The organism is Synechocystis sp. FACHB-383 (assembly GCF_014698605.1).
Classification (GTDB): Bacteria; Cyanobacteriota; Cyanobacteriia; order Cyanobacteriales; family Microcystaceae; genus Synechocystis; species Synechocystis salina.
Genome location: NZ_JACJTJ010000066.1, coordinates 1 through 40,376 on the forward strand (window position 1 = coordinate 1; position 40,376 = coordinate 40,376).

Here is a 40,376-nt window from a genome sequence, read left to right on the forward strand (position 1 = left end):
TGTCCCGTTTCTCGTTTCAATTTAAGCAAATCCTGAACGGTCGTTTTGCTTACTTGAAACTGCTCTGCTACTTTTCTAATTGAGGTTCCACCACCTTCATAGGTCTTGACTATCCTTTCTCTTAGATCAACTGATAGAGCTGGCATTTTACTTTTCGATGAACTCCCCTGAATATTTGTCCCTCATTGTACCACCTCGTCATAGAATCCGCCGTAACACTGCGCATTGATCTGGGATTTGATAGAGCTAGGTAGGCAGGTCATCGCGAAGAACTCCTCTGACATGAAAGTCCGATCCTGACTTTGTAGTGATAGCTTGCATAGCATCAGTGTGAACAAAGCCCCGGTCGGGTAGGAAGATCATCTTGACCTCTTGAGGCAATTGGGCAGCGACTTGATAGAGGATTCTGGCGATTTGTCCACTTTTTTCATACAGGGTCAACTGCCTGACAAAGAGTTGTACCGCCCCTGTTAACCACCGCCTTCACCACCAAGATCAGAGGCGATCTCTGAGGCAGCGCAGATTATTCGTTTGTTTCGTCTATTGCGTTTATTGCGTTTGTGGGATTAAAGTGATTCTATTACATGAACTACTCACGATACCGAGATTCCTATGGCAATCTCCAGCCCAAGGCTCCAGCTACCCACGGAGTCTGAAATTGAACTGTCTCAAATAAGCAGCCGCATTCTGTCAGCTCACCTGCGCGGCGCAACCCAGCGTCTCAAGGTCGTTGAAGAGGATGGTAGCGAAGAAACCGTTGAGATTCCTGCCAGTGCCCTCCATCTTCTGGTCGATATCCTGGCTGAGATGGCCCAGGGCAACGCCGTCACCCTCATTCCCATCCATGCCGAACTCACCACCCAAGAATCCGCCGATATCCTCAACGTCTCCCGTCCCTTCCTGATCAAACTCCTAGACTCCGGTGAGATTCCCTGTCGAATGGTCGGCAAACACCGCCGCATCCGTTTCCAAGACCTCATGGACTACAAACAGAAAACAGACGAAGCCAGAACCCAAGCCCTTGATGCTCTGGCCCACCAAGCCCAAGACCTGGGTATGGGTTATTAGCATGCCCTCAAACTACACAGCCCTCTACGATGCCTGTGTGCTTTATCCTGCTCCCCTGCGGGATCTTCTCCTGCAACTAGCCCTGACTGACCTCTTCCGAGCCAAGTGGACAGATGACATTCATCAGGAGTGGCTCCGGAATGTTCTCAACAAGCGGCCTGACCTGACCTTAGAGCAACTCACCCGCACCCGAGACCTCATGAATAGCCATGTGCGGGACTGCCTGATCACAGGCTATGAATCCTTGATTCCTGCTTTACACTTACCAGATCCCGATGATCGCCATGTTCTTGCCGCTGCCATCCAAGGGGGCGTGGATGTGATTGTCACCTTCAACCTCAAAGACTTTCCACCTCGGGCATTAGCTCCCTACGATATTGAGGCGCAGCACCCGGATGAGTTTATTGCCTGCGTCATCGATTTGAAACCGATTACAATTGCTCAGGCGGTAGAGACCGTGAGAAGGCGGCTACGCAGTCCCCCCATGACCAAGGAAGAACACCTAGAAACGCTTTTGTGCCTGGGACTACCGTTAACCATTTCTAGGCTACGTGAGATTTGCTACGAGATCTAGGTACCCCTATTCCTACTGCCGTAGCTCGAACAAATCGTGCAACGCATCGCCAAGCAATTTCAGGGCAAGAGATCGTTAGAGTAGTTACCAAGGAGGGTTCGATCATGCCAACTCTGACCATACAGGAAGCACAAGCCCAGTTGCCCGACCTGATCCATCACCTGAGCCTCGGCGAAGAGGTGGTGATCACTGAGAACGACCAGCCCGTGGCAAAGCTGGTACCGACCACGCCGCCCGCCGAGGCCCGAAGAGTCCCCAAATTCGGCACGTTAAAAGGAACCGTACTTTCGATGGAACACTTCGACGATCTATTGGAGGAGTTCGAGGACTACATATGATGCAACTGCTCCTAGACACGCACACGTTAATCTGGGCGGTCGATGATCCTGTTTAGATACCTCCCGTGGCCATGACCGCAATGGCTGACTCTGCGAACGACCACTATCTGGGAAATGGCCATCAAGTTCAGCAAAGGCAGGCTCCCATTGTCACTGCTCTACCGTCCCTGGATGGACAAGGCGACGCCATTCCTGCCCTCACCGTCACCTACGCCCAAAAGGGGACTTCGATCCACCCCGTTCCTGCATGGGGTATGTATCCCACAGAATTAAGATCAGTACCGAGAACACTAATTGTTCTCTACAAAGTACTCCCACTGGGGTTGTACCAAATTCACCTAGAATTAGGGCATTAGCTAGCAAAAGCGGCAATAGCATAACATTACTGCCATTAAGACCCCTGGCAATGCTCAAGGTATTAAGTAGCTGGAGCCTAACTTTTCTTAATGGAATAGAAAACAGCCAAGACACCGCGAATCTATGAACCCTGTAAGCCACAACAACATCGTTAACTTTATATGGGGTATAGCAGATGATGTTTTACGGGATGTCTACGTGCGGGGCAAGTACCGTGACGTGATTCTACCGATGACGGTCATCCGGCGCCTCGACGCACTTTTAGAGCCTAGCAAGGAAAAAGTCCTCGGTATGAAGAGTCAGTTAGATGCAGCAGGTATTGCTAACCAGCACGCGGCTCTCTGTCAGGCCTCCGGAGAAGCTTTTTACAATACCTCACCTTTTACCCTACGTGACCTGAAGAATCGTGCTAAGCAACAGCAGCTCAAGGCTGATTTCGAGGCTTACCTAGATGGCTTTTCACCTAACGTCCAGGAGATCCTCGACAAATTTAAGTTCCGCAACCAAATTCCTACGCTGATCGAGGCAGATATCCTCGGACACCTGCTAGAGAAGTTCCTCGACTCCCGCGTCAACCTTAGCCCCAAGCCCTTGCAAGATACGGAAGGTAGGGAGCTACTTCCGGCACTCGATAACCATTCTATGGGCACCATCTTCGAGGAACTGATCCGTCGCTTCAACGAGGAGAACAACGAGGAGGCGGGGGAGCACTTTACCCCTCGGGATGTGGTCAAGCTTATGGCTGACCTAATCTTTCTGCCCATTGCCGACTTGATTGAATCTGGTACCTACCTAGTTTATGACGGGGCCTGTGGTACCGGCGGTATGCTGACGGTGGCGGAGGAACGCCTAGCTGAATTGGCTCTGAACCATGGCAAGGAGGTCTCCATCCACCTCTTTGGACAGGAAGTACAGCCTGAGACCTATGCCATCTCCAAAGCCGATTTACTCCTCAAGGGTGAAGGGGCTGAGGCGGAGAATATGAAGTATGCTTCCACCCTCTCCAGCGATGCTTTCCCGTCGCAGGAATTCGATTTCATGCTGTCTAACCCCCCCTATGGCAAGAGCTGGAAGACTGACCTGGAGCGCCTGGGGGGTAAGGGAGACATCAAAGACCCGCGCTTTGTTACCCAGCACGGTGGTGACTCAGAATACAAGATGATTACCCGCTCCTCAGACGGGCAGCTGATGTTCTTGGTCAACAAGATCGCCAAGATGAAACACAGCACCAGCCTAGGTAGCCGTATCGCTGAGGTGCACAATGGGTCATCGCTCTTTACAGGGGATGCGGGCCAGGGCGAAAGTAATATCCGCCGCTGGATCATCGAAAACGACTGGCTGGAGGCCATCATCGCCCTGCCGGAGAACATGTTTTACAACACTGGCATCGCTACCTACATCTGGCTATTGACTAATCGTAAGAGCAAGGAACGCCAGGGTAAGGTTCAGCTTATCGATGCAACAGAATGGTATGTGCCCCTACGACGTAACCTCGGCAAGAAGAACTGCGAGTTCTCCGAGGAACAGATGGGTACCATTGTGGATTTGGTGCTTCATCCAGTGGAGACAGAGAAATCGAAGATCTTCCCCAATGAAGCTTTTGGCTACTGGAAGGTGACCGTAGACCGCCCTTTACGGGTGCAGGGGGCAGATCCCCATCGGGTCTATAAAGCAGCTGAAATTAAGGCCCTCAAGGCTGAAGGCAGGGTTACGGAAGAGGGTGTGCCAATTATTAAGAAGATCCACAAGAAGGGAACCCAGCCTGACCCAATCCATGGTTTGTTTGAGGTAGAGATCGCCGGGAAGTCTTGCACTGTGGAGTATGAACCGGATACAAACTTGCGAGACAGTGAGCAGGTGCCGCTGCTGGAGGAAGGTGGTATCGAGGAGTTCTTCCAGCGTGAGGTGTTGCCCTACACCCCGGATGCCTGGATTGACCCCAACAAGACTCAGATTGGCTACGAGATCTCATTTACAAGGCACTTCTACAAGCCTGCACCGATGCGGACCCTAGACGAGATCAAGACCGATATCTATGCCCTGGAGCAGGAGACGGAAGGGCTGCTAGAACAGATTGTCGGGGAGGTGGAGCTATGAAGGAAATCCGCGGCGACGCTAAGAATATACGAACACTACTTGGTGGTGCTAAGTATGCAATTGACTACTATCAAAGGGAGTACCGCTGGAAGCGTAAGCAGATTACTGAGCTGATCGACGACCTTGCAGAGAAGTTTACAGAGAGCCATGAAGAAGGCAATGAGCGTTCCGCCGTTGAAGGCTACGGGCACTACTTTCTCGGGTCGATTATCGTTAGCGACAAGGAGGGGCGCAAATACATCATTGACGGGCAACAGCGCCTCACATCATTGACTTTGCTACTCATTTTCATTCATCGACAGCTTGCCGACGAGGAGCATAAGGGGCAACTTACCGACCTCATCTTTTCCCAGAAGTTTGGCAAGCGCTCTTTTAACTTGGACGTGCCTGAGCGCAACGCTTGTATGGAGGCATTGTTTACCGGAAAGCTCTTCGATGACAGTGACCAGCCTGAGTCTGTCGTTAATATCGTTCATCGATTTCAAGACATTGAAGAGCATTTTCCAGAGGAACTTTCGGATGCAAGCCTCCCTTACTTCGCTGACTGGTTGATTGAGAATGTTCACCTGGTCGAGATTACTGCCTATTCTGATGCTGATGCCTACACCATCTTCGAGACGATGAACGACCGTGGGCTCTCGCTCACACCCACCGATATGCTCAAGGGGTATCTATTAGCCAATATTACAGATCCCGATATCCGGGTTCGTGTAAGCAAGGTCTGGCGGGACCAGATTGCTAGGTTACAGAGTTTAGGTAAGGAAGAAGATGCCGATGCTATTAAGGCCTGGCTCCGTAGTCAGTATGCTCAAACCACGCGGGAGCGGAAACGAGGGGCACAGCCCCGGGACTTCGACTTAATTGGCACTGAGTTTCACCGCTGGGTCAGAGACAATGAGAATGCGTTGGGACTTGATGCCTCGTCAGAGTTTGCCCGCTTTATTGAGGAGGACTTTGCTTTCTATGCCCGCTGGTATGAAAGAATTTACCATGCCACTGAGACCCTAACACCGGGGATGGAAGCAGTCTTCTACAATGCTCAGCACAACTTCACATTGCAGTACCCCGTGCTCCTTGCCGCTCTCCGAAGAAGCGACTCTGAAGCAGAGATATTACGCAAAATACGCATTGCGGCTGGCTACATCGACATTATTCTTGCTCGACGTGTATGGAACTGGAAAGCAATTTCCTACTCGAACATGCAGTACAACATGTTTTCGATTATTAAGGAGATACGAGGAAAATCACCGGTGGAGCTTGCAGAAATACTGACAGCCCGCCTGACTGAAGATGAAAATAGCTTTGAGGGCAACGACCGCTTCTCCCTACACCGTATGAATGGTAAGCAGATACAGCTTCTACTAGCTCGCATGACTAACTTCGTTGAAGTACAGTCTGGTCGGTCATCCCGCTATGTAGAGTACACCACCGGTCAAGGTAAGAAGCGCTACGAGGTCGAACATATCTGGGCTAACCACCACGAGCGGCATAAGGATGAATTTAGTCACCCGTCAGAGTTTGACGAGTACCGCAACCGCATCGGTGGGCTGTTGTTGTTACCGAAGAGCTTTAATGCAAGCTATGGCGACTTACCATACATCCAAAAGCGCAAACACTATACCAAACAAAACTTACTGGCCCTGAGCCTCCATGGACTAGCTTACAAAAACGACCCAGGGTTTAAACAATTTATAAGCAAGTCAAGTTTACCTTTCAAGCCTCATAGGAAGTTCAAAAAAGCTGACCTCGACGCACGGCAGGATCTATATAACCAGATTGCCGAGCAGGTATGGAGTCCCAATAATCTGCTGCGGGAGGTGGAGCCATGAAACTGAAACCCTATCCCGAATACAAGGATTCCGGTGTGCCGTGGTTAGGTAAAATACCAGCGCACTGGCCTGAGAAACGAGCAAAGTATTACTTTAAGGAAGTTGATGAACGTTCAGAAACAGGGGACGAGGAAATGCTTTCGGTGTCGCACATTACGGGGGTGACGCCTCGTAGCCAGAAGAATGTGACCATGTTCAAAGCCGAGTCGAATACCGGAGATAAGTGTTGCCAACCCGGTGATCTAGTTATCAATACGATGTGGGCCTGGATGTCTGCATTAGGTGTCTCAAACCATGCTGGAATTGTTAGTCCTGCTTATGGTGTTTATCGACCGATAAACAGCCAGGATTACGAAAACTATTATCTGGATCACCTGTTGCGAATTGGAGCTTATAGGTCGGAATATATCTGCCGCTCAACAGGCATCCGCTCGTCCCGACTTAGGCTCTATCCAGATAAGTTTCTCAGTATGCCTGTGGTTTGCCCTCCGCAGTCAGAGCAGCAGTTGATTGCACAATTCCTGAAGGCCCAAGACTATTTGTTTCGCAAATTCATCCGCAACAAGCGGCGGCTAATCGAACTGCTAAAGGAGCAGAAGGAGAACATCATTAACCAGGCTGTTACCCGTGGGCTAGACCCTAACGTTAAGCTCAAACCCAGTGGTGTGGATTGGATTGGGGATATACCAGATCATTGGGAGGTTAGACGAGTAGGAAACTTCGCAAGGGTAGGCAACGGCTCAACACCATCAAGGAGCATGCCCGGATACTGGTTGAACGGACATTTCCCCTGGCTTAACAGTTCGCAAGTAAACCGTGGCTTTATTGATAGTGCCGATCAATTTGTTAGTAGCCTCGCTTTACGGGAATGTCACCTACCCCTTTTGAATAAGGGTACACTCCTTGATATTGAAGCAACCATCAATCAACATTTAGCATTCATTGACATTAGAAACCCTATTGTTTCTGTCGAGTATTTGCAAAAAATATTTAGTGCATCTTATAACGTATTGCGCTCAATAAGTGATGCTTCTGGCAGCACTAAAGGCGCACTGACATGCGATGACATCAAGAAATTCAAGGTTCCTTTACCACCAATTAATGAACAGGATCAAATTCTTCTTCACACTAGAATAACTACGAATGCCATCGATCAGACCATCACCCGTGCCGAGCGTGAGATCGAACTGATGCGAGAATACCGTACTCGCCTAATCTCCGATGTCGTTACCGGGCAAGTAGACGTGCGGGACATCGAAGTGCCGGAGGTGGTGAAGGAAGACTTGTTAGACCTAGAGGAAGACTCCTCGGAGGCTATGGACGATGAGCTAGAAGCCGGGGAGGAAGAATGAACCGCCAGTCTGCACCGGAGCCAAAAGTTATCATCATTGCTGGTCCCAACGGAGCAGGAAAAACTACCTTTGCTGAAGAATTCTTACCCCAGGAAGCCCAGTGTTTAACCTTTATCAATGCTGATCTCATCGCTGCCGGAATAGCCCCCTTTGAACCAGAACAGGCTGCATTTCGAGCAGGGAGACTGATGCTAGAGGAGATCCAGAACCATGCTCGGCGGGGGCAGAACTTCGCCTTTGAAACAACCCTGAGTGGTCGCAGTTACGCTCGCCTCATTCCCATCTGGCAATTGCAGGGCTACATCGTGAAACTATTCTTTCTGCAACTGGCATCCCCCGAACTAGCCATTGCCCGGGTAGCGCAACGTGTTCGAGCTGGAGGGCATCACGTCCCCGAAGCAGTTATTCGCCGGCGCTTTGCGGCTGGGTTACACAACCTGGAGACCCTCTACAAACCAGTAGTTGACGAATGGATCTGCTATGACAACTCAGGCAGTGAACCTGTGCTTATTAAGAAAGGAGGTAAGTTATGACCAATCAACAAGGTAATGTTAATGCCCGCAACAGAGAAGAAGATCCAGACATCCTGGGGGCAGAGAATGCTTTGAGGCGGGCCGGTCAGAGGGCACGGGAACGGGCTAAACAAGCCGGAATCGGTGTCATTATCTTTAAAGATGGCCAGATTGTCGAAGAAATGCCCGAGTGATCAACCTCCTTAACCCCAGTCGTGACCATTCCCGCTTGTCCCAAGATTTACCACATTGTCCATGTGGATCGGTTGCCCTCAATTATTGCTGATGGGTGTCTGTGGTGCGATGCGGCGATCGCCCAGCGGAATACTGGGGGAACAACCATCGGGATGAACAAAATCAAGCAACGGCGGTTGAATGAATTGACCTTGTCTAGCCATCCGGGTTTGTACGTGGGGCAATGCGTGCCCTTCTATTTTTGTCCTCGTTCCATCATGTTGTTTCTCATCCACAAGAAGAATGCCGAGTTGAGCTATAAGGGAGGACAGGAACCGATCATTCACCTAGAGGGAGATTTACTCAAAGCTGTGAACTGGGCTAATCAGCATAACCTCCGCTGGTCTTTTACCCTCTCCAATGCTGGCTCATATTACTTTGAAGATTGTAATGACTTAGCGCGGTTACCCGAAATTGATTGGTTAGCGGTGCAAGCTACTAATTGGCGGGGTCAGAAACAAGAAGGTAAGCAGGCAGAGTTCCTGGTAGAAAACACCGTTCCATGGCATCTTGTCGAACGTATCGGGGTAAAATCACGAATAATTTATGATCAAGTGAGTAAGGCTTTGCCCAAAGGGGGACATCATCCACGAGTAGAGATCAAACCAGAATGGTATTACTAATCTGGAGGAGGCGCTAATGTTTGAATGTAAAAGTGGCAACATCTTAGCAGAGGATACCGAAGCCCTGGTCAACACCGTCAACTGTGTGGGCGTGATGGGCCGCGGCATTGCCTTACAGTTCAAAAAAGCCTTCCCAGATAACTTCAAAGCCTATGCCAAAGCCTGTAAAGAAGAAAAGGTTAAACCCGGCGAAATGTTCGTCTTTGAAACTAGACAACTGGTAAACCCTCGTTTAATTATCAACTTTCCAACCAAACGACACTGGCGTGCCCATAGCCGTATAGAAGACATTGAAATTGGGTTGACAGCCCTTAAAAGTACTATACAAGAATACAAGATTCATTCCATCGCCATTCCCCCTTTAGGCTGTGGGTTGGGCGGACTTAATTGGGGTGAAGTCAAAACCCGTATTGAGGCAGCCCTCAAGCCTCTTGATAATGTAAGGATTGTCCTCTATGAACCCCATGGCGAACTAGCTCAAGCAAAAACCCTACAGGGTCTTCATCCACCAAATATGACCCCTGGCAGGGCTGTGTTGGTTGAATTGATCAACCGTTATCTACAAGGATTGCTAGATCCCTTTATTACTCTGCTAGAAATACATAAGCTAATGTACTTTATGCAAGAGGCAGGGGAATCCCTAAAACTGAGATACACAAAAGCGCCCTACGGCCCCTACGCCGAAAACCTACGCCATGTCTTGAATGTGATTGAAGGACACCTAATTACCGGATACGCAGACGGAGGTGATCAACCAGATAAACCCATTGCCCTACTGCCCAATGCAATTGAAAATGCGACAGTATTTTTACAGGATTATCCAGAGACTCACGCAAGATTTGAACGAGTAACCAAGTTAGTAGAGGGATTTGAATCTCCCTTTGGCTTAGAACTTCTGTCCACTGTGCATTGGATAGTTAAGAACGAGTCTGTCAATTCACCATCTGATGTCATTGATCGTACCTATGCGTGGAATCAGCGTAAACAACAATTTACGCAGAGACAAATTGGGCTAGCGATCAATGTTCTTAACAAACAAGGATGGCTTAAGCTATCCCAAGTTGAATCCTAATGAAAACCACTGACACCAGCGAGAAAGGCCTAGAGAGCATAATTGTAAGCTCCCTGGTGGATGAGGCAGGCTACATATTGGGTGACCCCAAGGACTACGACCGGGAGCATGCCATCGACCTGGCTAAGCTGTTACAGTTCCTTGCCACTACCCAACCCGACACCTATGAAGCTTTAAGCATCAAGGAGGAAAGTCCTCGGCGCACCCAGTTTTTGCACCGGCTACAGGGTGAGATCGCCAAGCGGGGTGTAGTGGATGTGTTACGTACCGGTATCAACCATGGTCCAGCCCATGTGGATCTTTTTTACGGTACACCTACCCCAGGCAACCTAAAGGCAGCAGAACGGTTTGCGGCTAACATCTTCAGCGTCACCCGCCAGCTCCGCTACAGTCGTGGGGAAACCGCCCTTTCCCTCGATATGGCTATCTTCATCAATGGGCTCCCCATTGCCACCTTTGAGCTTAAGAATCGGCTCACCAAGCAAACTGTCTTAGATGCAGTGGAGCAGTATCAACGGGATCGAGACCCCAAGGAATTACTGTTCCAGTTCGGTCGCTGCGCTATCCACTTTGCTGTAGATGACCAAGAAGTACGCTTTTGTACCCACCTCAAGGGCAAGGGGTCTTGGTTTCTACCTTTTAACAAAGGTTACAACGACGGCGCAGGTAATCCCCCTAATCCAGCAGGACTAGCCACCGACTACCTTTGGAAAGAAATTCTCTCTAAAGATGGGTTGACCGACATCTTGGAGAACTATGCCCAGATAGTCGAGGAAAAGGAAGAAAAGACCGGCAGAAAGACAATTAAACAGGTCTTTCCTCGGTATCACCAGTTAACCGTGGTGCGGCGGCTTCTAGCTAGTGCTAGGGAAACCGGGGTGGGAAAACGTTACCTGATTGAGCACTCAGCAGGCAGTGGGAAAAGTAACTCCATTGCCTGGTTAGCCCATCAACTGGTAGGGCTGGAGCACAACAGCAAAGCGTTGTTCGATTCGGTCATTGTGGTTACCGACCGGCGGGTACTAGACAAGCAAATCAAAGACACTATCAAGCAATTTGCTCAAGTCTCCGCTACTGTTGGCCATGCCGAGCGTTCAGGGGACTTGCGCCAGTTCATCAAGGCCGGGAAGAAAGTTATCATCACCACGGTGCAAAAGTTTCCCTTCATTCTTAACGAGATTGGGGACGAACACCGCCAGAGCAAATTTGCCATCATCATCGACGAAGCCCACTCTAGCCAGGGCGGCAAGACCACCGCAGCGATGAACCGCGTATTAGAAGCTTCAGTCCCCTACAGCGGCTCCGATGAGGAGGGGGAAGAGACTGTCGAGGACAAAATCAACAAAATCATGGAAGGGCGGAAGATGGTAGGTAACGCTAGTTACTTTGCCTTCACTGCGACTCCGAAGAATAAGACCCTGGAGATATTCGGCGAGCCTGACCCACAGCCTGACGGCACAGTGAAGCATTACCCTTTCCATAGCTACACCATGAAGCAAGCTATTCAGGAAGGCTTTATTCTCGATGTGTTGAAAAACTACACGCCGGTGGATAGCTATTACCGCTTAGCCAAGGTAGTGGAGGATGACCCCGTCTTTGATGCTAAGAAAGCCCAGAAGAAACTGCGCCGCTATGTGGAGTCCCACGACCATGCCATCCGGGAGAAGACTGAGATCATGGTGGATCATTTCCACACCCAGGTTATAGGCCATGGCAAACTCGGGGGACAAGCCCGGGCCATGGTGATTACCAACAGTATTGCCCTAGCTATCCAGTATTTCCAAACCTTCAAAGACTATCTCCAAGAACGCAAAAGTCCCTACCAGGCGATCGTGGCGTTTTCCGGGGAGCACGAATATGGAGGCGTGAAGGTGAGCGAAGCGACGCTGAACGGGTTTCCCAGTAGCCAAATTACGGACAAGGTAAAGGAAGACCCCTACCGTTTCCTCATCGTCGCCGACAAGTACCAGACGGGTTACGATGAGCCCCTACTGCACACTATGTACGTGGACAAAGCTCTCTCCGGCATCAAGGCAGTGCAGACTCTCTCCCGCCTTAATCGAGCCCATCCCCAGAAGCATGACACCTTTATACTCGACTTTTACAACGACTCGGAAACAATCCAATCATCCTTTCAGCCCTATTACCGCACCACCATCCTCAGCGATGAAACTGACCCCAACAAGCTCCACGACCTAAAAGCGGCTTTGGATGGACACCAAGTCTACACGCAGGACCAAATCGACTATCTAGTGGGGGTGTATCTGAAGGGAGCAGATCGAGACAAGCTTGACCCAATTTTGGATACCTGCGTGGCCACCTACAATGCTGATCTAGACGAAGTTGGACAAGTAGACTTCAAAGGCAAGGCCAAAGCTTTTGTCCGCACCTACGGCTTCCTAGCATCGATCCTGCCTTACTCCAATGCCCAGTGGGAAAAACTGTCCATCTTCCTCAACTTCCTCGTCCCCAAGCTTCCAGCGCCCAGAGAAGAAGACCTCTCCCGCGGCATCCTAGAGGCGATCGACATGGATAGCTACCGTGTTGAGATGAAAACTAGCCTGAGGATTGACCTATCAGATCAAGACGCTGAGGTAAGGCCTGTACCAACGGCTGGAGGGGGAAGCAAACCAGAACCCGAGCTAGACCAATTAAGCAACATCATCAAAACGTTCAACGACCAGTTCGGCAACATCAACTGGAAGGATGGTGACAAGATCCTCAAAGTCATTGCTGAGGAGATTCCAGCCAAAGTAGCCGCTGATGTAGCCTACCAGAACGCCATGAAGAACAACGATAAAAAGACCGCCCGGATCGAACACGACGCAGCACTGCAGAGGGTCATGATCGAATTGTTGTCCGACCACACTGAGCTGTTCAAACAGTTCAGCGACAACATGTCGTTCAAAAAATGGTTGGGCGATACCATCTTTGGTGCCACCTACCGGGAACATCGACAGGCAAGCTAATAAAATCAACTAGCTATTAGCAGTTTTTGCAATTCTAGAGCTGGGTCGATGATGTTAATATCCTTGTCTGTAACTACCGTTTCTTCACCTTCAGCACATTCATAAACCACATAGGTCCAGATGCCCGGGCTCCCGGCATCAACTACTTCTGACTCATAGAAGGTAACGGTTTCGTCTTCCTCACACTCATAGTAGGAAGAGAGTATATCCTCCCAATGGCAGTCGGACATTTCCATGGTCTCTTGGATGGAAGCTAGCACCCCAGCGATGTGGTGAGGCTGGGTTTCTACCTGCACCAATCTTTCCTCTTCCCACTCGAAGTTATGCAAGGACAACATAACCTAGTCCTCTAATTCTTGATGCCTTGATTCTAGTTCCACCCTGGGGTTAGAGCACCCTGCTCATCAGTTTTCTCCCCTGTAGGGGTCGCAACAGAGACACGCGACCCATTCAGCCAAACCGTCGAATGGGTGGCTTATCCAGTCAATGTTACGTCGTTGTGATTCAGAGTTGAAAGAGCAACACCAGCAAGACTACCGACGTTAGACTCGCCAGCAGTGTCCGACTGACGTTCCACCGATTCCAACGAGGCTCAAAGCTTAGACGAGCGGATTTGAGGGCCGTTTCGCCCATGGCATCCACATTGAGCTCTTGGAGTTGATTGTTGAGCGGCACATTAATCGTAAAAGTGGAGAGTTGTACCCCTAGCATGTAAACCAGCAGTACTGCGAGCAATAGCAACCGCTGAGAGCCTTCTAGTTGACTGAAACCTAGACCAGTTACGGCTACTGATGCCACCACGGAGCCGACCCAGACAGCTACAAAGACTGGCTGTTTTTTTTGAACGACACCGTCGATGACTTGAAAGGCACGGATAAAATCACGATCTCTCAATTGCTTAATTCCTGGCATGACGATGGTGGCAAAAGCAAATAGGAAACCTGCGACAAGGGAGCACAGCAAAGTCGTCACAATCAGCAGAATTTGAAAAGCTACTTCAGTAGACATGGTTAAGTTCTTCAATGTTCAAAATTAGTTGCGGGCAGTAACGAAGAGTTGGATGGTCGCTAGGCAACCAGGCAGGGGACCCAAGATCGCGGTGGCGACTGGCCGAATCCCCTATTCTGGAGCCGTTCGAGGGAGCACAGCTTAGTAAGACAAGCTAGGGCTTTGGTACAGGGAGGACTGATCCGAGAGCTGCTTCAGGATGAAATCGGCAACGTCGGCCCGAGAAATCTGTAGCGTGATGTTACGATCACTGCTAGGAAAACTGTGATGATACTGCCCCGTGTGCGGTCCATCAGTAAGGGCACTCGGGCGCACGATGGTCCAATCTAAACCACTGCTTTTTACCAGCGCTTCTTGCCGCTGGTGATCGGCAAAGACCTGGCGCAGGATGAAGCCAAACATAACGTACTTCCAGTAAAAGTTTAGGTTGCTCCAACTTTCTCCAGCGCCTAGGGTCGATAGGCAAATTAACCGACGCACGCCTACCTGCTGCATCGCCTTGATAATCTGCTGGGTACCTTCTGAGCGAATGGTGCTCTTTAACTGTTTGCCCGCCCCTAGGACACACAGCACTGCATCTTGTCCCTGGATGGCGGTTTCGACTGCTACGGAATCCATCACGTCTCCTTGGGCGAGGCGGAGTTGAGGATGCTGAATATCGAGCTTGGTCAAATTGCGAGCAAAGGCGGTGACAGTATGTCCCTGTTCTAAGGCTTGTTGAACAGCCTGCCGACCGACAGTTCCAGTGGCACCAAAAATAACTAGTTTCATGGCTTGAAAGCTCCCTAAGTAATGACAGTTTCAGCTTAAGGAAATCGCCAAAACCAGGCTGTCAGGTTCTTGCGGGACTATCACTTTCTTGCGATCTCTTTTCTAGAACTAAGACATTCTGACTGCGACAGCATAAGAATGGGGCTTTGAAAGGCAGGATACACTGCTCCCTCTTCTGCTGCTGTTTCATCTGAAGGTGCGAGTTCTGGCATAAGCCGAGAGATATCGGACCAAAACTAGTGAGGCAACGATGTGATGCCCCACTGTACCAGCGGACCCAAAAATCAGGAGGTTCATCCAATGGCCTTCAGAAAGATGACATTCTTGCTAATGAAGGTCGGCTTGAAGGAACTTTCATGGTTTGCAGCTCTGGCACGTTCTGGTTACGAGTTGTCGTTGTAGAGCGAAACACTTAAGATTGATTCAACATTTTGCACTGTTCACAAGATTTTGTGTGGAACGGCTTGAAAATCGGACCGTTGATACGAATCGCGAGTCAAGGAACCCAATAAACTGATGGCCGCTGCGCAACCGCAAGCAGACTTGCCCCTAGAGTCACCGTCAAATGTGACGGCGTCGGCGTCCCAACCGTCAGAGATTCGCCTGGAACATCTGCAATTTCCGCCAGGGGAAGCGACAGTTCACAGTCCTGACCATCACACCTTATTCATCAGTTTGGCGCCGCGACCGATTCAATATCACCAGGCCCAAGACGGCAAAACCCACGAAGCGCTTTATCGGCGTGGCGATTTCACGATTACTCCGGCCGACCTACCATTCTTTGCGCGTTGGCAGGGCACCGAAAACTGTTTGCAATTACAGATGAGCGATCAATTCCTGCGCTCCGTTGCCCAAGAAACCCTGACCGGTTACAGCGATCACCTCACTCTGGTTCCTACCTTCCAAAGTCGCCAAGGGTCGATTGAAGCGATCGCGACACTAATGTTGATTGAATTGCAGCACCGGCAGTCTGGCAGTGCCCTGTATTTGGACTCGCTGGCCCAATCCCTGACCGTCCAATTGCTGCGGCAGCACAGCAGCGCCCAACCACAATTGCCTAAGTATGAAGGGGGCTTGCCACCTTACCAATTGCGTCGAGTCTTGTCCTATGTGGATGCCCATCTGACCCAAGACATTAAATTAGCTGACCTGGCACAACTATTGACGATGAGTCCGTTTCATTTTGGGCGGATGTTCAAAAAGTCAGTGGGAATAGCTCCCCACCAATATGTGATTCAGCAACGAGTTGAACGCGCTAAAACCCTCCTAAAAAAGAGTGATCTCGCCATCATCGACATTGCCCTTGATTGTGGTTTTAGCAGTCACAGTCACCTCAGCCAGCAATTTCGCAAAGTGATGGGGATGACACCCAGAACCTTCAGAGGCTAGGCGTTTAGACATGGAGTTTCGTAGACAAGGTTTAGTTAGTTAACCAACTCCAAGGAGGAAGACAAAACAGCAATGCCTCCAATCCAATTATCAGCACCCTCACAAGGCTTAACATAAAGCAGCTCGGGATGACGAGAATGCTTAGCTCCTCGACAAATACGTACCTCAGTTCCAGAAGAAATTGAGCAAAGCTTAGAACTGGACGGTTTACCGTGAAATCTCTTAGAAATTAAACCCACTGCTTGAGAAGTCAAAATATAAACCTTCATATAGGAGGAGGGTGGGGCATAAATCTTAGAAGACTTATCACACTTGAGTTTGGTCAATTTATTTTCACTGTCTTTTTTTAACGAACTTTCAGTGGGGGTGGGGCATAATTTAGAGCTCTCTCTAGGTAAGGACTCTGAACTTTTTGACTTGGGCAAAGTTCTTGGCTTTGGAAGCTGAGTACTTACAAAGGGAACCTCGGCGGAAGACTGACCAACTATCGGGTTTTCTAGCCCAGTGTCAATGAAATTGTTGCTAGCACTATCTGATTGGATACCCAGCTCTGGCTCTTCCTTAACGACTTGAGGAGTTTTTTCTGTTATCACCTCAATCTGCCTATCAATAAACTCAGGCTCAGTTACTGCACTGGGAAGTAGGCTTGATATTTCAAGGTCTGCCAATTTAATACACTGTGGATGCCAGAACTCTTTATATCGAGCTAAGGTTTTATCAGAGGCACGGATGCCAAATATCTCTTTGATTGCCCCAATTAATAACTCTTTCAGTTCTCCGACCTTCCTTGGCAACACTTTCACCGTTTCCGAAAGATACTCCATGCCCTGTTTAATACGCTCAATGGCACCTTTTTGTCGGCTCTGATTAACTAAATTCTCCTTCGGTGGATTTTCTGGGCGACAACCTTTTTTCTGCAAGTCATTAAAGCTGCCAATCCGGCTTGGTTCACTACCATAGGGGTAGTAATACTTCTCTATGCACCTTCCCCAGTCCTTAGCACGACGGTGGATATTATGCTTGTGTCGACAATATTTTTGATAACCAGGACTCGATTCTGCTGTTTCTACTATGTAGTCCGCTAGGGCTTGCCCTTCTAGCCCCTTAAAGACACGCCCATAGGTACTGATTATCCGCAACAGGTCGTTAGTCTGTCCGAAACTTGTCCAGCCCTCAGCTATCTGTTCCCTTAGGTCTTGGGCAAAGCTACACGCATCAGCTTCCCCTTTGACCCGTCGAAAATGTTTTATGTGACTGGCACTCTCTATCGCTGTTTCAATCAGCTCTATGTCCTGTTCTTCTGCCGCCGCTTCCCCTTGCTCTAAGAAAACTTCTATCTCGTTACTGTAGGGGACGAAGTCTTTGTCCAGTAGGTAAGACCCCCGCTGTAACGGTAGTCTTAGAGCTTTATACGCTGTTTTACTATGCTTACTGTAGCCCTTGGTGTTGGGGAAGATTTCCAACTTGCCATCTTTTACTTCATACCCCGCTTTGTTTGCTGTCAGCCGCAACATATGCGCCAGCTTAAACGTGGGCAGAGCTTTCGGGAACACAAAGTACACGTGCAAGCCTTCACTGTTAGAGGACTGCACTGTCACTATGCTGTTTATACCCACCTCTTCGTAGGCTCCTAACAACTCTCGGTATTGCGCCTCGCTGTTACCTGGATGATAGGGACTCTGACGGTCAATATCTAGCACCGCATAGTGAGTCGTGGTGCCAAAAGATAGCCCTATCAATCTCTCCGGGTCCTGATACATGCTCCATAAATTGCGGTGCTCTATTGGGTAATCACTTATAGTTATCCACTCTGGGGTTGAGCTATAAGAACTTTTTATAAAGTTAAATCGATGGTTAAAAAATCTACAAAACCTTTGCCCCGTATAACTTTGGGGCAGGTGCTTAGTCATTAGCACTGCTCAGATACTCTCCTATTTTTTCCCAGGAGGAGCTATCCGGCAAATTGGTATGCTACACTGACGACAGTATTTGTTGAGTCTGTGTAGCTACCTGTGGCGTGCCTGAGAAACACGCTTTGCCAGGTGGCTTTAACCTTTTCTGGGGGGTACGTTAAGAACTTGATGTTCTTATTAAGTTAGGTTGACTCCCTCTCTTAATTGCTTAGAAAATGGGCCACTGTATCATAGCCTATTTCCTGAACGACACCCCCACATTTTTTCACCTTTTCCCTAAACCCCATATATCAAGGTTTTAGCGCCACTCACCAAGGAGGGTCGACGGTCTACTCTGTACACGCATAGTTAGCCTAGGGCTTCTTGGGACGCTGTCAGTGAAGTTAATTAAACCTATGATGCTCCCCATTGTCTGGACACAAAAACAGAGCTCTTCAATTTCCTGAAGCTATTTAGAGGGGAATGATGACATCACTAAAAGCTTTTATATAGCTTTCACAACAATAATCCCGTTTGCTTGATCTCCTCAAACATCCTTAAAAAAACTCCTTTTGGTTTAGTAATAAACGAAGCTTGATCAAACATTGAGTCTGAGAATTTGTTCATTGTGTAGGTCATGGTCGACTGGCAAACATGAGCATAGAATTACCTAAAATCGGCATTAGCAAAGATGGTACACTAGTAATTATTCTCGTTCTTTATTTCCTTCGTGGATGCCTAGTCCAATCTCTAACTCAGAGTTCCTCCAGCAGTGGCACCATACGTTAGCCCCCCACAACCTAGGCTATAAAGTCAAACTGGTTTCTCAACTGATGTACCGCCACTTTTTGGAGCGTCTAGAACCTTACGGGCTAACGCCCTTTCACTATCTGGTTCTGTGCTGTCTTTGGGAAGAAGATGGGCTATCTACCTCAGGTATTGCCGACAAGCTCAAGCAACTGGGGGCGACTCTGACAGGCGTAGTTGATCGCATGGAAGACCGCAAACTGGTCTACCGTGAGCGTGACCCTAGTGATCGGCGAATTATCCGCATCTGGCTCACTGACGAAGGCAAAGCTCTAATGACCGTCCTCCCCCCAATTGGTGCAGAGACCATTGATCGATCAACCGCCGGGATTTCAGAAGCAGAGCAAGCTGTTGCCATTCGGGTTTTAGAGCAAATTATCCACAACCTGCTCTAGGAGACTATCCCCGTCTTCGTTGACTTTAACAATTATTTAATGTGTTAATAGTCAATATATCAAGTAATTGTGGCTTGGTTATTCCAGCCCACAATCCGCCTGCAGAGGCTTCCACCTACCCAGCAAAGAAAAATATGTCAAAACTGTCGATCCAACAGAAAAAATGGCTGTTATCTGCCCATATTGGATTTGCTGCCCTTTGGACGGGGGCTGTCTTGAGCATGTTTCTGCTCTCACTGCGAAATATGTCTCCGAGTAGCGGAGACGAGCTTTACACGCTCAATGCCGCCATTAACCTGCTAGATGACTACATCGTAATCCCTGCCGCTATTGGTTCAGTGCTGACCGCCACAGCCCTGTGTTGGACGACCAACTATGGCTTTACTAAGTTCTATTGGGTGATCACTAAGTGGGTCTTGACCACAGGGTTAGTGATCTTTGGCACTTTCTGGCTCTTTCCCTGGGGCAATCAAGCAGAGCAGATATCTGATCAAGTTAGGCTACAAGCGTTGAATAGTGCGGTCTATGCCTTTGATGCCAAGGGAGTGCTAATCGGTACCCTAACCCAAGCTATTTTTTTGATCATCATCATTGGCATTTCAACCCTTAAGCCTTGGGGAAGACGCGCAACCATAAAACAGACTCAAAATAACTAAGCCTGGGTTGAACCCGATGTGGACTAGTTGCAGATTTTTCCTTAGCGTACAATTTTTTCCTTTTTCCGTTGTGACCCCGGCATCTAAAACTCCAGCAGGGAATCGGTGGTGGCTTGTCCACTCGAGGGGCTTGTTAGACAGCCGTCTCCGCTTGAACAGCAGGACTGGCATGCAGTTGAAGCCCGAGTGCAGCAATAACCTTTAAGACGGTTCCACGTTCAGGATTACCGCTAGAGGAGAGAGACTTTCGCGACCCAGTCCAGCTTTCCGTTCAATCTGTGTCATGCCTTTGGCACGAGCGATATCACCCAGTGCAACAGCTACCAGCCTTAGATCTCCATCCTCTAGAGCAGCTTTGAAATAGGCAGCCATGTCTTCACTCAGCGCCGACGGCCGTCGTTGACCGTTGCTACAGACTTGGGTCCCATCGGCGCGCTCCCGGGAAGCTCCGCCCCGCGCAGAACAGACACCACCGCGCCCACCAGCCCCATGGCTGCCGCCAGTCGATAGGCCAACTGCTGGGCCCCCAAAAAGGCGTCCAGGGGCTGTCCATTCAGGCGCGCGCCCACTACCCCGGCCAAGGCGCCATCAGCGCCTGCGGCCCCGAGGGCGTGGGCGAGAAGCGTGGCCGCCAACGCCGCCCCGATCGCCTGGCCGAAGTTGCGCGCCATCGAGAAGAACCCGTTGGCCACACTGAGGTGTTCGGGAGGAATGGTGTTGAGGGTGGCGCTGTTGTTGGGCGGATGAAAGAGCCCGCCGCCCATGCCCATCAGCACCAGGGGCCACACGATGACGGCGGTGGAGGAGTGAGGACCGAGCCAGGACAGGCCGAGCAAGCCCGCGCTGAGGCTGAGCATCCCAGCGGTGCTGAGGGTCCGCCCCCCCACCCGGTCGCCCAAGCTGCTGACCGTGAGACTAGTGGCCGTGGCTACCAGCGAGAGCGGCACGACCAGCACACCCGCCATCACGGGCGAGCGCCCCAGCACGAGCTGGGCGTACAAGGGCAGCAGGAAATAGCAGGACACCGCGGCGATGAAGTAGAAAGCGGCCGCCACCGAGCCGCACAGGAAGGCGCGTGAGCGGAACAAGTTGAGGGTCAGCAGCGGTTTCGGCAGGCGCCGCTCCACGATCAGGAACAGCACCAGTACCACGCCGCCGCCGATGAACAGCGCCAGGTTGGCCAGGGTCAGCCCAGTGCTCGAGAGACGTTCGATTAACAGGAAGGGAGCGCTGGTGGCCACGATGGCGAGCACGGCGCCCGTCCAGTCCATGGCGGTACGGTCCTGAGGGCGAGGGCGGGCCTTGAGAACACGCAGGCTGAGGATCAGCCCGGCCAGGCTCACCGTCAGGATGACGAGAAAGATGGAGCGCCAGCCGAACTGGCCGATCAGTAGTCCTCCGAGCACCAAGCCCGTGACCTGGGCCAGCGCCAGGATCGAGGCATTGACCGCCATGGCCTTGCGCCGCTCCTGCTTGGGGAAGACCGCGGTAATCTCGGCCATCACGTTGGCCAGCACAAGGCCACCGCCGATGCCTTGCAGGATTCGGAAGGCGATCAGGCTCCCGACGGTGGGCGCCATCGCGCACAGGACGGAACTGAGCACAAGGACACTCATGCCGGTGACGACAATGCGCCGTCGCCCCCAGATGTCGGCCAGCCGACCGGCCGGCAACAGGGTGACCGTGACGGTGAGCAAGTAGGCAACGATCACCCACTTGAAGACAGAAAGGCCGACACCAAAATGGCGGGACATTGCCGGCAGGGCCAGGGTGACGATGAAGCCATCCATATACACCACAAAGTTGCCGCATTCGACCGCCGCCAGGGTCCACCAGCGATCTTGTCCCCCCGGAAGACCTCTGCATGGTTCTGTGCAGCTGGGTTGGCCTGGACCATGGCAGTTACTACCGTGATGGTGAATCATTATGTTTTCGACTCTAACTGTTTGCAGCTGAACTTCTTCTGGGCCTTCCTTCAGTATGGCTGGTCTCAGCCTGGCAAGCCGACAGCTCTTGCAGTGCTGGTGATGGATCTGGCAGGCGAATCGGTGCAGCTTGGATGCGCAATGCGTTCCTCACCGTCGATCAGCAGTTTCAGTCCGTTGGCCTGCATGGCCTCGAGATGCGGTCCGCGCGCGATCAGCGTCACATCCTCCTCCGCGAGCGCGAGTTGGACCCCCAGATAGCCGCCGATAGCGCCGGCACCGTAGATACAGATACGCATTAGCCTAGCCCCAGCTTCTCTGCCAAACCGATACGCTGGAGCTTACCCGTGGGTCCGTTTGGAATCTCCTCCAGAAATAACACCTTGCGTGGCACCTTGAAGTCCGCGAGGCGGCCGGCGGCGAAGTCGCGGAGGTCACGCTCGCTGGCCCGCTGGCCCTCGCGCAGCACCACCGCGGCCGCCACCTCTTCGCCCAGCTTGGGGTGCGGCATCGCAAAGGTCACCACCTGTTGCACGGCGGGATGGTCCATGATGACGTCGTCCACCTCGCGCGGCGAGATCTTCTCACCACCGCGATTGATGATCTCCTTCAGGCGCCCGGTGATGCTCAGATACCCCTCGTCGTCCAGCATGCCCTGATCGCCGGTTCGGAACCAGCCGTTGGTGAAATTCTCGGCGTTGGCCTTGGGATTGTTCTCGTAGCCCGGCGTCACATTCTCGCCGCGGATCACGATCTCGCCAACCGACCCGCGCGGCAGAATCGCACCATCGGCGTCCATGATGCCGACCTCGGGACCAGCGGCAATGCCAACGGTGCCGGGCTTGCGCGCGCGGGGCGGCAACGGGTTCGACGTCATCTGGTGGGCGGCCTCGGTCATCGCATAGGCCTCGACCACGGGCGCGCCGAAGGTCTCCTCCAGCGCGTGCATCACCTGCTGCGGCAGCGACGAAGACGACGAGCGAATGAAGCGCAGCTTGGCCGCGTCGACGATGTCCTTGCTGCGTGCCGCGCGCGGCAGGATGACCTGGTGCATCGTGGGCACCGCCGTGTACCAGGTCGGCTTTGCTTCATCGAGCCAGGCAAAAAACTTCAGCGCATTGAAACCCGGTGCACAGAACACGCTGGCGCCGACGCGCAGCGACGACATGATTGCCGCCATCAGACCGTGAATATGGAACAGCGGCATCACGTTCATGCAGCGATCGTCGGCGGTCAACGCGAGCGTCGTGCTGATATTACGTGCCGATGCGCAGAGGTTGCGATGGGTCAGTGGCACGATCTTGGGCCGCGATGTGGTGCCCGAGGTGTGCAGGACCAACGCGATGTCGTCCGGTTTCACCAGCCCGCTGTTCGCTGCCGTGTCGCCACTGGGCGCGCCGTCGAATGTAAAGGTGCCAGCCGCCTCGCCAGCGACGATGCGCAGGATAGGAATGCCGAGCTTGTCTGCGGCGGCGACCGCCGGCGACTCGCTGCCCTGCTCGACGATCAGCGCCTTGGCATTCAGATCAGACAAATAGAACTCGAACTCGTCCAGCCGATACGCCGGATTCAACGGTGCCGTGGTAGCCCCGCAGGCAACGCTGACGAAGGCGGTTGCCATCTCGGCACCGTTGGGCAACACGATAGCAACCCGATCGTTGCGCCCAACACCGCGCTGGTCCAGCGCCGCGACCGTCTGTTCGGCTTGCGCCCGCAGTCCGGCGAAGGTCAGGCTCGGGCGCTCTGGCGCCAGGATGGCCTCGGCGGCGTCGACGCCAGCCGAGATGAGTTCGAATACAGTGGTGGCTTCGGCCATGGCCGGTTTCTCCCAGGTTTTCGTTCAATCTGGTGCTCGGCCTGGCGGGGGCCGAACATCCAGCATGTCAGTGGTTCCACACGGCAATCAGCTTTCCTGGACGGACCAGCCACGCGCGAAGCCCAGGCCGCAGTTTGGCGTCGGGCTGGCGGACTCGTTGGGCGCTATCATAGTTTAGCGGGTGCAACAGGCAAGAGCTGCGGTTGTCCCTGCAAGAATAGTGTAAATGGTAAAGTGTCACCGTAATTGAAGATCACGAGTAGCGGTGCGAGCATGAATAGTGGCATGACGATCAGCATGGTGACGACATCGCCTGGTAGATTGAGCATCGTGCAGGGTCCTCTGATCGCTGGAACAGCGCGCCGGTTGTGTTGTTGTCGCCGGTCTGCTTGTTTCGCGGACGTGAGCGCTGCAAAGAGCGAAGGATCGCGAAACAGCCCGAAAAAGCCCGAACACCGTTGTGGCCACCCAAACTCCTCGATCCGGCATGAATGATTATCTGATCAGACGACTCACGCCCGAAGACGCCCCCGGCGTGGCGGCGCTGGTCCGGCGGGTATGGGGAGAGGATTATTTTCGCCGAGCGCTCTACGATCCCGACGCCCTGCTGCGCGCCAACGCCGACGGGCGCCTGCTGTCCGTCGTCGGTATCGACTCCACCGGTCGCGTCGTTGCACACGATGCCTTGAGCCGCCCGGAGCATGAATCCTGGGCGGAAACCGGCGCGGCCATGGTCGACCCAGAGCACCGGCATCACGGGCTCATGTCAAAGACACGGCCATTCGTCATCCAGGCAGCGCGAGAAGAAGGCCTAAACGGCGTGTTCGGGCATCCAGTGGCCGATCATGTCTTCAGCCAAAACGTCTACGTCGATCTGGGCTTCACCTGTCTGGGGGTCATGGCGGGAGAATTACCGTCTCGATACCTTCGGCATGTGCCGCCCGAATATCGGTCGCGGCACGGCTCCATGCTGCTCTACGCATTGCCGCTGCGCTCCTTCACCCCTCGCCGCATTTTTCCTCCTACGCAACATGCTGATCTGATCCACAGCCTCTATGCGCGCCTGGGCATACCAGTCACCAACAGCGGCAAACCCATGCTGCTGCAATCCAGCGCCCGTGCGATGCGCGCGCGGTACGATGAAGACTTTGACATCCTTGTCATCGACCGGATCGACGCGGCACAGGAGCCCGATGCCTGCCGCGCGGATTTTGAGCAGGCGACGGCCGGGCACGACAACGCCCTGGTCCAGATTCCACTGGACCGGGAAACGTCGCCAGACTGGTGCGCTTGGGTGGAGCATGAAGGCTTCTTTTTCGCCGGCATCACCCCCCGCTTCGACAACGGCCGCGATGTCATCTTCTACATTCGACTGCAAGAAGCCCCGGTACCCGTCATCTACTATGCCGATCCCAAAGCCGAGGACATCATCAAGGCCGTCCTGGCAGACTGCCGCCGAGCGACCGGCGGCGTAATCGAAAGTGTCTTAGTACAACGTGATTCCAGAAGTAGTTCCCACTAGCAAGGGTTCTGCTTCGAAGGCTTAGACTTGGATGAACTGGGGAGAGAAAAGGGAAGAGCTGACCCTGTTTTTCTTTTCCCTCAATTGAGCCTGGCCCCTTTTCTCTGCCTGCGTTGGCGAACGATGCCTAGCCTAGCTGGCGGCTGATGTCTTTGCCACTGGTACCGAGCGAAATTCTTTTTGCCGCGGATGGTGGCGCCTTTGCATTCTTTCCGGCCTTGCCATAGCCTATGTCCATTGATGGTCATGCATGTGCTTGCTGATGGCGTTGAGCCGATGTCCTCGATTGTGGCTTAAGTATTAGCAACGGAAAAATTTTGGTCGTTAAGTCTGAAAGCTTTAACCAGTAATGCTTACAGACATTAAATTTTATAGCTTATCTGAATCTCCACTGTCCCATTTATGACTATAAATGAGACAGTTTCACCGCCTAATTACCCGAAAACCTTGATTTCTCGTTAGACAGACTCGTAAAGCCAAACATCGCAAATGGGACAGTTTAGATAAGCGACCCAAATTTTTCCGTTGCTAATACTAAGCCTAATCGAAACCATTAAGAACATGTGCAACGTAGACAAGCCCACCCGAAGGTGAGCTTCATCCATCTTCTTCTCAACTTCCTGTTGTATTTGACTAACAACAGACTCAAAGCGAAAGTTCCAAAACTGTACCGGAGTTACTCGGGGTCAAGTTTGCGGAGCTCTTCTAAAAGATCGGTAATCTGTTTCGCAACTCCTACCAAGGCTTCAGCACCAGAAGCATCAATCTGACTAGACCACTTTTCCAGGGTGACAATAGCGATCCCTGGAGAAAAGGTAGGTGTACACCTACCTTTTTGAACAGAATCATTTAAAAGCCTCTGAATCCGATCCTCGGAAAGCCCAAAGACCTTAGCCAACTCCCGCTTGAGGGACTTCTGCCCTTTCCTGGGGCGACCCTTGAGAGACTTATAGCCAGCTTCCTCTAACCTCTGGGCTGCCTTCTTAATTTCGGTGGGGGTAAAGTTACGACGCTGGGAATTCTCCTCAATTTCTATTTGCAGGGCTTCTAAGGAGTTTTCGCTGGCCTCGAAGTCAAAAACTTTGACCGGGACTCCTGCGGGGAACAGCTCTTTATAGAGGTTCGGGTCTTCCTCCTCAATCTTCTGCAACGCGGCTCGACGGTGAGCTCCGGCTAGCAAGTGATTCTGGGAGTCAACAGCCAGGGGAGTAATGAGACCGATAAAGGAAATGGACTCCGCTAGGTCATCAACATGCTTTTGCTTAAGGAGACGGGTATCCCCACCGGGACGGTCAAGAATCTGTTCTAGGGCAAGTAATTTGATAGTGGTGGAATCCTCTGCATTGGTAGGAACAAACTCTTCATCTGCTCGCTGGTCAAGCTTACCTAGACTAAGGGTTGATTTTCTAGACATTAAAGTACCTATTCTTGAGCCAAGACCAATAATCAACAAGTTCTGTGGCAGCCTTACCCGTAGGATTCCACTCGGTGACGGAAAGACCTTCAGCGACGGAAGCAGGGAAGTCTGCTCGGCTACGGATGATTGGACCTACAGGATGGTGGCGCTCCAGTCCCGATATCAGGTCTGTCAGTTTGGCACTGGGGTGAGCCTGATTGATGCAGAAGACAGCGGCGGTCTGGGTAACCCTAATAGCAGCAAGGGTCGCCCCCAGGGCATCTAATTCTAACTGTCCAGGGCGAAGCACCACCACACAAAGATCTACCTCGGTAGCAATTTCAATCAGACTAGCTTCTGCACTAGGTTGGGTGTCAACCATTACCCATTCAGACTGACATTTACCCAAAACATTCTTCACTCGGGCCGCCGGGGTAGTTACCACCTGGGGAAGCAGACCCTCACCTCGGCGATCATCCCAGTCAGCACAGCTAGCCTGGGGGTCACTATCGATTATCGTTGCATCACCAGCAAGAACAGCTAAATTCATAGCAAGGGTAGACTTACCGACTCCCCCCTTACGACTAAGCACAGCAATACTTTTCATAGTGCCCCCCTTACATTAGAAGTGAGCTCAATCCAAAACCAGCTGTTGTCAGATTTGTGAGCTCTCCACCCAAAGCCTTCAGGGTACTTATTCTTCTTCGCATACCCCTGCAGAGTCCTCTTAGCCCTAGGCTCCTTAGACTGGGCTAAAAGCTCCACTAACTCAGCTGTAGAAATCCCCTTGGACTGTACCGCTACGGGGGGAAATGTTTGCATTCCCTGCAGATCAAGGTTGTGCAAACTTGCCCTCAAAGACTCTATTTGGCTAGTAAAGCGAATCTCAAGGGCAGCAACGGCAGAATCAACATCATCGACAGTGGCTAGGCCCTCAGAGAGCCCATGGGAAGAGTCCACATAATCACCACTGACAGCTCGGGAAACGAAACGTTGTAGCTCACTACTGGCGGAATTCCCCCGGTCTGCAGCCCATTGCTTAAAGGATTTCCAATCAGAAGCACGAACTCGAAATGTAGCAAGGGTAGTGGTAGATAGCTCACTCATAGGGCATACCCTGTTTTAACTCCTCCCATCATAGCTATAAGACTTACATAAATTATCTAGACAATACCAATATGCTCGAAGAAACAATAGCAGTAGCCCTGGCTTACCTGTTCATGGTCGGACTACTCAATATACCAAGTGGCGAAAAAAGCACGCTAGTAAAGCGAAAATTAAGGGTTACGGTTCAATGCGAAAGGCGGAGCTGGTACAACATTTACTAGCCTCCCCAACGGAAAGACCCCATTTCCTTTGCACCTCCACTACCCGGGCACCTGACTAATTCAGACAAAGATTAACCTGGGCAGGGAGCCCCAGCTGTTAGCACTGGAGGGAAGGCAATCCATTGTAGGCGCGGGTCTCTAACTTTGCCCTATCAGGGCAAGAGTTATGACAACCCCCTCCCCGCAGTAGATAGCAAAAACAGAGAGTAGAGAAAGACACAATTAATTAGTACAATGCTAACTCAAAATTTCGACTACTCTGAGCTATCCCCCGATGTCACTCTTAGACTTAAGGTCATTGTTGTCATGATTAAGGAGCTTGACCTTAACGAGGACTTCAAATTAATCGGAGAGCTACTTGCCGAGGTGTTTCTGAACTATTTGCCCGCAGCTAAACAGAAACCTTGGGTTGAATCGGAACTGCAAGGTTTGATGACTTTTACGGAGGCGATGGCATATTATCTAACCGAGATTCTGGGTGAAGAGGAGCTGATCAATACAGAAAAGCTCTGATTCTCTATGTCGATCTTTGAAGCAGTAAACTGCCCCGTTGTTTGCGACAGTTAACCGAGGAGTCTATGTTCAGGGGCTTGGGGAGACCTCCCCATCCCCTAGCTGGATAGTTTGTTTAACTTCCCACCGGACTTGTGAACCCTCCACGGTAAATCGTCGGGGTAGCGATTCTCCTGGGCGTATTCCTCTCCAGCATCTACTAACTTCCCCGGATTAGGAGTACTGCTCCGGACCTGTTTCTCAGTAGCCCTCCCTCACAGTTAACTTCCTCTGCCCAACAGCAAAAACCATAGCTGGTGAAAAAATTGGTGCAATTTTTAGAGACCCTATTGAGTAGGGCACCCCTGATAGTTCCAGCCCTAGGTGAATAAATCCGCAGAGGGGAGTAGATGATGGATCGACGTGGGTCCCTAAGTCTTCCCCCCTTGTTGTGACAAGGGAAAGGCTAATGACAACCGGGTCGCAGCAGTGGATAGCCAAAACAGAGAGAAGAAAATGGCCTATATCGTGGGTGTGAGTGTGACCATGCCTATTCTTCAAGGTGGTACTTTTTCAACTACTCTTTCCATTAAGAATCTCGGAGTAGTCCCTAGTCCCTTTTGATGACGAATCATCACTGAGCGCCCTGGGCTGCCCCTCCCTTAAACTTGCCATCGTCGATGAGCAATTAGGAAAGCGACTCAAACAAGTCAGCGAAGCCCTTGGCATTGGTGGATACGCCACCATCCTCATCTCCCCGGACGTTCTCCAAGAATTGCGGGCTAAAAGAACCGACAGCCTCGACCGTTGCCAAGACCGGGGACGACACCTTTCTCCTCTACCTTTTCCACAAGAAAGCTCTGGTGTCGGGGACGGCAACTATCTATCTCTGCACTTGACGCTCCCCAAAGACCTCCAGTCCCTTGATGCAACGGTGCGACTCTTGCCCCATGCCGGCGCTACCCGTCACCTGCTTACGACACTGAAAAGTCAGGAAAGAACAACCCTGACGTACCTAGCTAGGAAGCTCTCAGGGCTACTCCCACTACCCCGCACTCCCTCTACCTGTCGCAGACCTCCTCAAACCTAGCAAATGGATAGGTCTGCTACGCCCTCCCTTCTGCCCTTCAATCATTCAGGAGAAATACCCGTGTTCATTGATCTTGAGCCCACTTTCCATCTCCGTAATTACCCCCTCTACGATTCTTCCTATGACACGCTAAAGATTACCCGTATTGAATCCCCCATTAAGTTAACGACCGAAGATGACGATTTCACCCCCAGAGTGGCGGGCTATCTCCGCGCGTATCGCTTTGACCTTCGTTTTGACCATGATCAACTGCTAGCATGCGCTGACATGCTGAGTCATAACCTTAATAATATCGCAGAGTACTTTCTAACTGAGGTTGGAGAGGTTTCCACTTTCCTCGAAGAGGCGGTGCTTTCTGCTGACCACATCCTTTACGTAGAGGAGTTTTACGTAGACCCCCAATACCGGGGGAAGAATATTGGTATCAAATCCTTAGCGCTCTTTTTCGAGGCGTTTGGACAGGGGGCGATTGTTGCCGGTTGTCCCTTTCCTGCTGGGGAATATGGCCCTGAGAAGACTAGTCATCTACAGATGCAACTCATCCGTTACTGGTCCAAACTTGGTTTGGTCTACTACGGTGCAGAGCGTAATATCCTCTGGAAGGAGAATTGGCAGATGCCCCAATGGCTGCAGGACTGCTTGTGGCAGGAAATATAGGGCTTAGTCCCAAGCATTCTCCTTAATCACGGGGTTGCTGCTCCGGTCCTCTGATTCATTCTCCCCACAGGGGAAGGGTGGAGAGTTAGTTCCGAAAGGGCTACGCTCTCTGCCTAGCTTGTAACTAGTTCTTTGCCCAGAGGTGGTTCTCTCTCCTAGCCCCGAGGGCAGACTCGCGAATTATCAGTCCGCCCCAGGGGTGAGTCATGACTGGCTTTATTCCCAGGGGGAGTAGATGCTTGGCTACCTTGGGTCAGTTTCTATCAAACTGACCCAAAACACGCCCCATTCTCTGTTTATACTAGTGGAAGGAGCTTCGGAGAAGCTCTAGACCTGGTTCTCATAGGAATTAGCAACGGACTGAACATCAGGCTGTAGAGAGAGTCCGGCGTGTCCATCTAACTCTTTCGGAAGGTACTGTCACTGGTGCTGGCTTTGAGGAAAGGAAACTAGGGAGCCAGTGGGGTGGAAGCCTATAAACCGAAGAGAAATGTCTCAAGGGCATCAAACTAAGGTCGGGGGATGAACAAGTGCTGCCCCACTCAGTTCTTGATTCACGCCATAGAAGTTGAAATAAGCGACTTCCTGACGGAAGCTACTTGTTGTGTCCCCCCTAAGGACTTATGGATTTGCCCCAGTTAACTGCAGGTACCGATAAGTACGAGTCTAGTCTAAGTAGCTTGATTAATGGGACTGCTGCAGCTCAACAGCCTGAGCTAATAATTCAGCCTACTTCACCCTCAGAAGTACAGGAGGCAGTTAGATACGCCGCTAGTCGCAATATGCCCATCAGTGTTCGTAGTGGTGGTCATAGTCCTTTCTGTGCTGCTAACGGTAGTCTAATGCTTGATCTCGCTCCTGGGTTCAACAAGGTTACAGTAGAAAACCACAAAGTGAGAGTCCAAGCAGGGGCGACGATGGGTCAAGTACTAGCAGCCTTAGCTCCCTATGACTGCATGATTCCAGTGGGTACCTATGGCACGCCGGGATTTGGTCTACTCACTATGGGAGGAGTGGGACATCTCAGCCGTAGCCTTGGCTTAACCATCGATGCCATTGAAGAGCTAAAGGGTGTCAAACCTGATGGTCAACCCTTCACCATCTCTGCTGGTAGTGGGGACAACCAACTGTGGACGTTGCTAAGGGGAGCTGCCATCTTCCTAGCGGTCATTACAGAGGCTACCCTACGAACTTTTCCTCGACAACGGTTACAAGTACAGCGTCACATTGCCGAGCTGGGGCAGCTAGAAGAACTACTGACCATAGCTGAAAGCTTACCCTGGGGTGCATCCTGTTCCTTTATCCTCGGCTACCCCCCTGACAACCCAAAGCCCGTTGCGATGACCTACGCAGTGGCGCCGGTGGAAGATACTCTGGCCACTGACCGTCTTAGTCAGCTACCTAGTAGCTGGGGAAACGAGGCAGAAGGACTAGAAGCATTACCCCCCTTTGCGTTACCCTTCCAGGACGGTAGTCATCCCATAGCCCCAATAACCTTACCCCCTCGCCAACATCGACTCCGCACTTGGGTCTACTCTCTTTCCCTGCCTGCGGGATGTGGTCACGCCCTAGTTGAGATACTACAGCAGGCGATCTCCCAACCTCCCAATAGTATGTGTCAAATAGACCTCCAGCATGTCGGTGGGGTTGTTAACGACGTACCTGCACTATCAACGGCTTACACGGGGCGAAATGCTGAGTGGTCGATTGTCATCACCGGGGTATGGAATCCCCATGAGCCTCAAGGAGCAAAGCATTGTCGAGCTTGGGCTGACAAAGTACTTGAAGCGTTGCTACCCCTAGCGAACCACTATTACGTCGTGCAGAGGCATCCCGCCACCCTAATCTATGAACAGGAACTACGGCTAGCCTACGGACCCCTGCTACAGCCATTGAAGTTAAGGAAGCAACAGTGGGACCCCCAGGGACTGCTACCACAGCTCGCTTAACTTCAATGGCGCAGGGTTTCAATCACTACTGGGTCGAATTCCCCGCATCAGGGTGCATTCGCCCCCTGATGACTAAATAAGTCCTTCAACGGACTGTAAGGGCAGATATAGCTTCATTGGCTCCTGCTGAAAGGGTATAAAGCCATACTTAAGATAAAAACTCCTAGCTGGTTGATTTAAAGCCTCTACAATGACCGCAAGGGATGCAATCTCTCTTGAAGTCTCTAGTGTTTTCTTTAAGGCATCAACCAACAATAACTCCCCCAACCCTTGCCCCTTATGGGCGCTGTCCACGGCTAAACGTCCTAACAGTGTTGCTGGCAATTGAGGATAACGGGGTAGGCGCTTGCCTAGGTTTTCCTGCAATGCAGTAACGCTTACCGTGTAGGCAGAAAGAGTGTAGTATCCCAGCACCTCCACGTTGGGGGAGTCTATCAAAACAAAGACTGCCGCCATCCGCTTCTTTAGGTCTTGTGAAGCTTGCCGCTGTATGTAGTTGTCTAAAGCTGCTTCTCCACAGCAAAAGCTTGAACGCACGTGAGTAGCACGATTAAAGGGTTCAATTACTAATGCCATGGGGCAACATCTTCTCTTTGTAATGTGAAGCTGCCAACTTTAAGGCATTATTAGGCTCTGGTGGATCCAGTAAAGCGTCTACAAAGACTACGCTCTCTTCAAGGGTTAACTGGAGGATTTGGTGGCGCTCAATTACCTTACAGGCTGCAGCTTGGGCACTGCTAACGACAAAATCCGTTAGTGTACGCCCTTCTAGATCTGCTGCTTTCTGCATCAACGCTTTTGTCTCTGGGTTAATACGGGCTTCTAACCTCGCCATAGACTGTGACTTCGGTGTTGGGGTCATGGGGATTTGAGCAAGATACTAGCTACAAGTCAAAGCTATACGGCAATTTGCCGCATGTCAAGGCGATGGATAGAATTACCGGTGACCTCCTTCCAATAGTCTTTCGCCAGCTGGCTTGAGGGTGCCGTCACCGTTAACGTAGCTGTAGAGGGTAGCGGTGGTAATTCCCAACCTAGCGGCCACATCCTTGGCACAGGCTTTCGGGTCAGCCATGGCATTCATCGCCATAGTCAGGGTTGTTTTGTCCATCTTGCGGGGTCGCCCTCCCAACCTACCCCTTGCCCGTGCAGCTTGCAGTCCTGCCTTGGTGCGTTCCGCTATCAGTTCCCGTTCATATTCTGCCAGTGCTGCAAAGACGGCAAAGAAGAGTCTTCCGTTGGCGGTGCTGGTGTCGATCTCTGCTCCTGCTCCCGCTAGCACCTTAAAGCCAATATTCTGGTTGCGGAGATTATCAACAATGGTGATCAAGTGCTTAAGGTCACGCCCCAGTCGGTCTAGCTTCCACACCACCAGGGTGTTGCCCGGTTGTAGGGCCTTCAGGCAAGCATCTAGTCCCGGGCGAGTTGAGGTCTTACCGGAGACAAGGTCCCTGTAGATGCGACCCTCTTCTACCCCCGCTTCCCGTAGGGCGTCCACCTGCAAGTCCACCACCTGGGAGCCATCTGACTTTGATACCCGCACATAACCAATGAGCACACTGCCTCCCTCCATAGCGCTAAAAAAGATAGGTTAAGGGAATGAATCTAGCTTTGTTTTCTAGACGAGTTGTTTGACTCTATACCCATGGTCAGCGACACCAACCGTAAGAGCAAGGAAAACGGTCGTTTTCTTTGCTCTCTATCTTCGACCCAGAGTTGCAGTTAATGTGGGCTTGACCATTTATCTTGTTGTTTGCACCGCTCACCATTCTTTACTCGAGCCCCGTTGAGGATATGACCTTCCTGGCGTTCTTAGTTCCCATCTTCACGTTCTACGCGCTTCTGCTCATCTCCCTTGCTGCGGGTCTTGCTGCCTTTGTTGGGGCGTTTATTAGTCGCCGCCGCCACCGCTGGGTGTTGGTTGCTGGCTTATCTGCTGTCTTGCTTGGAAGTTTGGTCAATTATTATTACCGCGGTGTTCTATGGGGAGCTGCAAGTTGGTTTACGGCTGTGGGACTAGCACCGATCGCCTTAGGTAGTATGGGTTTGGTCCGCTGGCTTCTGCTGAAACCAGAGTGGGGCCAGTAGACTTAATTAATAAACTGGGCAGGTAAGTGGCAGTCAGATACCACACGTAGCAACTCAGCTAGGGATTAATCCACAAACCTTCTATTTCTTTTACACCGGAACCACTACGTACTCTTGGGGGTTAGAAACTATAACCTTACTCTTACCTCTAGATAACGTTGCTAGGTGTCCAAGGCCTCTTTAGTGCTTAATTCGTCCCCCTTTTCTAATGGCAGACTCCCCCGATACTTGCGGTCATAATTCTACTAAGCACTGTGACGTAGATAGCTCCACTGTTCATCACTCTGCCGTAGCCTCGGACTGCGGTTGTGGGTCTGGGCACGGACACGATACCAGTGATTTTAACCTCCTGCAAGATTTAAGCCCGATTGCTGTCGCCGCTATCCTTTTCCTCACCGGTCTGGTTTTTAATGAACAGCTACGGAATACACCTTTCTCCATTGCAGAATATGCGGTACTGCTCCCGGCTTATCTCATCAGTGGCTGGAGTGTCTTGACCACAGCGGGGCGTAACATACTGCGGGGACATATCTTTGATGAAAACTTCCTGATGACCATTGCCACCCTAGGGGCGATCGCCATCCAGGAAATGCCTGAAGCTGTGGCGGTGATGCTGTTCTTCCAGGTGGGAGAACTGTTTCAAGGCTACTCTGTAGGGCGATCTCGCCGCTCCATTAAGGCCCTACTGGAGATAAGACCTGACAAGGCGAACCTCCGCATCGACGGTGACATTCGTGTTGTTGCCCCCGAGACTGTGAATGTGGGGGATGTAATTGTCATACGCCCCGGTGAAAAGGTACCTCTGGATGGGGAGATTTTAGAAGGTCAATCCCTGGTAGATACCTCCGCCTTAACCGGGGAATCTGTTCCTCGCACCGTTGCCCCTGGGGGAACTGTGCTGGCTGGCATGATTAACCAGTCTGGGTTGTTAACGGTAAGGGTAAGTAAACCCTTTGCCGATTCCTCGGTCGCCAAAATACTAGAGCTGGTGGAAAACGCCAGCAGTAAAAAAGCCGACACGGAAAAGTTTATTACCCGCTTTGCCCGCTACTACACCCCTGTGGTGGTATTTCTATCCCTAGCCGTGGCGATACTGCCACCGTTACTTCTGGAGGGGGCAACCCAGGCTCAATGGACTTATCGTGCTTTGGTGTTGCTGGTAATCTCCTGCCCCTGCGGTTTAGTGATTAGTATCCCCCTGGGCTACTTTGGCGGGGTCGGCGGGGCGGCTAAGCGGGGTATTCTAGTTAAAGGTTCAACTTACCTGGATACCCTAGCCCAGGTCAAAACCGTTGTGTTTGATAAAACCGGCACCCTCACTAAGGGTAACTTCCGGGTCACGGACGTGCTTCCCCACAATGGTTTAAGCCAACTTCAACTTCTGGAGCTTGCTGGTCAGGTAGAGTCCCAGTCTAACCACCCCGTAGCCCAGTCTATTCGTCAAGCTTACGGACAGACCCTACACACCTCTGAGGTGCAAGACTACGAAGAAATCCCCGGTCATGGTATCCGTGCCAAGGTTAACGGTAGCGTTGTTTTAGCAGGCAATGATCGGCTATTGCATCGTGAAGCCATTGCCCACGATGTCTGTGTGGTAGACGGCACCGTGGTTCATCTAGCTGTAGAGGGTAAATACAGTGGACGCATTATCATTGCCGACGAGCTTAAAGAGGATGCTAAGGAGGCTATCCAGGGGCTCCATGCCCAGGGTATTATCACTGCCATGCTAACCGGCGATAGTCAGTCGGTAGCTGACAATATTGCCAAAGAGCTAGGTCTAGACCAGTATCGGGCGGAGTTACTACCGGAAGACAAGGTAGAGGCTTTAGAAGCATTCTTGCACTCTGCTGGTGGGGGTAAAGTGGCCTTTGTCGGTGACGGTATTAACGATGCCCCAGTTATTGCCCGGGCTGATGTAGGTATCGCTATGGGAGGATTAGGCTCCGATGCGGCGATCGAGACAGCGGACGTGGTGATCATGACCGATGCACCTTCCAAGGTTGCTGAAGCTATTTATATTGCCCACAAAACTCGGCGCATTGTCTGGCAGAATATCGGCTTTGCTATGGCCCTTAAAGCCATGTTTATTGCTCTGGGTGCCATTGGTTTAGCGACCCTTTGGGAGGCTGTGTTTGCTGATGTAGGGGTAGCTCTGTTGGCTATCCTTAATGCTGGGCGTATTATCCGCAATCCAAGGTAGGGTGAAATTGTCATTATAAGATCATAGGAAGCAGCAAAGTCCTCCTCCCACTATGAAAACTACCGATAGAGCCACGCGCGTATTCCTCTAGCTATACTAAGTAAGGATTCCTTACTTCCTTTATTCGTCTTGGAGCTTCTAATGCTTGCTAAGTTGACATCTAAGAATCAGCTAACTTTACCTAAGTCTGTTACCCAGCAGATTGGCTCAGCAGAATACTTTGAAGTCACGGTGCAGAGTGGACAAATTATTCTTACCCCTGTCCGAATCCAACGAGCGGATGCTGTCAGGGCTAAGCTAGCGGCTCTGAACATAACAGAAGAGGATATTACCAATGCTGTGGACTGGGCGCGTCAGTCATGAAGACAGCTCCACGGGTTGTGATTGACACTAACCTTTTGGTCTCAGCTCTCATCTTTGGTGGTGCCCCAGGCAAATTACGTAATAAATGGCAGGCTGGGGACTGTATCCCTTTGATATCAAAGGTAACGGTTAAAGAACTAATGCGGGTGCTTACCTACCCCAAGTTCAGGCTCAATGCAGCTGAACAAGAGGAATTGTTAGCTGACTATCTACCCTTTTGCGAAACAGTGGAGATACCCAACCCTCCACCGGCAACTCCCCCATGTCGAGACCCCTTTGATGTACCCTTTTTGGTCTTGGCATTGGTTGGGCGGGCTGATTACCTGATCACAGGGGACAAAGACCTACTGGAACTGGAGGAGCCCTTCCCCTGTCCGATTGTTGCGTTAGAGCAGTTTTTGTTTAAATGAAGGGGTCTGAGTGGCTGCTAAACTCTCTTGCGCTGTTGAGGGCAACCTCCGTAAACAAGCTGGGCTAGTTTTAAGAAGTGCAGGGAGAGTAAAGACAATAAGTGGGGACCTTCTACTCCTAACCAAAGGCTTCCCGCAACCCGGAGAATCAGGCGTAGTCGGAAGTGATGATGTGGCTGTACGGACCCACGGGGGTATCGACGGCGATTACTGGGAGGCTGATAGAGTCATAGTGGGGATGCGGGAGCTCTAGATAAGTTGGCTTCCATGGGGTCGTTTTTTGAGTGCGTTCCCTCTTTTTAACTCGGCACTACCATTGTCGGTTTTCACTCCCACTCTTCTACCGTTGGGGTACTATCACAACTACTTCTCAGCTCTCCTCTCTGTCGGTCTGCCCCGCAATATCCTCTTCTCTGATGCTGTTCTGGCTACGGTAGCTCTAGGCGTCACTATTATTGGGCAGAGTGACGCCTAGAGCTACCGTAGTTGGGGTTCGCGTGGAATACCCGAGGCTAAGGGGGAGGTGCTGTAATTGAGTGCAATGCTAATGCTCCCCTGGGTTGGCGCAGGGCGAGACTAATTCTGGGCGAGGTCGGCTTTCTGCTCTTCTGCTCTGTCGATGCGGCGGGGGTGCCTCTGGAGAGTTGGAGAACTCGAGAAGGACGGCACCATTCGGGAGCTTAATTCAGCCGGTGTCTACAAAGGTCAGTGTGCGGCGGGAGAGCTGAGCTACGAGGGCCCGCGCACATGGGCTACAGGCCTCGTAGGCGTCGCGGGCTCTCGCCAACTGCACTGCGAGCGCGGACGCCCCCTCTCCGGCCCGCCACCTGGTCGGGGGCTGCAGGAGCCCGCGGGCCGCGAGGATCTCTCGCAGCCGGTCCCACACAGTTATTGTGGGGGGGTGTGGGGATGCGGAGCGGATCGAGGGGGAATGCTTTAGCGGAGGGGTGTTGGGAGACTTGTCGGAGACCCATTTAGGGTGCCAGAGCGCCTTATAGCGCGGCTTCCATAAGGTACTTTTCGAGATGCCCGCTAGATCTACTAATACTGTTTCCCTCGCTTTTACTCCATTGGGAAGTTCCCCCTCTGCTCTGAGTTTTGCCATGGCGCCTATAAGTCTTTCCGTGGCGGCTTGTTGTCGTTCATCGTTGCTGGGGCCAGCGGGCTTAGTCTGTTTCTTTGGTTCGTAAGCGTAATACTTTCCCTCTGCACAGCGTCCCCAACGACTAGCCCAGGCTTTTATTTCGCCTTGATGCCTGCAATGCTTTGAATAGCCAGGCGTGTTAGTCGCCGTCTTGACAATGTAATCAACTAAATCATCCCCGGTGAGGCGTTCAAACACAACACCATAGCGGGCAATGACTCCTAATCGAGTATTGCTGTCGTGGGGTTCCCAGGGCTGGGCAATGATCGCCAAGTCTGACTTCCTCCACTCACTTGCCACCCGGCTCCGGGGTGCGAATCCGTTCGGTTTAGCAAAGGGGCTGTAGTTAGCCCTGGCTTCTGCACAGGACTCCAACAGCAAGTCAATATCACAGGTATCTGCTGATTGTTCAAGTTGATCAAGGAAAACTTTGATGCTCTGGCTGTAGGGAGCTAGATCACCATCCAGCAGAGCAGAGCCTGACTGGGGCTGTAGGGGCAACCTAACCCTGTTGTATTTCGTTATTTCCCCCTTGGTCCAGCCCTTCCGGTTAGGGAATATTTCGCAGTGTCCAGGACGAACATTAACGCCATACTGGGCTAAGACTTCCATTAGTGCACAGGACAAGGCAAAGGTGGGGATAGCATTGGGTAACCCGAACCACACGTGCCAGCCCCCACTATGGCTTGATTGGATTAAAACCTGCTCCCCAATGCCAATAGATTCCAGGGCTTCACATATTGTTTGTAGGTCGGACTCATTGTAATATTGCCCGCCGGCATCAATGTCTATGGCTGCTACTCTGGTTTTTTTTCCAAAGCCCAAACCGATCGCCGTGTTTGGGTCTTTCCATAGCTCCCAAATCCTTGTGGGGCTGATGCGGTGCCTTCGGGTCTTCCACTCTTCCCCGCTATTGTCAATGGCGTAGCTCCCAAAGTTAAACCACCTAGTGAACCTTTCTCCTAAGGCGTCTAGTTTAATAGGTTTCTCCACTTGTTTGAGCTGGCCTTTGTTCCTGGCCTTGATAGGCACGGCAACGTAACCAAACTCGTCACTCATCACTCGAAAACCTTGTCTAACACAAACCAGACGTGCTTCTTTCCCGGCCCACTTTCTGATGGGTGCGTATTTCAAATTCCCATTTATTTTGACTATAAGCAGTTCTTTGGTACTGCAGCTTTTAGTCTTGGGTTTTTTCCGAGCACCTAAAATTGACTTTGTTAAGCCCATGTCCACCCCCTGCTAATGGATGGCCCTTGAGCGGAATCTTCCGGGAAAAGTAGGAATATGTGTTTACCGCTGGCTGATGTAACCTGTGTGCGTGTAACCCCCACAGGTAGACAGGTTGGATGGGATATAATGGTGGGGAACCCACCGTCTTGGGTTAAAGTCCTTTGACTCATCCCATTGCGGATAGTCCGGACAGTTGCTAAAAAGTCCATAGTGAGGCCTCCTCCCCTTTGGGTGGATTAGCCTTCCCTTCTGATTTGTTAACCCCCTGCTTGCTCTCTCTCCTACCAAAGTTCGAGGCTCGCTGGGGGTTTCCCTTTTTAATGTGCTTCAAGCTGTTTGCCTATCCTCTTGGTCGAGTTTCTCCCTGATAGCATTCAAAATGTATTTGCTCCGACTGATGCCCTGAGCCTTTGCTACCCTGTCCACTTCCTTTCGCAGCTGTTTGCCGTCATAGATAACAAGGTGTCGATATCCATCCGTCATCATGTAAGTCCCTGCGTATAAAACACCCAATATTAAGATAATAACTTAGGCCTCAAACTAATGGAAGAATTTTTCGGAATCTAGCGGGCCTATGATCGCCTAACAATGCTGTAATCCCCTTAGCTATAGGGCTTGGGATGTGAGAAGAATGTTTTTAGCTCAGCTTAAACAGTTACTGCCGTAATCGTTCTGAGCTGCTCGAGCAGAAAAATTAATTAGTAATATACGGCGGATTCCGCATCTAGCTGGCACAGTAACAACAATGAGTAAAATAGTTCTGTCTAGTTGTAGCAGAATTCAGCATAACACCAATTTCTGCTAACTTTTCAACAGATTC

Annotated in this window: 38 protein-coding genes; 24 read left to right on the top strand and 14 right to left on the bottom strand. The window is 51.4% G+C overall.

The window, feature by feature from the left end; genetic code table 11:
- The first annotated feature begins 612 nt into the window (after positions 1-612).
- The 12 genes from H6G45_RS18910 to H6G45_RS18965 all read left to right on the top strand — a co-directional run bounded on the left by H6G45_RS18910 (position 613) and on the right by H6G45_RS18965 (position 13,025).
- The gene (locus H6G45_RS18910) at positions 613-1,068 is read left to right on the top strand and encodes a helix-turn-helix domain-containing protein (protein ID WP_190599922.1); all 456 of its coding nucleotides are present in this window, start codon (positions 613-615) and stop codon (positions 1,066-1,068) included.
- A gap of 1 nt (position 1,069) precedes the next feature.
- Positions 1,070-1,642, top strand: a complete 573-nt coding sequence (locus H6G45_RS18915; RefSeq protein ID WP_190599923.1) for a PIN domain-containing protein — start codon at positions 1,070-1,072, stop codon at positions 1,640-1,642.
- A gap of 104 nt (positions 1,643-1,746) precedes the next feature.
- Positions 1,747-1,980, top strand: coding sequence for a type II toxin-antitoxin system Phd/YefM family antitoxin (locus tag H6G45_RS18920; protein WP_190599924.1), 234 nt, complete (start codon positions 1,747-1,749; stop codon positions 1,978-1,980).
- Between the two features lie 80 nt (positions 1,981-2,060).
- Entirely contained in the window at positions 2,061-2,336 is a 276-nt protein-coding gene (locus H6G45_RS18925; RefSeq protein ID WP_190599925.1) for a hypothetical protein, read from the top strand.
- 124 nt (positions 2,337-2,460) lie between these two features.
- Positions 2,461-4,434 (top strand): class I SAM-dependent DNA methyltransferase, encoded by a 1,974-nt coding sequence (locus tag H6G45_RS18930; RefSeq protein ID WP_190599926.1) that lies wholly within the window; start codon positions 2,461-2,463, stop codon positions 4,432-4,434.
- A complete protein-coding gene (locus tag H6G45_RS18935) occupies positions 4,431-6,263 on the top strand; it encodes a DUF262 domain-containing protein (protein ID WP_190599927.1) in 1,833 nt (610 codons plus the stop codon). The genes H6G45_RS18930 and H6G45_RS18935 overlap by 4 nt, the downstream gene beginning before the upstream one ends.
- A complete protein-coding gene (locus H6G45_RS18940; RefSeq protein ID WP_190599928.1) occupies positions 6,260-7,615 on the top strand; it encodes a restriction endonuclease subunit S in 1,356 nt (451 codons plus the stop codon). The genes H6G45_RS18935 and H6G45_RS18940 overlap by 4 nt, the downstream gene beginning before the upstream one ends.
- Positions 7,612-8,148 (top strand): zeta toxin family protein, encoded by a 537-nt coding sequence (locus H6G45_RS18945; RefSeq protein ID WP_190599929.1) that lies wholly within the window; start codon positions 7,612-7,614, stop codon positions 8,146-8,148. The genes H6G45_RS18940 and H6G45_RS18945 overlap by 4 nt, the downstream gene beginning before the upstream one ends.
- Positions 8,145-8,321, top strand: coding sequence for a hypothetical protein (locus H6G45_RS18950; RefSeq protein WP_190599930.1), 177 nt, complete (start codon positions 8,145-8,147; stop codon positions 8,319-8,321). The genes H6G45_RS18945 and H6G45_RS18950 overlap by 4 nt, the downstream gene beginning before the upstream one ends.
- 21 nt (positions 8,322-8,342) lie before the next feature.
- A complete protein-coding gene (locus H6G45_RS18955) occupies positions 8,343-8,984 on the top strand; it encodes a DUF4433 domain-containing protein (protein WP_190599931.1) in 642 nt (213 codons plus the stop codon).
- 16 nt (positions 8,985-9,000) lie between these two features.
- Entirely contained in the window at positions 9,001-10,056 is a 1,056-nt protein-coding gene (locus tag H6G45_RS18960; RefSeq protein WP_190599932.1) for a macro domain-containing protein, read from the top strand.
- A complete protein-coding gene (locus H6G45_RS18965; protein WP_190599933.1) occupies positions 10,056-13,025 on the top strand; it encodes a type I restriction endonuclease subunit R in 2,970 nt (989 codons plus the stop codon). The genes H6G45_RS18960 and H6G45_RS18965 overlap by 1 nt, the downstream gene beginning before the upstream one ends.
- Before the next feature lie 5 nt (positions 13,026-13,030).
- Here the strand turns inward: H6G45_RS18965 and H6G45_RS18970 are convergent, their stop codons facing one another.
- From H6G45_RS18970 to H6G45_RS18980, 3 genes are all read right to left on the bottom strand, one after another.
- Positions 13,031-13,363, bottom strand: coding sequence for a hypothetical protein (locus H6G45_RS18970; RefSeq protein ID WP_190599934.1), 333 nt, complete (start codon positions 13,361-13,363; stop codon positions 13,031-13,033).
- A gap of 166 nt (positions 13,364-13,529) precedes the next feature.
- Complete coding sequence (locus H6G45_RS18975; RefSeq protein WP_190599935.1) at positions 13,530-14,033, bottom strand: DUF1772 domain-containing protein; 504 nt, start codon at positions 14,031-14,033, stop codon at positions 13,530-13,532.
- A 141-nt stretch (positions 14,034-14,174) separates the two neighbouring features.
- Positions 14,175-14,804: an SDR family oxidoreductase gene (locus tag H6G45_RS18980; RefSeq protein ID WP_190599936.1), complete on the bottom strand. Its 630-nt coding sequence runs from the start codon at positions 14,802-14,804 to the stop codon at positions 14,175-14,177.
- A 516-nt stretch (positions 14,805-15,320) separates the two neighbouring features.
- Here H6G45_RS18980 and H6G45_RS18985 point away from each other — a divergent pair.
- Positions 15,321-16,193, top strand: a complete 873-nt coding sequence (locus H6G45_RS18985; protein WP_190599937.1) for an AraC family transcriptional regulator — start codon at positions 15,321-15,323, stop codon at positions 16,191-16,193.
- A 35-nt stretch (positions 16,194-16,228) separates the two neighbouring features.
- Here H6G45_RS18985 and H6G45_RS18990 read toward each other — a convergent pair whose 3' ends face one another.
- The gene (locus H6G45_RS18990) at positions 16,229-18,103 is read right to left on the bottom strand and encodes a hypothetical protein (protein ID WP_228024075.1); all 1,875 of its coding nucleotides are present in this window, start codon (positions 18,101-18,103) and stop codon (positions 16,229-16,231) included.
- A 716-nt stretch (positions 18,104-18,819) separates the two neighbouring features.
- Here H6G45_RS18990 and H6G45_RS18995 point away from each other — a divergent pair.
- Positions 18,820-19,287 (top strand): MarR family transcriptional regulator, encoded by a 468-nt coding sequence (locus H6G45_RS18995; RefSeq protein WP_190599938.1) that lies wholly within the window; start codon positions 18,820-18,822, stop codon positions 19,285-19,287.
- 245 nt (positions 19,288-19,532) lie between these two features.
- Positions 19,533-19,943: a hypothetical protein gene (locus H6G45_RS19000; protein WP_242018268.1), complete on the top strand. Its 411-nt coding sequence runs from the start codon at positions 19,533-19,535 to the stop codon at positions 19,941-19,943.
- 201 nt (positions 19,944-20,144) lie between these two features.
- On the opposite strand, the gene H6G45_RS19005 is transcribed toward H6G45_RS19000, so the two are convergent.
- The 4 genes from H6G45_RS19005 to H6G45_RS19020 all read right to left on the bottom strand — a co-directional run bounded on the left by H6G45_RS19005 (position 20,145) and on the right by H6G45_RS19020 (position 23,684).
- Complete coding sequence (locus H6G45_RS19005; protein WP_228024073.1) at positions 20,145-20,315, bottom strand: addiction module antidote protein; 171 nt, start codon at positions 20,313-20,315, stop codon at positions 20,145-20,147.
- An 8-nt stretch (positions 20,316-20,323) separates the two neighbouring features.
- Positions 20,324-21,868, bottom strand: coding sequence for an MFS transporter (locus tag H6G45_RS19010; RefSeq protein ID WP_190599939.1), 1,545 nt, complete (start codon positions 21,866-21,868; stop codon positions 20,324-20,326).
- Between the two features lie 65 nt (positions 21,869-21,933).
- Positions 21,934-22,167: a 2-dehydropantoate 2-reductase N-terminal domain-containing protein gene (locus H6G45_RS19015; RefSeq protein WP_190599940.1), complete on the bottom strand. Its 234-nt coding sequence runs from the start codon at positions 22,165-22,167 to the stop codon at positions 21,934-21,936.
- A complete protein-coding gene (locus H6G45_RS19020; RefSeq protein WP_190599941.1) occupies positions 22,167-23,684 on the bottom strand; it encodes an acyl--CoA ligase in 1,518 nt (505 codons plus the stop codon). Before H6G45_RS19020 ends, H6G45_RS19015 begins: the two co-directional genes overlap by 1 nt.
- A gap of 487 nt (positions 23,685-24,171) precedes the next feature.
- Here H6G45_RS19020 and H6G45_RS19025 point away from each other — a divergent pair, with 487 nt between their 5' ends.
- A complete protein-coding gene (locus H6G45_RS19025) occupies positions 24,172-25,206 on the top strand; it encodes a GNAT family N-acetyltransferase (protein WP_190599942.1) in 1,035 nt (344 codons plus the stop codon).
- A 676-nt stretch (positions 25,207-25,882) separates the two neighbouring features.
- Here the strand turns inward: H6G45_RS19025 and H6G45_RS19030 are convergent.
- Together H6G45_RS19030 and H6G45_RS19035 are read right to left on the bottom strand one after the other, a co-directional pair.
- A complete protein-coding gene (locus H6G45_RS19030; protein ID WP_190599943.1) occupies positions 25,883-26,620 on the bottom strand; it encodes a ParB N-terminal domain-containing protein in 738 nt (245 codons plus the stop codon).
- Entirely contained in the window at positions 26,613-27,209 is a 597-nt protein-coding gene (locus H6G45_RS19035; RefSeq protein WP_190599944.1) for a ParA family protein, read from the bottom strand. The genes H6G45_RS19030 and H6G45_RS19035 overlap by 8 nt, the downstream gene beginning before the upstream one ends.
- Before the next feature lie 1,027 nt (positions 27,210-28,236).
- Here H6G45_RS19035 and H6G45_RS19720 point away from each other — a divergent pair.
- The 4 genes from H6G45_RS19720 to H6G45_RS19055 all read left to right on the top strand — a co-directional run bounded on the left by H6G45_RS19720 (position 28,237) and on the right by H6G45_RS19055 (position 32,118).
- Positions 28,237-28,443 carry a hypothetical protein gene (locus H6G45_RS19720; RefSeq protein ID WP_242018270.1) on the top strand — a complete coding sequence of 69 codons (207 nt, stop codon included), beginning with the start codon at positions 28,237-28,239 and terminating at the stop codon, positions 28,441-28,443.
- Positions 28,444-29,197: 754 nt separating this feature from the next.
- The gene (locus tag H6G45_RS19045; RefSeq protein WP_190599945.1) at positions 29,198-29,512 is read left to right on the top strand and encodes a hypothetical protein; all 315 of its coding nucleotides are present in this window, start codon (positions 29,198-29,200) and stop codon (positions 29,510-29,512) included.
- A gap of 60 nt (positions 29,513-29,572) precedes the next feature.
- Positions 29,573-30,169: a hypothetical protein gene (locus tag H6G45_RS19050; RefSeq protein WP_190599946.1), complete on the top strand. Its 597-nt coding sequence runs from the start codon at positions 29,573-29,575 to the stop codon at positions 30,167-30,169.
- Between the two features lie 623 nt (positions 30,170-30,792).
- Entirely contained in the window at positions 30,793-32,118 is a 1,326-nt protein-coding gene (locus H6G45_RS19055; RefSeq protein WP_190599947.1) for an FAD-binding oxidoreductase, read from the top strand.
- 72 nt (positions 32,119-32,190) lie between these two features.
- On the opposite strand, the gene H6G45_RS19060 is transcribed toward H6G45_RS19055, so the two are convergent.
- The 3 genes from H6G45_RS19060 to H6G45_RS19070 all read right to left on the bottom strand — a co-directional run bounded on the left by H6G45_RS19060 (position 32,191) and on the right by H6G45_RS19070 (position 33,676).
- Complete coding sequence (locus tag H6G45_RS19060) at positions 32,191-32,694, bottom strand: GNAT family N-acetyltransferase (RefSeq protein WP_190599948.1); 504 nt, start codon at positions 32,692-32,694, stop codon at positions 32,191-32,193.
- On the bottom strand, positions 32,678-32,953 hold the full coding sequence (locus tag H6G45_RS19065) for a DUF1778 domain-containing protein (RefSeq protein WP_228024070.1): 276 nt from the start codon (positions 32,951-32,953) through the stop codon (positions 32,678-32,680). The genes H6G45_RS19060 and H6G45_RS19065 overlap by 17 nt, the downstream gene beginning before the upstream one ends.
- 102 nt (positions 32,954-33,055) lie before the next feature.
- A complete protein-coding gene (locus tag H6G45_RS19070; protein WP_190599956.1) occupies positions 33,056-33,676 on the bottom strand; it encodes a recombinase family protein in 621 nt (206 codons plus the stop codon).
- Between the two features lie 236 nt (positions 33,677-33,912).
- Between H6G45_RS19070 and H6G45_RS19360 the strand changes: the two genes are divergently transcribed.
- The 4 genes from H6G45_RS19360 to H6G45_RS19090 all read left to right on the top strand — a co-directional run bounded on the left by H6G45_RS19360 (position 33,913) and on the right by H6G45_RS19090 (position 37,179).
- Positions 33,913-34,206: a hypothetical protein gene (locus H6G45_RS19360; protein WP_206754997.1), complete on the top strand. Its 294-nt coding sequence runs from the start codon at positions 33,913-33,915 to the stop codon at positions 34,204-34,206.
- A gap of 208 nt (positions 34,207-34,414) precedes the next feature.
- Positions 34,415-36,406, top strand: a complete 1,992-nt coding sequence (locus H6G45_RS19080; protein ID WP_190599951.1) for a heavy metal translocating P-type ATPase — start codon at positions 34,415-34,417, stop codon at positions 36,404-36,406.
- A 141-nt stretch (positions 36,407-36,547) separates the two neighbouring features.
- A complete protein-coding gene (locus H6G45_RS19085; protein ID WP_190599952.1) occupies positions 36,548-36,769 on the top strand; it encodes an AbrB/MazE/SpoVT family DNA-binding domain-containing protein in 222 nt (73 codons plus the stop codon).
- Positions 36,766-37,179, top strand: a complete 414-nt coding sequence (locus H6G45_RS19090) for a putative toxin-antitoxin system toxin component, PIN family (RefSeq protein ID WP_190599953.1) — start codon at positions 36,766-36,768, stop codon at positions 37,177-37,179. The genes H6G45_RS19085 and H6G45_RS19090 overlap by 4 nt, the downstream gene beginning before the upstream one ends.
- Positions 37,180-37,864: 685 nt before the next feature.
- Here the strand turns inward: H6G45_RS19090 and H6G45_RS19095 are convergent.
- Positions 37,865-39,316, bottom strand: a complete 1,452-nt coding sequence (locus H6G45_RS19095; RefSeq protein ID WP_190599954.1) for a hypothetical protein — start codon at positions 39,314-39,316, stop codon at positions 37,865-37,867.
- Between the last annotated feature and the right edge of the window lie 1,060 nt (positions 39,317-40,376).

Bases quoted from the DNA above. Each gene is read 5' to 3' on its own strand.
- H6G45_RS18910 (WP_190599922.1), top strand. From the start codon at position 613: ATGGCAATCTCCAGCCCAAGGCTCCAGCTACCCACGGAGTCTGAAATT.
- H6G45_RS18915 (WP_190599923.1), top strand. From the start codon at position 1,070: ATGCCCTCAAACTACACAGCCCTCTACGATGCCTGTGTGCTTTATCCT.
- H6G45_RS18920 (WP_190599924.1), top strand. From the start codon at position 1,747: ATGCCAACTCTGACCATACAGGAAGCACAAGCCCAGTTGCCCGACCTG.
- H6G45_RS18925 (WP_190599925.1), top strand. From the start codon at position 2,061: ATGGCTGACTCTGCGAACGACCACTATCTGGGAAATGGCCATCAAGTT.
- H6G45_RS18930 (WP_190599926.1), top strand. From the start codon at position 2,461: ATGAACCCTGTAAGCCACAACAACATCGTTAACTTTATATGGGGTATA.
- H6G45_RS18935 (WP_190599927.1), top strand. From the start codon at position 4,431: ATGAAGGAAATCCGCGGCGACGCTAAGAATATACGAACACTACTTGGT.
- H6G45_RS18940 (WP_190599928.1), top strand. From the start codon at position 6,260: ATGAAACTGAAACCCTATCCCGAATACAAGGATTCCGGTGTGCCGTGG.
- H6G45_RS18945 (WP_190599929.1), top strand. From the start codon at position 7,612: ATGAACCGCCAGTCTGCACCGGAGCCAAAAGTTATCATCATTGCTGGT.
- H6G45_RS18950 (WP_190599930.1), top strand. From the start codon at position 8,145: ATGACCAATCAACAAGGTAATGTTAATGCCCGCAACAGAGAAGAAGAT.
- H6G45_RS18960 (WP_190599932.1), top strand. From the start codon at position 9,001: ATGTTTGAATGTAAAAGTGGCAACATCTTAGCAGAGGATACCGAAGCC.
- H6G45_RS18965 (WP_190599933.1), top strand. From the start codon at position 10,056: ATGAAAACCACTGACACCAGCGAGAAAGGCCTAGAGAGCATAATTGTA.
- H6G45_RS18970 (WP_190599934.1), bottom strand. From the start codon at position 13,363: ATGTTGTCCTTGCATAACTTCGAGTGGGAAGAGGAAAGATTGGTGCAG.
- H6G45_RS18975 (WP_190599935.1), bottom strand. From the start codon at position 14,033: ATGTCTACTGAAGTAGCTTTTCAAATTCTGCTGATTGTGACGACTTTG.
- H6G45_RS18980 (WP_190599936.1), bottom strand. From the start codon at position 14,804: ATGAAACTAGTTATTTTTGGTGCCACTGGAACTGTCGGTCGGCAGGCT.
- H6G45_RS18985 (WP_190599937.1), top strand. From the start codon at position 15,321: ATGGCCGCTGCGCAACCGCAAGCAGACTTGCCCCTAGAGTCACCGTCA.
- H6G45_RS18990 (WP_228024075.1), bottom strand. From the start codon at position 18,103: ATGACTAAGCACCTGCCCCAAAGTTATACGGGGCAAAGGTTTTGTAGA.
- H6G45_RS18995 (WP_190599938.1), top strand. From the start codon at position 18,820: ATGCCTAGTCCAATCTCTAACTCAGAGTTCCTCCAGCAGTGGCACCAT.
- H6G45_RS19000 (WP_242018268.1), top strand. From the start codon at position 19,533: ATGTCTCCGAGTAGCGGAGACGAGCTTTACACGCTCAATGCCGCCATT.
- H6G45_RS19005 (WP_228024073.1), bottom strand. From the start codon at position 20,315: ATGGCTGCCTATTTCAAAGCTGCTCTAGAGGATGGAGATCTAAGGCTG.
- H6G45_RS19010 (WP_190599939.1), bottom strand. From the start codon at position 21,868: ATGATTCACCATCACGGTAGTAACTGCCATGGTCCAGGCCAACCCAGC.
- H6G45_RS19015 (WP_190599940.1), bottom strand. From the start codon at position 22,167: ATGCGTATCTGTATCTACGGTGCCGGCGCTATCGGCGGCTATCTGGGG.
- H6G45_RS19020 (WP_190599941.1), bottom strand. From the start codon at position 23,684: ATGGCCGAAGCCACCACTGTATTCGAACTCATCTCGGCTGGCGTCGAC.
- H6G45_RS19025 (WP_190599942.1), top strand. From the start codon at position 24,172: ATGAATGATTATCTGATCAGACGACTCACGCCCGAAGACGCCCCCGGC.
- H6G45_RS19030 (WP_190599943.1), bottom strand. From the start codon at position 26,620: ATGTCTAGAAAATCAACCCTTAGTCTAGGTAAGCTTGACCAGCGAGCA.
- H6G45_RS19035 (WP_190599944.1), bottom strand. From the start codon at position 27,209: ATGAAAAGTATTGCTGTGCTTAGTCGTAAGGGGGGAGTCGGTAAGTCT.
- H6G45_RS19720 (WP_242018270.1), top strand. From the start codon at position 28,237: ATGATTAAGGAGCTTGACCTTAACGAGGACTTCAAATTAATCGGAGAG.
- H6G45_RS19055 (WP_190599947.1), top strand. From the start codon at position 30,793: ATGGATTTGCCCCAGTTAACTGCAGGTACCGATAAGTACGAGTCTAGT.
- H6G45_RS19060 (WP_190599948.1), bottom strand. From the start codon at position 32,694: ATGGCATTAGTAATTGAACCCTTTAATCGTGCTACTCACGTGCGTTCA.
- H6G45_RS19065 (WP_228024070.1), bottom strand. From the start codon at position 32,953: ATGGCGAGGTTAGAAGCCCGTATTAACCCAGAGACAAAAGCGTTGATG.
- H6G45_RS19360 (WP_206754997.1), top strand. From the start codon at position 33,913: ATGACCTTCCTGGCGTTCTTAGTTCCCATCTTCACGTTCTACGCGCTT.
- H6G45_RS19080 (WP_190599951.1), top strand. From the start codon at position 34,415: ATGGCAGACTCCCCCGATACTTGCGGTCATAATTCTACTAAGCACTGT.
- H6G45_RS19085 (WP_190599952.1), top strand. From the start codon at position 36,548: ATGCTTGCTAAGTTGACATCTAAGAATCAGCTAACTTTACCTAAGTCT.
- H6G45_RS19090 (WP_190599953.1), top strand. From the start codon at position 36,766: ATGAAGACAGCTCCACGGGTTGTGATTGACACTAACCTTTTGGTCTCA.